Below are 57,203 nucleotides of genomic sequence, written 5' to 3' on the forward strand. Positions count from 1 at the left end.
AACTAGAAAGCAGAGGTCTGTTACAGGTTCTAGATCTTAAGTCTGGATTGCAGCATAGTTCACCTCTGCTTTTAAGGTTTCCTTATCAAATTTAAGCCTTTGATAATCTTTTTCAAACCTAAGGGATTGAAACGTTATACTTTTTGATGTGCTTCGGGCAAAAGCGGGGTGGGCAAGCAAAAAGATATAAGTGTAAAGCGGGACTACCCTTAAGTTGAAACTACTGCTCTTGTTTTTCCAAAACGATTCAAATGATATTTTAAATACCTCGACAATTATATAAATGATGCTTATTTTTGGACTTAAATGTTTAGCTTTAATCATCCCGCCGAATAAAGCAAACCAAAATTTTAATGTCGATGCCAGAATTAGAAGAAACTTCTATGTCCGCAGAAATTGCGGCGAAATTTGTGAATTATACCTCAAAACACGTTTTCTTAACAGGAAAGGCGGGTACTGGTAAAACAACCTTTTTGCGCAAACTAATTAAGCTTACGCACAAAAAAGCAGTAATTTGTGCGCCAACGGGTATCGCTGCGATTAATGCTTCGGGCGTAACCATCCATTCCCTTTTTCAAATGCCTTTTGGGGCTTTCTTTCCCGATGCAGCAGGAAATATCATCAATCAAGACATCACTTTTAACTTTAATACGCCGCGTACAATTGTAAAGCATTTGAATATGCAGGGCAATAAAAGGCGAATGATTCAAGAGCTTGAGCTTTTGATTATTGATGAAGTGAGTATGTTGCGTGCTGATATGCTTGATGCCATCGACTTTACGTTGCGTTATATTAGAAGAAATAGAAATGTGCCCTTTGGTGGAGTTCAGTTGCTATTTATTGGCGATTTACATCAACTACCGCCAGTGGTAAAAAACGAGGAATGGCGGGTAATGTCTGGCTTTTACAAAAGCATTTATTTTTTCGATGCTTTGGCTTTACAAAATAATCCGCCAGTTTATATTGAGCTGGATAAAATTTACCGTCAGGATGATGCCGTTTTTATTGATTTATTAAACAACCTGCGGAACAACAAAATTACGGCCGAAGATAACGCGTTGCTTAAACAGCATTTCAAGCAAGATTTTAAGCCATCGGCTGATGAAAACTACATTACCTTAACTACGCACAACAACAAAGCAGATACCATAAATCGGGAGCGGTTGACACAACTTAAAACAAAATCGCATTTTTTTGAAGCCAAAATTAATGGCGAATTTAACGAGTACGCTTATCCAAATGATAAAAGTTTGGAACTTAAAGTTGGCGCACAAATTATGTTTATTAAAAATGATATGACGCCCGAGAAGCGCTATTACAATGGAAAAATTGGCGTTGTACATCATATTGAAAAGGATAAAATTGAGATAGAATTGCCGGATGAAAAAATCATTTTCCAGATTTCGGCATACACTTGGGAGAATGTAAAATACAAACTGAACGAAGCGACCAATGAAATTGATGAAAATGTAGCCGGTGCTTTTATTCAATATCCAATAAAACTTGCTTGGGCCATTACGGTACATAAAAGCCAAGGTTTAACTTTTGATAAAGCGATTATTGATGTTGGAGATGCGTTTGCGCCCGGACAAGCTTACGTTGCTTTATCGAGATTGCGCTCGCTAAAAGGCTTGGTTTTAACTTCGCATTTAAGAGAAAGTGGCTTACAACAAGATAAAAATGTGCACTATTTTTCTACAACGAAAAAACCTACAGAAGTACTTAACGAGCAGATAAGCCTTGAGAGTTACACTTTTATACAAGAGTATTTATTTGGCGCTTTCGATTTGAATATTATACGATATTACATTAAAGAACATCTTCAAACTTTTGATAAAGGCGAAAAATCGACCAAACAGCATTATGACGATTGGACGATGGAACTTTATCGCGATTTCCAAAAAATTACAGCAACTGCTGATACTTTTATAAACCAACTTAAAGGCCTTTTTGCACAACAAAGTGAATACACTTTGTTTAATGTTTCTAAGCGAGTTGAAGCTGCACTGAAATATTTTAGTCCGCTGATTAAAGGCATTTCTGATAAATTTTTAGCGCACATAGAACTTTTAAAAGAAGAGAAACAAATAAAAATTTACTTAACCGAGTTGTTAGAATTGGAGATTTTAGTTTATGAGCAACTTAAAAAAATTCACAAAAGCAAAGCATTGCTTCAAGCTATAATTGATGGGAAAGAGTTTAGTAGAGCAGATACCGAAGCTTTACTAAATAGTGCAGAAAGAATGGCGCAACTGCAAAAAGCAATTCAATTAAAAGGTGTGGCGTTAAAAGTTAAATCGGCCACTGAAAAAAAGAAAAAAGAACCAAAAACCGATACAAAATTAATCAGTTTTGAGCTTTATCAGCAAGGGAAAACACTAGAAGAAATAGCAAAAGAACGCAACTTTTCTGTGGGCACAATTGAAGGGCATTTGGCTTATTATGTTGCCACACAACAATTGGATGTAACCAAGCTTGTTAAAGCCAATAAAATTAAAAATATTGCAAATGCGGTTGAGAGTCAAAAATCTAAATCGATGGGTGTTATTAGAGATTTTTTGGGAAAGGATTATTCTTTTGGAGAGATAAAAATGGTGTTGGCTTCTCTTTTTCCATCGGAGGAATAACGTAATTTTTACCACAGAGGAAACAGAGTAATTACACAGAGGAAAATTAAAAGCAAGCTGTCGTGGTTTTTTACCACAGAGAAAACAGAGTTAATACACAGAGAAGCACAGAGGAAAATTAAAAGCAAGCTGTCGCGGTTTTTTACCACAGCGGAAACAGAGTAATTACACAGAGAAGCACAGAGGAAAATTAAAAGCAAGCTGTCGTGGTTTTTTACCACAGAGAAGCACCGAGGAAAATTAAAAGCAAGCTGTCGCGGTTTTTTTACCACAGAGGAAACAGAGGTTTTCACAGAGCACACGAAGAATGTCTATAGTTCTCTCATTATGTATCCGATCGAAAAATAAAATAATAAAAAACATATGGGAGAAGACTTACTAACTAGAACAACAATTGGATTAGCAATGGAAGTGCATACCGCTCTAGGACCTGGTTTATTGGAAAGTGTCTATATGGAGTGTTTATTTTATAAAATTGCTCAAAGTGGGTTTATCGTAGAGAAGGAAAAAGCCATGCCAATAATTTTTGAAGAGGTAAAATTGGATTGTGGCTATCGAATAGATATTCTAATTGAAAATAGATTAGTATTGGAACTGAAAAGTGTTGAAGCACTGAACGATATTCACCTTGCCCAAACCCTTACCTACATGAAACTTGGCGGATACAGATTTGGATTATTAATAAATTTTAACGTCTTAAAATTAAAAGATGGTATCAAAAGAGTTGTTAATGGTTATTAAACATTTATCTCTTTCTTCTCTGTGAAAACCTTTGTGTACTCGGTGGTTAATCTAAAAGAAAATCTCTAACTCAATATATCCCTAATATCATCCTTACTTAACGATTTAAAAAAACTTTCTTCGGTGGTGATAAGCGAGTTTGCCAAAGTTTTTTTTCGCCTCTGCAAAGCCAGAATTTTTTCTTCCACCGTATCTTTGGAGATGAACTTATAAATGAAAACCTTTTTATGCTGCCCAATGCGGTGCGTACGGTCAATAGCTTGTTGCTCTACCGCGGGATTCCACCACGGGTCTAAAATAAATACATAATCGGCTTGGGTAAGGTTTAAACCAACGCCACCTGCTTTAATCGAGATTAAAAACACCTTTAAAGTTTCATCCTCTTGAAAGTTGGCAACAATTTCACCACGATTTTTTGTGGCACCATCTAAATAGGCAAAAGGAATCTCTTCAGCTTCAAAGTGCTTTTTAAAAATATCTAAATGCTTAACAAATTGCGAGAAAACTAAAACTTTATGTCCGCCTTTAAGCACGTTATCCAGCGTGTGAATTACATTTTCAAATTTCCCTGAGTCTGATTCATACTCTTTGTCAATCATGTAAGGATGATTCGCCAATTGCCTTAAAGCGGTTAAACCCTGTAAAAGTTGTACTTGTTTCTGTGCAAAAGTTCCATCATCCATACTCTGCAATAAATCATTCCGGTAAGCAGATTTTGTTTTTTCGTAATACGAAGCTTGATCTTCGCTCATATCACAATAAATAATCTGCTCGGTTTTGGGCGGTAATTCTGATGCAACTTGCTCTTTCGTTCTCCGCAAAACAAAAGGTTTTATAATCGATTGAAGTTTTCTTGCCTTTTCTTCATCTTTCTTTTTTTCTATGGCTTGCACGTATTCCTCATTAAAAAAAGATTGCGTGCCCAATAAACCTGGGTTTAAAAACGTTAGTTGCGACCACAAATCGCCAACTGAGTTTTCTACCGGCGTACCGCTCAATATTAATTTATGCTTGGATTTTAAACTTCTAACCGCTTTAAAAGATTTAGAAGATGGGTTTTTAATATTCTGACTTTCGTCTAAAATGATGTAGTTAAAATAGAAATTTTTAAGCTCATCAATATCAACCCGAGTAACGCCGTAAGTAGTTATTACAATATCATAATGGGCAAAATTGGCCACATCTTTGTTTCTGTTAGTGCCTGTATGCGCCAAAACCTTAAGCTTTGGCGTAAACTTTTTAGCTTCTGTTAACCAGTTGTAAATTAACGAAGTTGGCATTACAATAAGCGATGTGGTTTGGGTTTGCAACAACTGCTCATCTTCTTTAACCTTTTGTAACATGGCTAAAGTTTGTATGGTTTTACCCAAACCCATATCATCGGCCAAACAACCGCCAAAATTATATTCTCTTAAAAAGCTAAACCAATTGTAGCCTGCTTTTTGATAATCGCGCAAACTACCTTTAAAATGTACAGGCATTTGTGTATCGGCAATATTCTCAAAATCGTTTAAACGCTGTAATTTTCTACCCAAGGTAACATTTGCGAGACTATCTTCGGCCAAATCGTTTAATAAGCCAATGTGGTGTTTTTTTAATCTTAAAGATTTATCCGTTTCTGCCAAACTAAACAAGCTTCCATATTGCGTAAACCACTTTTCTGGAATAATCGCCACCTCCCCATCGGGAAGCAAAAATTCTCTTCTTTTATGTAGTATATGTTGTTTTAGGGCTAAAAAAGGGATTTGATATTTACCAAACCAAACTACCGCATTAATATCGAACCAATCGTTTCCTTCTTTAATTTCTAAATCAATTTTGCTTGCACCTAAAACAAAGCGCTTTTGCCCAGTCGATTGTTCAATTTCAAAGCCCAAAGCCTCCAAACTTTCTATGTGTTCATTAACCCAATTAATAGCGCCGTAGCTTGGGTCTTCATCATCATTTACAACCTCTAAATTGCTAAATAGCGCGCTGGTTTTTTTTAATCCAAGCGATAAAAGAAGGTTAAATTGTTTTTTTTCCCAATCTGCAGAACGTTTAACCCGATGAAAAATATAGTTATCATCCGTTTTTTCTAATCGAACGGTTACTTTGTGCGCATTTTCTAAAGAGAATACATATTCGCCATACTTAAAATACAGTTGCAATTGAGAAATGCCACCTTCTACAAACAGGACTTTTATTACCTGTTTAGCCTCAAATTGTTCGGTTCTAATTTCGAATCCTTCTGCATAAACATGGTGTTTTTCTATCAACGGTGCTACAAATTTTTCAAAATAGGTTGCCTCGGTTGCTTTTGGAATGGAGATAAATCGCTTATTTAAAAATGGCAGGAATTTTTTTCCCTCAATATCTTCATCGAAGAAGTACAAAACATCGCTGAGCAATAACCATGCAGGTTTATTGCTCACAATTTGGGCATCTTTAAACATAAATTCGATGCGCAAATTTTGATATTTAATGGTCGGGAAATAACGTGTTTCAATTTCATTTCGCCTAAAATGAAACAGTATTGAAGCAGGTTCTGTTGCAAATTCAATTTTACGTTCAACCGGCCAGCCATCTTTATCCATTAAATAAAGTTGATTTTTTATCTTCAATAACTCCAATGCCTCAGCAAGTTTTTTTTCTATTTTAGGCCGAACTGTTTCGTAAAATTTAGCATCGAATATTTTTGAGAAGAACTCAGAAGCTCTAATTAATTTTTTGTAATATTTTTTAATGATGAAATCCTGTTCAATCTCATCTAAAATTTTAATCAATTTATAATCAGTCGCATCAATGCAATGATTGTACTCTTCTACAGTGTGTGTAAATACGCGCTGATAGGTAAAAGAGAAATCGCCCTGCGGATTAAGCTGAACTACATGCGGTTCAATAACATAGCCTAAATACTCATGTTTACACAAGGAGTACACAATTTTGCAAGTTTTTGAACTATCTACACGTAACATTAATTATAATATAGAGGCGTTTGAAAAACTTTAAACTTACAACAAAATAAGGATACATCAAATCCATTTACGTGATTTAGGAATAGGTAAATTTCGAAATCAATCAATTTGAACACCAATTGATCAATCAATTCCATAAAAAATACCTTTTTGACTCTTGCTATGTGCGAAGAAATATTAACAAAAAATGCCTCCAAAAGGTATTAACTTCTTTTGGAGGCATTTTTATAAATGACACTATTTCCAACCCCCACCAAGCGCTTTGTATAAATTTACAACTGCTTGTAATTGTTGTAATTTATCGTTTACGCCATTTAACTGTGCAGCAAGTAAACTCTGTTCTGAAGTTAACACATCGGTATAATTTGTGGTTGATGTATAGCGCAATAACTCTTGTGTAAAATCTACTGCCTTTGTTAACGAAGCAACTTGTTTGGCTCTTGTAGTTGATTTTTCTACTGCCGTTTGATAAGCAAATAATGCGTTTGACACTTCTTGTCCGCCGGTTAAAAGCGACTGCTGAAAGGCATAAAGCGCAATTTGTTGTTGTGCTTCTGCGGTTTTTAAACGTACTTTATTTTGCCCTTTGGCGAAGATTGGCTGTGTTAAACCACCAACTAAATTGTAAAAAATAGATTGATTGAAGAAATCTTTCAGTTGTAAACTCGATAAACCTCCGCTTGCAGTAAGCGTTAATGATGGATAGAAATATGCTTTGGCAACCTTCGTATTTTCGAAAGATGCTCTAAATGCAAGTTCTGCAGCTTGTACATCTGGCCTGTTTTCTAAAAGCTGAGCAGAAACACCTGTTTTCAAATTATCATAAGGTATTTGCGTTTCTAACGAACTACGATTTATCGCTCCCGGATTAATCCCAATTAACGCACTTAAACTATTTTCAACTTCTCTAATACTTCGTTTTAAATCGGGCAAAGTAACCTCAGCAGCATATAAATTTGCCTCACTTTGTACCACCGCAGCGCCATTAACAATTGCGGCGTCTTTTAAAGCTTTAATGGTTTCCACACCTTTACGTCTGCTTTCAATGGTTTCCTGCGTAATTTTTAACTGCTTATCTAATGCCAGCAAATTATAATATCCATTCGCAATATTAGCAATCAGTTGGGTTTGAACAGCTCTTTTAACGGCATCACTTTGTAAATAGCTAGCATAAGCACTACGTCTCGCACTACTTAACTTGCCCCAAATATCCGCTTCCCAACTTGTACTTAGCTGTGCTTTGTAGGTTTGGGTTTCTAAATTTATTGTACCTGCCGGAAAATTAACAGCCCGTTGCGATTGCTTATTATCTGTTACCGATAAATCGCCCTGCAAACTGGGCAAAAGCGCTAACCTGTTCTGCATCAAAGTGGCCTCAGCTATTTTAATTCTTTCTATCGCCTGTTTTAAATCCAAATTCCCATTTATGCCTTGCTCAATTAACGCTTGTAAAGTTGGGTCGCTAAACAAAGTTTTCCAAGGCAATGTCGCAATGGTTGTACTGTCGGCCGTATTTACATCACGGTACAAATTGTCTTTCACTACCGATGGGCTTTGGTACTGCTTCGTTACACAAGCACTCAAAGTAAAAATGAGTAAACCGATTAAAATCGAATGTTTATATTTTAATATCATTTTAATAAAATTAATGTTGAGGCGCATTTGCTACAGCAAATTCTTCTTCACTTTGTTCTTTTTCAATCCCTTCGTTAAAAGGCGACTTACTGCTAATTTTCTCCTGCAAAGTTTGAAAAACAATAAATAATGAAGGAATTACAAATAAGCCAAATATGGTTCCAATTAACATCCCGCCAACGGCACCAGTACCAATAGATTTGTTACCGGCAGCACCTACGCCGCTCGAAAGCATTAATGGCAATAAGCCTAAAATAAAAGCGAAGGATGTCATTAAGATTGGTCTTAAACGCGCAGTAGCACCTTCAATAGCAGCATGTACAATACTCATGCCTTTTTTACGTCGATCTACCGCAAATTCTACAATCAAAATTGCGTTTTTAGCGAGTAACCCCACTAGCATGATGAGCGTAATTTGGGTGTAAATATTATTATCTATGCCAAATATTTTATCAAAAATAAATACGCCGGCTAATCCAATTGGCAATGATAATAGTACCGCGAGTGGTAAAATATAACTTTCGTATTGCGCACATAAAAGAAAATAAACGAAAACAATACAGAGTAAGAATATGAATATAGTCTGATTTCCACCCGCCATTTCTTCGCGAGATAAACCTGAGAATTCATAACCGTAGCCAGCAGGTAAATGTATTGCAGCTTCTTCTTGCACCGCTTTTAAAGCATCGCCAGAACTAAAACCTGGTTTTGGACTACCAGTTACCGAAATGGAAGTGTATAAGTTGAAACGCGAAATTGCTTGCGGACCATATACTTTTTCTAAGTTGATAAATTCGCTTATAGGTGCCATAACACCTTTCGCATTTCTAACGTAAATGCTATTTAAACTTTCTTGATTTGCACGGTATTTAGCATCAGCTTGATAAACTACCCTAAACTGCTTGCCAAATTGATTAAAGTTTGAAGCATAAACGCCACCATAATAACCTTGTAGAACACTTAACACATCAGTAACTGTTAATCCCGCTTGCTTTACTTTAGCAACATTAACATCAATTTGATATTGCGGAAATGTAGGGTTAAAAGATGTTGATGCGTATAAAATCTCTGGGCGTTTGGCAAGTGCTGCCAAAAACTTATTCCCAACTTCATTAAATTTATTAATATCGCCACCAGTTTTATCCTGCAATTCAAATGTGAAACCTCCACTATTACCAAAACCCTGAAGGGTAGGTGGCGCAAAGAAAATAACTTTAGCACCTTTAATGCTGGCCGTTTTTGCAAAGAGTTCTCCAATTATTGCCTTAACATCCCTTTTACGTTTATCCCAAGGTTTTAAACGAGAAATAACCATTCCGTAAGAACTTCCAGAACCACTAATTAAACTTCTACCTACAATTTTTAATGCGCCTTGTACTTCTGGTATGTCTCTAACTACTTTATCAATTTGGCCAATAATTACGCTTGTTTCTTCTTGCGAAGTACCCACAGGCAATGAAATATCGGAGAAAATTACACCCAAATCTTCATTGGGTACAAAACCTTTTGGCGTAGTTTTCATTGTCCAAACCAACACGCCGGCAAACAATACAATAATTAGCCCAACTATCCATTTTTTATGGGATAAGAAACTAACCGATTTTTTGTATTTGTTCGTTATTAAATCAAACGAAGTATTGAAACCTACATAAAAACGTTGCATAAAGTTTTTAGGTTTCTGTTCGTGGTCTTCGCCGTGAGGTTTTAAAAATAGCGCACACAAAGCCGGACTGAGTGTTAAAGCATTTACCGCAGATATGATAATTGCGATGGCTAACGTTAAACCAAACTGCTTGTAAAAAACACCGGATGAACCTTGAATAAAACTCACAGGAATAAAAACCGCAGCCATAACCAAGGTAATGGAAATGATCGCCCCGGTTATATCTTCCATGGCATCAACAGTGGCTTTATGGGCAGATTTGTAACCTTGATCTAATTTGGCGTGAACTGCCTCGACGACGACAATTGCATCATCTACCACAATACCAATGGCCAAAACGAGTGCAAATAGCGTTAATAAATTGATGGTAAAGCCAAATAAACTTAAAAAGAAGAATGTACCAATAATAGCCACCGGAACGGAAATTGCCGGAATTAACGTTGATCTAAAATCTTGCAAGAAAATAAATACCACTAAGAAAACCAAAATAAAGGCTTCGATTAGTGTATGGATTACTTTTTCGATGGATGCATCAAGAAAATCGTTAACGTTAACCAAAGAAGTATAAGTAATTCCCTTTGGGAACAATTTCGACGCTTCATTTAAAGTTTTAATAGATTTTTCAATTACATCTTTCGCGTTTGAGCCCGCAGTTTGATTAATGGCAATACCGATTGCTGCTTCTCCATTATATTTTGACGAACTGGCGTAACTTAAAGCGCCTAGTTCTATACGTGCCACGTCTTTTAATCGTAAAACCTGCCCATTGGCATCGGCTTTAATAATGATATTACTAAAATCTGTCTCGCTTTTTAATCTACCCGTATATTTTAAAGTGTATTGAAAAGATTGATCACCCTGCTCTCCAAACTGCCCAGGTGCAGCTTCTACGTTTTGCTCTGCCAACGCCGCACTTACATCGTTCGGCACTAAACCATAAGTGGCCATCACATCGGGCTTAAGCCAAATGCGCATACTGTAATCCATTTGCCCGAACGAACTTGCATCCCCAACACCCGTAATCCTTTTAATTTGTGGAATGATGTTGATGTTTACATAATTCTGCAAAAACGTTTGGTCGTAAGCTGGGTCCTTGCTATGTATAACAAAAATCAACACATTACTTGCTTGCCTTTTTGCTGTAACAACGCCGCTCTTTGTAACTTCTGCAGGTAGTAAACTGGTTGCTCTTGCTACTCTATTTTGTACGTTTACCGCAGCTAAATCGGGATTTGTTCCCAACTTAAAGTTTACCGTAATGCTAGCCGAACCATCGTTATTTGCGCTAGAAGTCATGTAAGTCATGTCCTCAACCCCGTTAATTTGCTCTTCGAGCGGAATAACTACACTATTCAACACCACATCCGCATTTGCGCCTTGATAAGAAGTAGAAACCTGAACGGTTGGTGGCGCAATTTCTGGATATTGTGAGACTGGTAACGTCAGTAAACCTAACACACCCAGTATTACAATAATAATTGATATCACAGTTGATAAAACTGGTCTATCTATAAATTTCTTAAACATAAATTTGAATTACGATTTTAGAATTACGATTTACGAATAGCTAAAAACAATTTCTATTTTTTAATTTCACTATAAACTGAATCTGTGTTTTTTTCTTCAGGTTTAATTTTTGTACCGTCTTTTAGCGATTGAAAACCTTCTAAAACCACTTTATCGCCCACCTTTAATCCTTTGGTAACCACATAAAATTTACCTTTAGTAATTTGCATCACTTCGATAGGCGTACTTATAACTTTAGCAGAATCGCCTAAAACATACACAAATTTCTTACCCTGCAAATCGGTTGTAGATTTTTGAGGAACCAATATCACATCATTTACATGTTGTGGAATGCGCACCATTGCACTTGCACCGCTTTTTAATACCGAAACCGGATTGGGAAAAGTTGCCCTTAAGCTTGCAGAACCCGTACTGGTATTGATTTGCCCGTTTATAGATTCTATTTTTCCATTCTGTGCATACACACTTCCATCCGCTAAAATCAAGCTAACCGGAGGAATATTTTTCATCTGCTCCGCTAAATTCTTTCCTTTGTAAACATTAGAAAAATCTAATAAATCTTTTTCGTTCAGCGAGAAATATGCATAAACCCTAGCCGTATTAGAAACCGTTGTTAAAGGCTCGGGACTTGTGCCACTTACCAAACTTCCCGTTTTATAAGGAATACTACCCACCACGCCATTTACCGGACTTGTAATTTTAGTATAGCCCAAATTTACCCTTGCATTTACCAATGCAGCTTTTGCTTGCGATAACATTGCACGTTTACTTTGTAAAGTTAGCTGTGCCGATTCAAGATCGTATTTGCTTATAATGTCTTTTTCTACTAATGGTTTGGTCTTGTTCACCTGTAGCTGTGCGGCACTTACATCAGCATCTGCACTGCTAATTGCGGCAGCTGCAGTTCTTACAGCCTGCTCATATTGTGGCGCATTTATGGTGAATAACAATTGCCCTTTTTTAACCACCGCACCTTCATCAACATAAATATGTTCGATAAAGCCGTCAACTTTTGGTCGTATATCAATATTTTGAATACCTTCTATCGTTGCCGGATAATCAGAATCTAAAGTGGTAGATTGTTTACTTACCGCAAAAACTGGATACGGCTGAGGTGCATTGGCCTTTTCAGCCTGAGCTTTCTTTGCATCTTTATCTCCTCCACAAGAGGCTAAAAAAAGCATGCACAAAGTAGAGGTGTAAAAGAGAGTTGTTATTTTATTCATGATGAATTGTATTTATAATATTTTTATTCCTGTTAATACAGTTTTGGCACTTAAAAGTTTCCAAAAATAGAGGTTGAGCGTTTAGGAATCAGTCGATATTCTGTCATTTAATCAATCGATTGATTTATTTTAAGATTATTTAACATTTGAACAGTAGTAAATGATTGTTTAAAAGCCTTTTATGCCATTTAGTGAGAAAGTAATCCTACAATGTAAATATCTTGCGACAAGGAGTAATGGGTTGCGGACTTAAGGCAAAATGGAGTTTTAGTATTACAAATTTTGTTGCTTAGTGAATAACTGTGTCGTCAGTCCAAAAATCAAAGAAATAAAATTTGGCAAATTGTCTATCATTTTATGGTAGTTCTAATCATGTCGCGTTTTTACAATGAGACATGATGTTTTGAGAGCTTATACAGAAATGGCATTGTTTGCAGAACCATTCTCGCACCGCACTAAATTAAGTAAATGAGTGATGAAATAACGTAAACCATCGATAGACATTTTTGTGCAAATTTGCTGTTAGTGGCTGGCTTTATTTGTCCATTTTATTTTCACTGCTGAAATCTTGTCAAGTTCAAGCCTTACGTCTTTAAGAATTTCAAAATCACATTTTTCATAAAACTTTAATGGCGACAAATATTGCTTTCCATTTTTTTTCTTGTCATTATTATGGTCAATTACCCAACCATATAAAACTTGTTCTGTTTGTTTTAGTTCGTCGAGAATTTTTCGTCCCAAACCTTTTCCTTTTATACTTTCTGTTAAAATGATAGCAAACCATTTTTCATTGTTTCTGTCAAAGGTTAAAGCCCAGCCCATAATTTGGTTATTTTTCTTTGTCAATAAAAAATGTGTCAGGTTTGGTAGGTTTTGTAAATAGCTTTCAAATTCTGTCAAGTTATTGTATGAAAGTTTCTCAGGATATTCATTATTCCACAAGTCAAGCACCTGGTTTTTTACTTGCTCGTTTAATTCTGTTGTCCGAAAAATCTCTAAATCGTTTACCATTTCTTTTCGTGAATTCGGTCGGTTAAGCCTGCCACTAACTTACTTATTTAAACTACACCATCCATAAAATCAAAAATTCACACTAAATCCCCTATCAATAAAATGGAAAAAAGAATTAATTACTGCTCAAGCAAAGCTTCCTTAATCTTTGTCGCAGCATCAGCCAATTCTTCCTGTGTAGGATTTAATTTGGCTTTACTAAAGTTCATATCACTTACGTTATTAATTGGAATTAAATGAATATGTGCGTGTGGAACTTCTAAACCGACTACCGAGACCCCAATTTTTGTGCAGGGGAAAGCCACTTTAAGTCCTTTTGCAACTATTTTAGCAAACATCCACAGACCAACGTATTGGTCTTCATCCATATCGAAAATATAATCGGTTTCTATTTTAGGAATAACCAGTACATGTCCCATGGTTAAAGGTTGTACGTCGCAAAAAGCTAAAAACTCTACAGTTTCTGCAACTACGTGGGCTTTAATTTCTCCTGATACGATTTTTGAAAAGATACTCATTTAAGGTGGAAGGTTTAAGGTTGTAAGGTAGAAGGGTAATGAAGGTAGAAGATAAAGCCTTACGCCCTTTACCATCTACCTTACAACCCTATCTTGATATTTCTAAAACTTCGAACTGCATTTTACCTGCAGGCACTTCAATTTCGGCAAATTCGCCAACTGATTTACCCAATAAACCTTGCGCAATGGGCGATTTAACAGAAATTTTTCCTGTTTTTACATCGGCTTCGCTTTCTGCAACCAACTGATACGTCATGGTTGCACCGTTTTTTACATTCTTAATTTTTACGATAGACAATGCAAGTACTTTCGACAAATCCATTTTCGATTCATCAATTAAACGAGCACTTGCCAAAGTATTTTTAAGTTTCGAAATTTTCGCTTCGTGCAAACCCTGCGCTTCTTTAGCTGCATCATATTCTGCATTTTCAGATAAATCACCTTTATCTCTTGCCTCGGCAATTGCTTTAGATATAAGCTGGCGACCTGTTGTTGTTAAATAACGAACTTCATCTCTTAACTTATCTAAACCCTCTTGTGTGTAATACGTTGCCTCTTCCATTACTATTATTAATTAGTTTGAACCTCTATAAAAAACAAACAAGACTATATAGCTATTTGGCTACATAGTCTTGCTTCGATTATAACGAAGATAAAATGATGAAATTACAAAAGCAAATTAATAATAATATTTCTGCTTGTGCAACTTCTAATCCTTATTCATCAACGCAATTTATTCATTTTCTGCTTTACAATTTGGTTGGTGCTTTACCGGAAAGTTAAGTGAATTTGCAATAAAGCACATTTTGTTTGCTTCTATGTGCAAAGTATTTGCCAATTCTAAATGTGCTTTGTTTGCAATTAATACCTGTGGGTAAAGTGTTACCGATTCAAACTTCCCGCTTCCATCGTTATTTTCTTGCATGGTTCCAATTGCGTTGTCTTGATAATCGATTACCACGATTTCGTTTTTAGAGCACAAATGCAAATACCAAAGCATGTGGCAACTCGAAACCGATGCCAACAATAAATCTTCTGGATTATGTTTTGATTTATCGCCCAAAAATGCAGAATCAGAAGAACCCGAAATAGTTGCTTTTCCATCCACTGTAACAACATAATCTCGATCGTAAGAGCGGAAATCCATTGTGCCAGATCCTTTATTCCCTGTCCAGGTTACACTTGTTTTATATTGATGATTTTTCGACATATTGTAATAGTATTTTTTGTTATTGCCAATTTAGCAAAATATTTCTTTATCCTGCTCAATTATTAAATCTATTTCAGGGCACTTAAAGCATTTTTAATTCTTGGCAACATATCTACAATATCCTGAAGTGAGCAAGCACCCACTGAAGCCCTAAACCACGGCATGCTATGTTCATTTCCGAAGGCCGAAAATGGAACTAATGCTGCACCTGCTTTATTTATCAAATAGAACGTTAAATCGTTACTATCTTTCAAAACATTCCCTTCGGGCGTAGTTTTGCCTATATAATCTATCTTAATGGTTAAATAAATGGCGCCCATTGGTTCTACTGCATCAACATTAAAACCTTCCTTTTTTAATTCGATAAAGCCGTTATACAAAGCGTTTAAGCTAGCTTGAATTTTTGCTTTAAAACTAGTTAAGAAAGCATCAACCTGTGTTTTATCGTTAAAATAGTTAGCCATTGCAACCTGTTCGGCCTTTGGTGCCCAAGCCCCCATGTGGCCTACCAACGCTTTCATTCTATTTATAATATCTTCGGGACCAAAACCCCAACCCACACGTACACCGGTTGCTGCTAAACATTTCGAAGTACCATCAACAAAAATAGTGAATTCACGCATCGCCGGGCGTAATGAAACGGGATTGACATGCTCTTTTCCAAAGGTTAAAAGCGAATAAATTTGATCGTACATTAAGTAAAGTGGCTTTTCATCCGCTCCGCGGGATGCATTTTCTGCTAAAATTACATCACAAATTTCGGCTAACGAATCAGCAGCGAACATGGTTCCCGTTGGGTTTAACGGCGAGCACAAAGCCAACAATGTTGCGCCTTTTAAATGAGGCTTTAACTGCGAGGCAGTGGGCATAAAATTATTTGCCGCATCTGTTTCAACTGTTACAACGTTTGCAGATGATAGGTGAGAATAGTGATTATTATTCCATGAGGGAGTTGGAAAAACTACAGTATCACCAGGATCAACCACAGCTAAATAAGCGGAGTAAATTAATGGCCGAGACCCGCCAGAAACTAAAATACTATTGGTGTTATAATCTAACCCAAATCTATCTTTTAATAATTCCGAAACGGTTTGTCTGAGTTGTAAAACACCATCGGCAGGTGGATAATTTGTTTGATTATCGTTATAAGCATTTACAATTCCTGCTTTTAATTCAGTTGGGATTGGGTAAATATTTGAATCAAAATCGCCGATGGTTAAATTAGCGATTGATGCGCCTTTACGCTTCAACTCGTTAACCTCGTTACCAATTTTTATAATTTCTGAACCAACTAATGCGCTGGCTAATTTTGAAACTTTCATATTATTAATTGTTATTTCTATTTAAACTATTAGGCAACATTATTAAAAATGGCAAACATTTATTGTAGTTAAGCTCGTAAAAATTAACCCCCAAATTAATGTTCTTGTAATATTCGGGTTGATGGTCTTTATAATATTTCTCTGAAGGAATTTTCCAAAAGTCCATCCCTAATTTAATAGATAAAAACCACTTTTCTAATAATCTCGCAACTCTTCCATTTCCATCCCTAAATGGATGTATATGTACAAATCTTAGGTGAATTAAGGCCGCATAATAAAAAACCTCCTCTTCCGTAATTGTAGCTAAAAGCAATTTCGAAATTTGAGTAAAAAAAAGTTTCATCTCGGCACCAACAAGTTCAGCTTCAATAGCCAAATACACTAACCCCGATTGACCGAAAACACCAACTTTATCCTTTCTATATTTACCTCTTAAACCAGAAATTAAAAGCTGTTTTGATAAAATTTGATGGGACTTTAAGAAATTTACCTCATTTAAATTATTATTTTGAGCAAAATCATAAGCAGAAACTAAATCCTCTATTTCTTGTATTTCTTTTGTTGGTTTAAATTTATCTTTTGATAGTTTAGCATTCATAAAAGAATTCAAATCAACTGTGTTGCCTTCTATGTTTGATGAATAGACTGCAGATGCTTGGGTTTGATAACCCAAATCACTATTTCCTATTGTGAAATCAAAATTATTGAGAAGGTTTTTCACATCTTTTCCAATCACTTTGATATACTCGTCAAAATAAGTTTTATCTGTAATATTCATTAAAAAGATTATTTAAAACAAATTTTCGTTCTACATGCAATTGCTTCTTACTTCAAAAGTACAATTTAACGAATCAAATCTTCTATTGCTTTATTCACTTTTTCAAAACCAAATTGCGACAACACATCTTGCATTGCTGCAGAAATTTCCGCATTACAAAGGTTACCAATGCTGCCTTCGTGCGTGTGGTTTATTTCCCCCGATGGGGCAAAAGTACCGTTTTCAATCTGTTCACCAACTATTTTATACGCCTCTCTAAAAGGCACACCTTTTAAGGCCAAATCGTTTACCACTTCCACACTAAATAAGTAATCGTATTTCTTGTCTTTCAAAATATCATCTTTAATGGTAATATTCTGAAACATAAACGTGGCAATTTCTAAACACTCATTTAATGAGGTAATGGCTGGGAAAAGATTTTCTTTTAACAATTGCAAATCGCGATGATACCCCGATGGCAAGTTAGTTATCATCATGGCAATTTCATTCGGCAATGCTTGAATTTTATTACAACGCGAACGGATCAATTCAAAAACATCGGGATTTTTTTTATGAGGCATAATACTAGATCCTGTTGTTAATTCATCAGGAAAACTAATAAAACTGAAGTTCTGGTTAATGAACAAACAAACATCCATTGCCATTTTAGCCAGTGTTGCGGCAACTGCGCTCATGGCTTGGGCTAAAATTCTTTCTGTTTTGCCACGCCCCATTTGCGCATAAACTACATTGTAATTTAAGCTTTCGAAACCTAATAAATTGGTGGTTAGCGTTCTATTTAACGGGAAAGACGATCCATAACCCGCAGCAGAACCTAATGGATTTTTATTGGTAATTTTCCATGCCGCAAGCATCAATTCCATATCATCGGCAAGGCTTTCGGCATAAGCACCAAACCATAAACCAAAAGATGATGGCATGGCAATTTGCAAATGCGTGTAACCTGGCAATAATTTAGTTGCGTGGGTATTGCTCAGCTCAATTAACTGATTAAACAAAGTTGAAGTTTGCCCAACCATATCTTCTATACAAGCACGGAAAAACAATTTTAAGTCAACCAAAACCTGATCATTACGAGAACGACCGCTATGGATTTTCTTACCAGCCTCGCCAATTCGTTGGGTTAACAACCACTCTACTTGCGAGTGTACATCTTCCACCGAATCTTCGATAATAAAATCTCCAGCTTCAATTTCAGCATAAATATTTTTGAGTTCATTTTGCACCATTGCCAATTCATCAGCGGTAAGCAAATTAATCGTTTCCAACATTTCTGTATGTGCCAATGAGCCCAAAACATCAAACTTTGCCATTTGTAGGTCTAACTCGCGATCTTTACCCACGGTGAAGGTTTCTACAAATTTATTTACATCTATATTTTTTTGCCAAATTTTCATACCTTTTATCTTCGTCATTGCGAGTAACAGCCTGTCCCGAATTTTCGGGGAAGCAATCCTCTTTTTGAAATTTTAATTTTAATCATTGTTAAACAAAAAGCAATAAGTTTGCTCAAAAGGAGTCAATTATTAGTGTTTTGCCTCGCAAAGATGATTTATATCGCTACCTATTTATTGAATTTCTAAACAAGAAAATTCCTCTTGCTTATTAAATTCTTCTAATAATTCATTTTTAGATACGAGTATTTGTGAAATTGATAAAGTAGTATTATTACCAGTTCTGAGCCAAATTATTTTTGGTGGATGTCCATAAAGGTTAGCAAACTCATAGAAATCGGCATCGAAGGTCACAATTACAAAATCATTTTGTCCTGCAAATTGCCAAATTTCTTTATCAGATTTATTTTCCAACCCTAATTTTCTTATTTGCTCGCTATTAGGGAATATTTGCTGAATAAGCTTTAGAATTCTAAATGAAATATTCTGATCGAAAAGTAATTTCACTATGCAACTCTTATTTTATGTTCTTTATCGGCCGCGTATGCTAAGCAGGCTAAAATTTTCTCTTCTGATAATTCTTCAAAATCGTTTAATATTTGCTCAAGTGTCATTCCATTTGCAAACCAATTTAAAACATCATAAACTGCAATTCTTGTACCTTTTATACAAGGCCTTCCAAATCTTTTATCAGTATTTATCTCGATGAAACTTGAATATGTACTCATGTATCAAAGATAAGAATATTTAAAAGATTTTATTTAATTACAAAGGACGTTAAGTTTTTCGCAAAGCATTTTGTGCTATTTTACCACAGGGTAGAAAAAGCCTTTTCTGAATCTCCTAAAATAAACCTTAATTATTCTTGCATCCAAACCTTCGACCTTACTACCCTTTACCTTCAACCTCCTACCACTGATTTCAACATATTTACATATCCCGCTACACCTTCGGCAACTTCTTTAACATACAAAAACTCATCGGCCATGTGCGATCTACCAGAGAAACCTGGACCACATTTTACCGAGGGAATATCGAGTAAAGCTTGATCTGATGTGGTTGGCGAGCCGTAAGTGGTTTTGCCTAATGCCACGCCAGCCAATACTACAGGATGATTTTTATCAATTGATGAAGGTTTTAAACGGATAGAACGTGGTGTAACATCACAATCAACATTCGCGCGAATAATCTCCAAAACTTCTTCATTTGTATATGAATCTGTTACGCGCACATCAACCGTAAAAGTGCAATCGGCAGGCACTACATTATGTTGCGAACCTGCGTTAATAATGGTCACTGTCATTTTCAGCGGCCCAAATACCTCAGAAATTTTAGGAAATTGATAACTTCTAAACCACTCAATGTCTTTCAAAGCTTTATAAATCGCGTTTTCGCCTTCTTCTCTTGCTGCATGTCCGGCTTTTCCATGAGATACGCAATCAATAACCAATAAACCCCGTTCGGCAATCGCCAAATTCATTTCTGTAGGCTCACCAACAATTCCGAATTCCAACTCGCCTAAATCTGGCAGAACCAATTCTAAGCCATTATTTCCAGAGATTTCTTCTTCCGCAGTTGCGGCCAAACAAATGTTATACTTTAAATTTTCTTGCTTATAAAAATAAAGAAAAGCACCAATTAGCGAAACCAAGCAACCACCCGCATCATTACTACCCAAACCGAAAAGTTTATCACCCTCAATTGCAGCATCGTAAGGATTGCGCGTATAGCCAGAATTTGGTTTAACTGTATCATGGTGCGAGTTTAAAAGTAAGGTTGGTTTTGTTGCATCGAAATGTTGATTATAAGCCCAGACATTATTCATTTTTCTATGAATTTTTACGCCACGTTCTTCTAAAAATTGAGCAATTAAATCAGCAGTTTTATCTTCTTCCTTGCTAAAAGATTGAATGCGAATCAAATCACGAAGTAATTCTAAACTTTCTTTTTGTATATTTTCAATCATAGTATCAAGTATGTAGTATCAAGTAACAAGTTGTGGCGCCAAACCTTCAACTATCCAACCTTTAACCTTCTTTAGTATATATCTCTATATTTTTCGCTTTAACCTTTAGTCTTTCAGCTTTTAGCCTTCTTTAGTATATAAATTCCCTGCTTTTAATGCCGAAAGTTTTATGCCTTTTATTAATGATGAGCTAAAACCGTTGTGTTCCATTTCATTTAAGCCTGCAATAGTACAACCTTTTGGCGAAGTTACTTTATCTATTTCCGTTTCGGGATGGGTTTGGTTTATAAAAAGTAAATCTGCTGTACCTTTAGCCGTCTGAATTGCCATTTTTAATGCTTCATCGGCATGGAAACCAATTTCTACACCGCCTTGAGAAGCTGCTCTAATTGCACGTAAAAAGAAAGCCACGCCACAAGCACAAAGTGCAGTTGCCGAAGTCATTAAATCTTCCTGTATTTTAGACACTAAACCAACGGTTTCGAACATTTTTGTAACGTGATTTAGGTTTTCTGCGCTTGCACCATCAGTTGCAATGCATGTCATACTTTGGCCAATCGCAATTGCAGTATTCGGCATTGCTCTAATCACCTCTATATTTTTATTCAATTTGCTCTTTATTTCCGCACAGCTAACCCCCGAAATTACCGAAATAATTAAATGCTTTTCATCAACAATAGCACTTTTAATTTCATCTAAAACAGCATTAAGTTGCTGTGGCAATACGGCTAAAATAACAATATCAGCTTCTGCTACCGCTTGATGATTATCGACTGTTGTTTTATAACCTTCTGAAGCGTAGCTCGCCAATTGTGCTAAGTTTCTTCTTGTTAAAATAATGTTTTCAGCTTTTGCAAAATTGGTTTTAACCAAGCCCTTAGCTAAAGATAAACCGATATTTCCGCTACCAATTATGGCTATTTTTTTCATGTATATCCTTTATTTGCTTTTAGTTTAATTTCATCAATTTATTTTTAATATTTTGAAAAGCAACAACAATGCTCCTATTCACGTTAGTCCTGCTATTCGTTACAAGCCCCGAAGAAAAATCGGGGGCTTTTCACTGCTATCAGGTTTAGATTACTCAGATAAGTGCAAATAACAACAAAACACCCCGCCCTTTGGGCATTCCTCTAAAAGAGGGGAATTACAAAATGCCTAACCCCTAAATCCCCTAAAGGGGACTTCCTGTAATGCGTATTATATGAACGATAGAAAGTCAAAGTCCCCTTTAGGGGATTTAGGGGTTCAACTTCGTGCCAAAAACGCCCGATTTCAATTCATTCAACTCATCGGCTTTGCCAATATACACTGCCGAAACACCTTTTTTTATCGCTTCGAAAGCGTTATGCAATTTCGGAATCATGCCACCTGCTACTGTGCCGTTAGCTTTTAAGCCTTCAAATTCATCAGCTTTAATTTCTCTAACAACCGATAAGTCATCATTCACATCTATAAGTACGCCTTTTTTTTCAAAGCAGTAAACCAACCGTGTTTCATATAAAGATGACATGGCAACAGACACTGCAGATGCGATTGTATCTGCATTGGTATTTAAAAGTTGACCATCGCCATCGTGGGTAATTGCGCATAAAACTGGCACCATTCCCGTTTTTAATAAATTATCCAGCGTAGCTGATGAAACAGAATTTTCATTTAAATCGCCCACAAAGCCGTAATCTATATCTTTCGCCTTATCCCCCTCTAAACCTGCCTGTCCGGCAGGCAGATCCCCCTCGGAAGGCGATACTTTGGCTTTTTGAATAGGACGCTTTTTCGCTTTTATAATATTTCCATCGGCGCCGGTTAAACCAATGGCATTACAATTTTTAGCTTGTAATTGCGCCACCATGTTTTTATTAATTAACCCTGCATAAACCATAGTTACAATTCGCAGAGTTTCTATATCGGTAATACGTCGGCCTTCAATCATTTTGGATTCAATACCTAAACTTTCGCCCAATTCTGTAGCGATTTTCCCACCACCATGTACCAAAATTTTATCGCCCGCTAAAGCGGTAAAATCCAATAGAAAACGATGGAGATTTTCGGAGTTATCGATTACATTTCCGCCAATTTTAACGATGGTTAATTGTTTCATCCTACTTCTTTAAAAATGCATTAATTACTGCAAATTCTTTCTCTGGTTCTTCTACTTGTGGGTTATGACCAGATTTTTCGAACATCACAAATTCTGCCTGCGGGCAATATTCTTTATATTTTACCATCATCCAAGGCGTTGCAACACGATCAAAACGACCACCAATAACCAAAATAGGCATTTTTAAATCTTTTAATTGCTTGCGGAAATCGAAATTACCAATATCGCTGCCAACAATAAAATCGCCGTCTTTTCCAACCATTTGGTAGTATAATTTTGTATTCATCGAATTTGGATAACGCTTACCGCCTCCACCTGTAAATTTACTAGGATTATAAGCGTAAAGGAAACCATAAGGCACTCGGCCGTAAATTTCTTGGTGCTCTGCATCACTAGAAACACCACCTTTCTCTCTAAACTTCATTAAATCAGACCAAACCTCGGGGTAATTTGTTTTTATTTCGTGGTTGGAATTGTCATCATTTTCTTGCCACATAACAAAACTGTGGAAGGTATTGGCACAAATTAAGTGCGATGTATTTTGCGGATATTTAATGGCATAAGCCTGCGCAACAAGACCACCATAAGAATGACCTAACAGTGAAACTTTAGTTAGTTTTAGCGCTTTTCTTAAACCTTCAATATCTTCTACATCTCTGCTAAGAGAATATTCTGTAACTACTTTTGCTGTATCAGATTTTCCTCGTCCAAAGCCATCAAAATAAATTAATTGGTGGCCAGCCTGCGCCAATGGATCGAAACTGCGCAAACCATAGTGCGTGCCTCCAGGGCCACCGGCAATAAAAATTATAGGATCGCCTTCGCCAACCGTAACCACCCAAAGTTTCGAACCATTTACAGTTACATATTTGCCATCTGTAAAACTATCAACGGGCTTTATTTGTGCATTTACATTGATAAAAAGCAAGAATAAAATACACGTACTAAATATTTTTTTCATTTTATATGGTTTTAGGTTATGCTACTTTAATTATTTTAAATCTTCTAATATGGCTTTAATAACCGCTTGCGCAGCCCAAAGTCTGTTTCCCGCTTGATGAATTACTAAAGAGTTTGGTCCATCTAAAATTTCGGATGATAGCTCTAAATCGCGACGAACAGGCAAACAATGCATTACTTTGGCATTGTTTGTTAGTTTCAATTTTTCGTTATTCATCATCCACCCATCAGGATAAGTTAAAACTTTACCGTATTCGGCGTAACTGCTCCAATTTTTAACGTAAATATAATCTGCACCAACTAAAGCTTCGTCTAAGTTATGAGTTATTTGCGCTCCGGCGGTAAAATCTTCTGAAAGTTCGTAGCCATTTGGTTGCGCAATTGTAAAATCGATCATGCCTTCTACTTGTGCTTTACACATCCATTCGGCAAAAGAATTGGGCACCGCTTGTGGTAATGCTTTTATATGTGGCGCCCAAGCTAAAACAACTTTTGGTCGCCTGCTCCCTTCCCCTTGGGAAGGGTTGGGGATGGGCTTCCAAGTTTCGTGTATGGTTAAAATATCGGCGAAGCTTTGCAAAGGGTGACGGGTTGCGCTCTCCAAACTTATTACCGGGATACCGCAATATTTCACAAATTTATTAAAGAAATCTTCACTGTAATCTTCTTCTCTATTGTTTAATTTAGGGAAAGATCTTAAACCCAAAATATCACAATATTCACCCATTACAGCTGCAGCTTCGCGAATGTGTTCAACTGTTGAACCATTCATTACTACGCCATCCTGAGTTTCTAATGCCCAACCTTCTTTGTCTAAATTCATCACCATTACGTTCATACCCAAATTTAAGGCTGCTTTTTGAGTGCTTAATCGGGTACGCAAACTTGGGTTCATAAAAACTAAACCTAGGGTTTTGTTTTTGCCCAAATCTTGGTTCGCATAAGGATTTGCTTTTAATGCAAGTGCATCAGTTACAAATTGTTTGATGTTAGGTACATCGTGTACGGAAGTGAATTTGTTCATAATAAGGTGTGAGGTTTAAGGCGTAGGGTTTAAGGTTTTCCCACCTCCCTTTCTTAAAAATTTCAAAAATGAAATTAGCATAGCTCTAACTTCGTTAATTGATTTATTTACTTTTATATAATCTTCATCGCTTATGTATTTCAATTCTGATGCACATAAACAACAATAATCTATTTCATTAGTTGATCCCAAAGCAGTGTCTAGAAAATGAGCGAAGTCTTTATCGGTAAATCTGCCACATCCTTCTACAATATTTAAAGGAATTGACAATGATGCTCTTGTAAGTTGAGATGTTAGTTCAAACCTTTCATCTTTTGGAAATTTTGGAGCTATATCCTTTTTGATGAACATATTCATCTCGTGGGCTTTTCTCCAAACATCTAGTTTTTTATAGTCTCTCATTACCCTAAACCTCTCACCTTATACCTTGTACCGCTTTCTTGAAAGCATTTAGAAACTCATCCGCATCTGCTTTAGTTATATTTAACGCAGGCAATAAACGAATTACATTTGGTTTTGCCTCGCCAGTAAAAATATGGTGGGTAGACAGAAGTTCTTTTTTAACATGAGCCAATTCTGCGGGTAGTTCTATCCCAATCATTAATCCGCGACCACGAACTTCTATTACTTGTTCAAATTTCTTTAACTCAGTAATTAAGTAATTCCCAACTTCTTCTGCATTTTGCATCAAGTTGTCTTTTTCCATTACTTCCAAAACAGCCAAGCCTGCAGCGCAAGCCAAATGGTTGCCACCAAAAGTAGTTCCTAATTCGCCATGCCAAGGTTTAAATTTCGGCGCGATAGAAATTCCAGCAATTGGAAACCCGTTGCCCATTCCTTTGGCCATCGTGTAAACATCGGCTTCTACACCTGCATAATCGTGCGAGTAAAATAATCCTGTTCTACCATAACCGCATTGAACTGAATCGGCAATATAAACTGCATTATATTCATCGCAAAGCGAACGGATTTTTTGTAAGAAACTTTTTGAAGCTTCTTTAATGCCACCAACACCTTGAATACCTTCAATAATTACTGCACAAATTTCATCGCCCTGTGCTTTAAAAGTTTCTTCTAAAGCAATTTCATTATTAAAAGGCAAGAAAATTACATTTTCTGTTTGATTAACAGGCGCTACTATTTTAGGATTATCGGTTACGGCAACAGCTAAAGATGTTCGTCCGTGGAACGCACCGCTAAAAGCAATTACTTTTTTTCTGCCGTTATAAAACGAAGCTAGTTTTAGCGCATTTTCATTTGCTTCTGCGCCAGAATTACATAAAAATAGCTGAAAATCTTTTTTACCAGAAACTTGGCCCAATTTTTCTGCAAGCGCTACCTGCAAAGGGATTTTAACCGAGTTAGAGTAAAAGCCAACTTTATTTAATTGGTCTGTTAATCGTTTTACATAATGTGGGTTGGTATGCCCGATAGAAATTACAGCGTGCCCGCCATATAAATCTAAATATTTTTGTCCGTTAGCATCCCAAACATTGCTGCCTGCTGCTTTGGTAATTTCTATATCGTTAAGTGGGTAAACGTCGAATAGTTGCATGTTAATAAGTTAAAAGTGAAAAGTTTAAAGTCTAACTTTCTTAATCAAGGAAATAAGCATTGCTTTTATTTCATTGATATTTTTTTCTAATTGAAAGTAATTGTCATTATTAATAAAGCCTAGATCTTTTGATAAAAGCAGTAAATATTCTACTTCATGACTTGACCCTAATGCTATTTGCAGAAAGTGGGCTAAATCTTTCTGAGAAAATCTACCTGTTCCTTCTGCTATATTTGTAGCAATGGATGAAGATGCCCGTTTTAGTTGACTAACTAAACTGTATATCTCTTCTTTTGGGTAGGTTGAAACAACTTTATAAACCTCAAGTGTAAGCTGATGCGCTTTTTTCCAAACCAATAAATCTTTGTAATTCTGCATTTCAACTTTTCACTTTAAACTTTCAACTCTAAAACCCAATTGCCTTCAACCTCAATCCAGCATTTTCTTCCAAACCAAACATTAAATTCATATTTTGAACCGCTTGTCCGCTGGCGCCTTTTAGTAAATTATCTATCATACTAATAATAAATAATTTACGACCATGTTTTTCTAAATGAACGAGTGCTTTATTTGTATTTACAACCTGTTTTAAATCTATATTTTTCCGACTAACATGTGTAAAAACGTGATCCTTATAAAAGTCTTCGTAAAGTTTTTGTGCTTCTTCTAAAGTTAAATCGCACGCTAAATACATTGATGCTAAAATACCACGAGGGAAAGCGCCACGTTGTGGGATGAAATTAAGTACCACCCCAGCCCCTAAATCCCCTAAAGGGGACTTTTTAACACTGGCTTTAGCAAGGCTCTCTCCAATCTCATTTAAATGTTGGTGTTCAAAAGCCTTATATATAGAAAGATTATTGTTTCTCCAGCTAAAATGCGATGTTGTAGATAAACCCTGACCAGCGCCTGTAGAACCTGTAGTTGCGTTGATGTGAACTTCACTTTTAATTAATCCTGCTTTTGCTAGTGGCAATAAACCCAACTCAATGCAGGTCGCAAAGCAACCCGGATTTGCAATGTTCTTTGCCAATTTAATTTCCTCGCGATTTAACTCAGGTAAACCATAAATGAAATTACGATTTAAGATTTTAGAATTACGATTTCCTGCAAGTCTAAAATCTTGAGATAAATCAATTATCTTAATGTTTTCATTAACTGGATGAGCTTCTAAAAATTTTCTTGCATCTCCATGTCCAACACAAAGAAAGAGTACATCGATATCCTGAGGAATCTCGTTCGTAAATTTCAAATCCGTATCGCCTAACAAATCGGTATGTACATCAGAAACTAAATTCCCTGCATTACTCGTACTATTTACAAACGCAATTTCAACATTTGGATGGTTAATCAAAAGGCGAATCATTTCACCACCTGTATATCCGGCTCCGCCGATAATTCCTGCTTTAATCATAGTTAAAAGTGTAAAGTTGAAAGTATAAAGTTGTAAAGCAAAGTGCTAAATTCTAACCTTTTTTATCAAGGAAATTAACATTGCTTTTATTTCTCCTACTTCCTTTTCTAATTCTAAATATTTTTCGTCTTGAATAAACTTCAGGTCTTTCGCTAACAATAATTGGTATTCTAATTCATGGCTTGACCCCAAAGCTATTTGTAAAAAGTTTGCCAAATCCTTTTGCGTAAATCTTCCACAACCTTCAACAATATTAGTTGTAATTGAGGAAGAAGACCTTTTTATTTGACTAATTAGGCTATAAGTTTCTTCCTTAGGAAAAGTAGCGACAACTGCGTAAATTACTAATGTGAATTCATGTGCTTTTCGCCAAACTAATAAATCTTTGTAATTTTGTATAGCACTCGTCTACTTTAAACTTTCCACTTTAAACTCTTTACTCCCCGTTTACCTTATGCCAAATCATCACTTGGTTGCCAAATATTTTCGAGAAACCTTTAACATCTTCGCCACTCCAAGCATTGTTCATTTCGCCGTAACTACCAAATTTGTTGCTCATTAAATCGTGGTTAGATTCTATGCCGATAATTTGGAGACGGTATGGAAGAAGTTCTACAAATACTTTTCCACTAACCATTTTTTGTGTATCGGCCAAAAAAGCCTCAATGTTTCTCATAATCGGATCATGAAATTGCCCTTCGTGTAACCAATTACCGTAAAATGACGACAACTGCTCTTTCCAACTTAATTGCCATTTCGTTAATGTGTGTTTCTCTAAGGCGTGGTGCGCTTTAATTATAATTATCGGCCCTGCAGCCTCAAAACCCACCCTTCCTTTAATGCCAATTATGGTATCTCCAACGTGCATATCTCGACCAATACCATAAGGCTGTGCAATGGCTTGCAGTTTTTGTATTGCCGTTACCGGATCCAATTTCTCACCATCCAGCGCCACTAACTCACCTTGTTCAAAAGTTAGTTCAATTTTACGGGCTTCTGTTTGCGAAACTTGAGTTGGCCACGCGCTTTCTGGCAAAGTCTCGTTAGACGTTAATGTTTCCTTTCCGCCAACTGACGTTCCCCATAAACCTTTATTGATAGAATATCTAGCTTTTTCTGCGCTATATTCTACACCATGTTTTGCTAAATATTCTATTTCCGCTTCGCGGGATAATTTTAAATCTCTAATGGGCGTAATAATCTCAACTTCTGGAATGAGAATATTGAAAATCATATCAAAACGAACCTGATCATTACCTGCACCCGTACTGCCGTGGGCAACATAATCTGCACCAATCTTTCTAACGTAATGGGCAATCGCTGTTGCTTGGCTTACACGTTCGGCACTTACAGAAAGTGGATAAGTAGCATTTTTTAATACGTTACCAAAAATTAGATATTTTATACAACCATCATAATAACTCTTCGTCTCATCAACAACTGCGTGAGAGACTACCCCTAATGCATAAGCACGTTTTTCTATTTCCTGTAATTCTTCTTCAGAAAAACCGCCCGTGTTTACAATTACGGAGTGAACTTCTAAATTACGATCCTGCGCTAAGTGAATACAGCAAAATGAGGTATCTAATCCGCCACTAAAAGCTAAAACTACTTTCTTCTTCATAGGTGTTTGATTGTGTGTTTTTATGTAAAATATTTATGATTCTTATTTTCGAACAACTCATAAATATTGCATCTATTTTATTTAAATATTACCGTAAGCATTAGTATAATCGACTTTAAACCTGTTTTAGGTTTTAAAACCAATCGTTGTTTAATCTGCATAAAGCGTTCGTACAAACCTGGTTTTTTCTGCAGTTCTTCTGCAAAAACTTTTGCAGCTTCGTGTTTCTTAGTTGCAGGATCGTAAAGCATTGCTGTACACATACAGTTTTTGCGTTCTTTCATCTTCAAAATTTCGAAGTTTACACAGCTTTGGCAGCCTTTCCAAAATTCTTCATCTTGAGTAAGCTCTGAGTAAGTTACAGGCTCATATCCTAAATCAGAATTGATTTTCATAACCGCTAAACCCGTAGTTAAACCGAAGATTTTTGCTTTAGGATATTTTATTCTAGATAGATCGAAAATTTTTTCTTTTATGGCATGCGCTAAACCAACTTTTCTAAATTGCGGAGAAACGACCAAACCAGAGTTTGCCACAAATTGGCCATGGCTCCAAGTTTCGATATAACAAAACCCAGCCCAAGAGCCGTTTTTATGAAAGGCAATAACAGATTTGCCTTCTTCCATTTTTCCAGCAATATATGCTGCAGAACGCTTAGCAATTCCCGTTCCCCGAGCTTTTGCCGATTCTGCCATTTCAGTTACAATTTCCTCAGCAAAAACACGATGCTCTGCGATGGCGACTTGTACTATAAATTCATTAATATCCATTCGTTTTCTAACGAAAAATTAAGGTATTCTTGTTAATTGGGTTTTTAGAGAGGATCAATTCCTCATAGTATTAGTAAGATGTACTAAATACGTGTAGTAAAATTTTGCCGATTCATGGGGTGGTAAAAATCGAGCTGAAAACGATTAATAAACAAACCTTTTCCATACACAAATTGTGCTGTGAAACTTGAAAGTTTATGTAAAAATTGTTTAATCATTTTCTGCGTATTAAAACGGCTTTAAATCTATTGAGCTGCAAAGGTTTAAATAAAAATCGAGTTACACAATAATATAGTCATTTATTTACAATTTCTTCATTAAAAATTAAGATTCGATGTAAAAAACCTTATTTAAATGCAACATTTGTTTACAAAATGAACTCAATAGTTAGTCAATTTTACACCTCAAACTAAAAGCTAATGCCGAAAATCGATTTAAAAATCCCCTTATATTAAAGAATAGAAAAATTAAAATGATTGTTACCTTTAAATCTTATTGCAAAAACCTTAAAAAATGAACATTTTAAAGCAAGCTATAACCATCATATTTATTTTCCTTTTCAGCTACGTTCAGGCGCAAGATTCAATCTATGTTAGAAATATGGTAAATAAATTAACCTCGCCAAAATTTTGGGGCAGAGGTTACACAAAAGGTGGAATGCAAAAAACAGCAATATTTTTAAGCGAAGAATTTAAACGAATTGGTGTAAAACCTACACAGCAATATTTTAGTTTCCCAGTAAATACGTTTTCTGGCAAAATGTTTGTTTCCATAAATGGGATAACTTTGCAACCTGGAAAAGATTATATTGTAAGTAATGAAAGCTCAGGATTAAAGGAAAAAACTTCATTACAAAAAATCGATAGTTTAACATTTCAAGCTGGCAATAACTTAAAAGTGTTATTTAAAGATAAATTAACATGGTCGGTTGCAACTGATGTTTCGAACTCAACAACAATTCTAATCAACAAAAAAACCGTAACCCATACGCCTAAAGAAATTATTGTTGATATAGAAAATAAGTTTATTTCAAATTTCGAAGCATCAAATGTTTTGGGCTTTGTAAAAGGGACAAAATACCCGGATTCGGTTTTATTAATTACGGCACATTACGATCATTTAGGTGGCATGGGTAAAAATACTTATTTCCCCGGCGCAAATGATAACGCTGCGGGTGTAGCAACTTTGTTAAGTTTGGCAAAATACTATGCTAAAAATCCTCCAACGTATTCTATTGGCTTTATATGTTTCGCAGCAGAAGAAGCAGGATTACTCGGTTCTAAATACTTTACAGAAAATCGGTTGATTCCATTAAAAAGCATTAAGTTTTTAATCAATTTAGATTTAGTAGGCACTGGCGAAAGTGGAATGACGGTTGTAAATGCAACCGTTTATCCTAAGGCATTCGCCATGCTTAAGGCAGTAAATGAAGCTCACAATTATTTGCCTAAAATTAATTCGCGTGGAAAAGCGCCCAATAGCGACCATTATTTTTTCAGCGAGAATGGAGTTCCAGCATTTTTCTTCTATACACAGGGTGGAATTTCGGCTTATCACGATATTTACGACCGGCCAGAAACTTTGCCTTTAACCAAATACAATAATCTGTTTAAATTAATTGTTGGTTTTAATCAAAAACTGATGAATTGATTTAGTCTTTAACACTCAGCTTTACTAAAAACTGGTCTTCACCATCATCAAAAATAAGTTCATAATCATAACCTGCTTCTTCGGCAGTAATTTTAATCGTTTCTTCATCTATATAAACCCATTTAAACCAACTCCCCTTCCCACCATTATATTGATATTGAAAAGATACCTCTCCAAAATATTTATTTTTAGGTTTTTCAATATCTTTATACAAATAAGAAACATTTGATGAATCGAAAAGCAAAATACCTCCAGGATTTAAAAGTGATTTTATTTTGATTAAAAATTCTTTAAAACCAGGCAATGTTTTCGTTAAACCTATACCGTTCATTAACATTAAAATGGTATCAAACTTACCTTCGAAAGTATAAATATTTTGTAACAAAGGCTTTCTCACACCACGATCTTTCATTATTGTTACCGCTGTTTTTGATACATCAATCGCAGTTACATCAATATTAAAAGCTTGTAATAACAACGCATGACTGCCAACTCCAGCACCAACATCTAAGACTTTGCCTTTACACATTTGTAAAGCTTGAAGTTCTAAAACTGGCATATCTTCATCATCGCGAAAGAAAAAATCAATTGGCATTTCTTCTGTCTCACCGTAAGAATTGTGCAACCAAAGTGTATCTGCTTTGCCGTTTTTATAATAATCGTTAAGTGCTCTACCAAATACATCCATAATGCAAAGATAAGGAAGATGAGGGGAAAAATTTAAAGTTGAAAGTTGAAAGTATAAAGTTGAGGGTTAAAAGTTAAAAATCCTAAGTGGAAAGGCGAAAAGCTGGCGTGTAGCTCAATGACATAGATTTTTCGGCTATGCCAAAACCATCCAAATTTGAAAAGCCATAATAACAATCTATTACAGCGCTACAAAAACCCCATTTGGAGTTTGGGGATAAATCACTAAACGCCCAAACAGATAACTCGCAACTCATAACTGGTAACCAAACTAAGATAAATCAAATTCCTGATGATATTCTGGTATCTCTACATTTTTAAAGCCATGATCGTTTAAAGTTTTGGCGAAATGTTGTTGTACCTCATATTCGCCATGCACTAAAAACAATTTCTTCACTTTTGCTGGGTCTTGGCAGGATAGAAATTTTAGTAAATCCTCATAATCGCCATGCGCACTCATCGATTTTATAGATTGAACCTCGGCCTTAACTTCATAATCACGACGGAAAATATCTACAACTTTTTGTCCAGCCATTAACCGCCCGCCTAGAGAAGATGGTTCGCAATAACCTACCAATAAAATGGTATTTTTCTCGTTTGCTATGTTGTTTCTAATATGGTGTTTCACCCGTCCTGCCTCTGCCATTCCCGATGCAGAAATAATTACACAAGGTCTCGGATCATCATTTAAAGCTTTAGATTCTTCTACACTTTCGATAAAACGCAAACCTTTAAATGCAAAAACATCATGATCCACTTTTAAAGTTTCTTTAACGCCGTTGTTATAAACTTCGGGATGGTTTTTCAAAACTTCAGTAGCTTTAGTAGAGAGTGGACTATCTACATAATATTGTACATCAGGCAATTTATGCTTCAATTCTAAGCTATTTAAAGCATATAAAAGCTCTTGGGTTCGGCCTACACTAAACGCCGGAATAATTACTTTACCCTTTTTAACATTACAAGTGTTGTTTATTATGTCATAAAGTTTATCCTCAATTGGGTCTAAATCTTTATGTAATGAATCGCCGTAAGTAGATTCCATCAAAATAAAATCTGCTTGATCAAATACTTGCGGACTCTTCAATAGCAAATCTCCGTAACGGCCAACATCTCCACTAAAAGTGACGCACGTTTTTCTACCGTCTTCAGTAATGGTAAGGTGTACGGCTGCGCTACCCAAAATATGTCCCGCATCGGTAAACATCAGCCTAACGTTGGGTTCTATTTCATAATCTTCTAAATAATTAACAACTTTCATTTGCGCAATGGTTTTTACCACATCATCGTCTGTGTAAAGTGGTTTATCGGGCTTTTCGCCAGTGCGTAAATGCTTATTTACATACTCCGCATCTTGCATCTGTATTTTGGCCGAATCCATCATCAGTATTTTAGCCAAATCCATTGTTGCTGATGTGCAATAAATATTGCCTACAAACCCTTCGGCTACTAACCGTGGCAACAGTCCACAATGATCTATATGCGCGTGAGATAAAATAAGGTAACTAACCTTTTTTGCATCGAAACCAAAGTAACCATTCAATTTTTCGGTAATGTGGCCCATACCTTGAAATAATCCGCAATCTAAAAGAATTTGCGTGCCATTTTTTAGTGTAATTAGGTGTTTACTGCCAGTAACCGTACGTGCTGCACCGTGGAAAGCGATTTTCATTTTTTTTGATTAGAATTATTTAAAAAATAAAAATGCCGCAAATTTGCGGCATTTTAAAATTTTTAAGCTTTTATTTCAGCAATTTTATCTTTTACTTTATCAGCAACATCTGCCAGTTTATCTTTTGATGAATCTAACAGATCGCAAAACCAATCGGTTAGTTTTTCTTTCATATCATCACTCTTATCCGATGATAAAACCAATACCACTGCAGCACCAAGCGCAGCACCTGCTAATACACCTGCTATAATTTTCGTTTCTTTAGTCATAATATAAGTCTTTGGTATAAAACATAAAATTCCCTTTAAGGTTTTAATTTTTTAATATAAAAAAAGACCAGCGTTCGCTGGTCTTTCTTAATCTATCCTCTTCCACCTCTTGATGGTCGGCCACTTTCGTTGCCTCTGTCATTTTGTTCTTGGCGTTGCGGTTGTGCACGTTGCTCTTGTTGTGGTTGCTGTTGAGAACGTTGTTGTTGCACTTGAGCATCACGTTGCGCACGTTGTTGTTGATCCTGCTGTGCTCTCTGTTGCTGAACCTGAGCATCGCGCTGAACACGTTGTTGTTGATCTTGCTGTGCTCTCTGTTGTTGCACCTGAGCATCGCGCTGAACACGTTGTTGTTGATCTTGCTGTGCTCTCTGTTGTTGCACCTGCGCATCACGCTGAACACGTTGCTGCTGATCTTGCTGTGCTCTCTGTTGTTGCACCTGAGCATCGCGCTGAACACGCTGTTGTTGATCTTGCTGTACTCTCTGTTGCTGAACTTGAGCATCGCGCTGAACACGTTGTTGTTGATCTTGCGACATTCTCTGTTGAACCTGAGCATCTCTCTGTACACGTTGTTGTTGATCTTGTTGTGTTCTCTGCTGCTGAACTTGGGCATCTCGCTGAACACGTTCTTGTTGATCTTGCTGTGTTCTTTGTTGCTCAACCTGAGCATCGCGCTGAACACGCTGTTGTTGATCTTGTTGTGTTCTCTGATCAACATTACTACGTTCTGGTCTTGTTCTCTGGTCAGCGGATGTACGATCAGTTGAAACCTGATTGTTGCCTAAACGAGTATTCGGTGTGCTCTCTCTATTATTGTCAACTCTACCATCACGATTAGTGGTTTGATTTCCGTTTCTGCTATTCCTATCGGAAACAACATTACGCTCTTCAAATTTTCTTGGCGCAGCATTGCGATTGTCAATAGCATTACGATCTGGTCTTGGTCTGTAAATAGACACTGATCTATTGTCAATTCTGCTAGCACCGGGAGTCCTACCTTGGTCAACACGATAAACCGTTACATTTCTATTCGTTGCACGCCTAATATCTTCCCGGCGAGGGCCACCATAATAACTTCTATTGTTGTAAACATAAGTGTTGTTTATAATCGTTGTATTGTTAATATATACATTGTTGCGTTGGTAATTATACCGTGGGTAACTTGTATAATAAATACTTCTTTCAGGGATAAAGTTCCAGCAAAAATCAGAAACCACATACCGTCTACCAAAACTTAAGTTTATATTTATACTTGGCGCCATTGGTGCCCATCCATAATAACCATTACCACTTCTCCAATCTACCCAAGCTGGTCCCCATTTTGTATCTGGTAACCAAATCCATTCTCTATAACGGTTATATACCCAACGGCCATAGTGAAATGGCGCCCAACCCCAATCGTAATTAGAAACCCAAGTATTACCATATTCTGTCATTGCCCAACGGCCTTGACTGTAGTATGGTCTAAATTCGCTTTGATCTACATCTGGCCTCCAAACGTAGCCGTATTGAGGGTCTTGAATCCAAGTTCCGTAGGGCGAAAGTTCGTCATAAAAGGTTTGTAGTGAAACATTATTACCATCGGCGCTGTTGCCTTGATAATAATCGTCTTGCGCTTTAACGTTGCTGGTGGTTCCGGCAAGAAGGGCAAAAAGCCCTAGCACAATTGCCGTAGTTTTGAGTGTTTTCATTTGTGTGTGTTTATAATAACCTAACATGTGTGTATCAATTAGAGAACCAATTTATCCGAAGGTTTAATATGCATGCATAGTTTCTGCATTTTCTTTAATTTTATATATTTAAAGGCACATTTATCACAAATTCGACGTTTTAAAGCGATCTTAATTGTGCACAAAATGAGTCAATTTAAAATAAAATTTGCTACACTACTGTTTACAAAAGAGATAATATTGTGAAAACACGGAACTTAAAAACTTAAAATCTATTTTTTGTGCTTACTTTTGTAGCATGCAAAATGGCACTTTATATTTAATTCCTGTACCGCTTGCCGAAGAGGTAGCACATAAAACTTTTACGCCTTATCTGGTTGATACCATTAACCAAATTGATACCTATATTGTAGAGAATAGTAAAACCGCCCGCAGGTTTTTAAAAGAAGCTGGCTTAAAAACTCCTCAAAAAGATTTAATTGTTCACGATTACGGCAAGCACAACCGCACAGATTTAGCGCAGTTTTTTACCGAACTTAAAGCCGGTAAAGACGTAGGTTTAATGAGCGAAGCGGGATGCCCAGGTATTGCAGACCCTGGTGCAGATATAGTTGCCGAAGCTCATAAACGCGGTATAAAAGTTGTGCCTTTAGTTGGCCCAAGTTCTATATTATTGGCTTTAATGGCATCGGGATTTAACGGACAAAGTTTTGCATTTTGGGGTTATTTACCTATCGATAAAGAACAAAGAAGTAAACGTATAAAGGATTTAGATTTATCGGCGAGCCGTTATAAGCAAACGCAAATTTTTATCGAAACGCCTTTTAGAAACAACCAAATGTTAGAGGAAGTGTTAAAAAGTTGTAATCCAAAAACTCAGCTTTGCATTGCCAGTAATTTAACTGATGCTAACGAATTTATTAAAACCCAAAGTGTTTACAACTGGCGTAAAGAGAAAATAGATTTACACAAACAACCAACCATATTTTTGTTGTATTAGCATTTAAAGTTACTAACTCTAACTAGCCACTTGCACATAAGAATTAGTAACTTTCTTAAATTTAAACCTTTTCTTAGCATGTCGCTGAGACTTATATCATACCAACATTATTCCTATCTATACATCCCTTTTCCTTCAATAAAATCAATGACCTTCTCGGGAAGAAAAAACTGTATATTTTTATTATTCTTTATCGCCTTGCGGATAAAAGTGGAGGAGATTTCCATTAAAGGCGTATTGGTAAAGGTAATGGATGGATGATTTTCCCATTCTGAAATATCTGCTCCAGGCCTTGGATAAACAAAAATTTGATAGTTTTTAAGCAACACTTCGTAATTTTTCCACTTCTTAAGCGAAACTAAATTATCAGCGCCCATAATCAATACAAATTCCTTTTCAGGATATTTTTCATGCAAATGAGTTAAAGTATCGATTGTGTAAGATGGTTGTGGAAGCGAAAATTCAAAATCGCTAACGCGAATATTTTCTGTATTTTCTGTAGCGAGTTTAGCCATTTCCAACCGATCATACATATTGGAGAGACCACTCTTATCTTTCAGCGGATTGTGAGGAGATACCACCAACCAAACTTCATTCAACTCGGTGTGATTCGCCATATAATTGGCGATGATTAAATGTCCGGTATGGATAGGGTTGTACGAACCGAAGAAGAGACCAGTTTTCAGTTTGCGGTTTTCCGTTTTCATAATTTACCAAAAAATAGATGCACCATATAGATTGAAATTCTCATCTTTAGTGAGTATTATTAAGCCTTCAGAGATGCCCTGCGCTATTATAATCCTATCAAATGGATCACGATGATGAAAAGCTAATTGGTTAAGCGATTGAATGTGGTTAAAAGTTATTGGTAAAATTTCAATTTGATTTTCGTCAAGAAAGACCGAAATTCTATCGAAGTCAGAAAGGAGTGAAAGTTTGTTTAGCTTTAGTTTAATTGCGATTTCCCAAATACTTGCAATACTTAGGTAACATTGGTTAACTAAATTTCTAATTTTATTAATTACCTTTTTAGGCAAAGATGTATCTCCATTAATAAACCAAATAAATGTATGCGTATCTAAAAGGAAAGCCATTACATATATTCTTTGAAATCATCTAAAGGAGCGTCAAAATCCGCCGACATCTTAAAAAATCCTTTTGAACATCCAAACTTTCTTTCTTTAATTTCTCTATTTGCTTTCGATTTATTTCTCAATGATGCAACAAAATCCGAAACCTTTTGCTTCATGTCCGAAGGTAGGGATGAAATTTCGCTATATAATTGAATATCAGTCATAATATAAATATAACACTTTTTATTTACTTTCTCAAAAAATCCCCCACCAACTTTTCTGCTTCGGCACAAGCAGTTGCTAAATCGTAATTTTTTAAAATCACATCAAACTTATCGGCATAAAGTAACTCCTTTTCAGCTTTGATAAAACGTTCTTGCAATTTCTCTGCACTGTCTGTTCCACGTCCACTCAAACGCTCTTTTAAAACCGCTAAAGATGGCGGTTGAACAAAAATTGCTAAAGCATCTTCTTCATATTTTCTTTTCAAACGAATACCACCTTCTACATCAATATCAAATATTACGTGCTTACCTTCATCCCAAATACGCTCAATTTCCGATCTCAATGTACCGTAAAATGTACCGTTGTAAACCTCCTCAAATTCTACAAACTCTTGGCGGGCAACTTTATGTAAAAACTGTTCTTTTGTAATAAAATAATAATCATTTTCGTGTTTTTCATCTCCACGAGATTCGCGGGTTGTTGCCGAAATAGAAAAGCTCAATTGCGGAAATTTTGTTAACAGATGATGTACTATTGTGGTTTTACCTGCGCCAGAAGGTGCAGAAAATATAATTAGTTTGCCTTGTTTCATTTTTTAAGCTGAAAGCCCAAAGCCCAAAGCCCAAAGCTTAAAGCTTTAGGCATTAAGCTTTAAGCTCTTTTATAATACGTTAAGTAACTGTTCTTTAATTTTCTCCAACTCCTCTTTCATTCCAACAACAAATTGTTGCATTTGCGCATCATTTGCTTTGGCGCCCATTGTATTTATTTCTCTACCAATTTCTTGTGAAATAAAACCCAACTTTTTACCATTTGCATCTTTGCTGGCAAGCGTTTGTATGAAATAATCGCAGTGACTTTTTAAACGGGTTTTTTCTTCGGTAATGTCAATCTTATCAATATAGTAAATCAATTCTTGCTCAAAACGATTTTGATCAACATTAATTTTACCCACTGCATCTTCTAAAAATTGAGCAAACTTGTCGCGAATTGCGGATAACCGTTTAGGTTCAAGCGCTTCGACAGATTTGAAATAAGAAAGTATATTTTTTATTCTAAGTTCTAAATCAGTCTTTAAAACCGATCCTTCATCCTCCCTAAATTTATTAAAGTTAGTTAAGGATTGTGTAAAAATGCTGTATAAATGACTCCATTCATCTTCAGAAACATTTTCTTCTTTATAGCTTATTACCTCTGGAAAAGTTAACGCCGTTTGTAGTAAATTCTGACTATTCGCATTTAACTTATCATTAACCGCCACAAGTTGATTGTAGTAATGCGTAAGTAACGCAGTGTTTATCGTTGCGCCTGTAATTTCGCCACTTGCACGTTCAATATTGATGCTAACGCTCACTTTACCGCGTTCAATATCTTTACTACAAACGTTTCTAAGGATTAATTCTTTATCAGAAAAAGCTTTTGGATATTTTAAATTCAACTCAAGAAACTTACTATTGAGTGATTTTATTTCGACACTGTATTTTGCATTCGCATAATCGGCTGTTGATAAGCCGTATCCTGTCATGGATTTTATCATGCGCAAAGGTAGACAATAATAAGATATAACACAAAATCAATGAACATAGGAGTTTAATTAATCTTCTATTACAATAAAAGAAAGATTGGCGCAATGGAACTATAATTGATTTAGGGCATCTATTAGTTTATGTACGTTTGTATAGGACGATAATTCATAAACTCTTTTACCATTTTGAATGTCATCCTCGCATCTTTCACACAGCCATTCAGAATTTTCACAGGCTACATTATGCATTTCTTTTAAATCGTTAAATAAATTTCTTGATTTTTCATAATTTGAAAAATACTTCTTCAACTCAAATATGACATCGTCACACTTTTCGAAAGCTTTAGTAGTTTTGGTAAAATGCATGAGTATGAAATATTCAAAACATGTTACGGAAAAAGCTACATGTATGGGCGGATTTTTAACATCTTTCGCATCACTAAATGCTTTTGGAATATTTTGATGACCATCTTTATCAAAAACAATCCATACGAAATTGAAAGGTGATTTAGTACTTTTAGCTTCTCTTATCCGCCTCTTTGCTTCCGTAACTAATCCTACAGGAGAATGGTTTTTAGGCTTATAAACTTCTACTCCAACTCCAGCAAACTTTCGCTTATACTTATCCTGTGTTGTTAAGCCCTGAAAATAATTCGTCTCAGTTTCACCCTCACACAAAATCAATCCTTTTTTACCTATTGGAATTTGTTTACTATTTGTACGTTTCATGACTAAATTATTTCAAATTCGAGCTCAGAATAATTTATTACCGGAACACCACCAAGTCGACCTTCAAGATACCATTTATGTAGTGGAAGATTCTTCCGCAACCCCTTTATATCTGACAAAGAATAATAATTTGACCAACCTTCAAACGTCTTTTCTGCAATCCATAGTTGATCGTAGCTGAAAATATCAGAGTCAAGTAAAGATACATCCTGAGTAGAAATTATAAGCTGTGCATTATTAGGGTTTGTTTTCTGACTGTTATATATTTTTATAATAGCTTTGGTCAATATAGGATGTAAACTGATGTCAAATTCGTCAATAATAAGCACCTGTCCATCATGAAGAGATTCAAGCATCAGTCCACCAATCTCAAGCAATCTCCTTGTACCCATTGACTCATCAAAAATACTGAAATTTATCAGTTTACTGTAATCGTCAGTCTCTCCACGATGTTTTGTAATTATGTAATATTCTAAACTTTTTTCTATCTGCTTCCTTAAATCGGCATCAATTGATTCAGGCATCTTAATCAATTCCAAATCTCGTTTGCCGGCCTCAATATCTTCAATTCCTGTATCTGAGACGCGCAATAACCTCGCCAGATTTTCTCGGTAATTCGGGTATTTGCAATCAAATATATTTTTAGCAAAATGGCTAAGATAGCTACTATTACTAAGTTGGCCAGGCTTACGGTAAAAGATTTTATTAGTCAAAAAATTATGAGGAGCCGTTAGAGCTTCGATTTTCTCCCCTTTTACTTTTGATAATAAAAGTTGGTTTCTATATAAAAGCTTCTCGATTGCTGATTTTGTACCAACAAACGAATCTCCAAATGTTATCTCATCACTTGTCCTTTCAAAAAGTTTCGCTTTTTGCCCTTTAGGATAATAATTTAGATTCTCTATACAAATTTGCTTTTGATTAAATTCAACTTCATAAGTATATCGAATGTTATCCTTTGCTATAAAATCAATTCCAAAAAAAGTTGGCTGGATCTCAAATTCGACATCAAGCTTATAAAAATCATGTTGAATCAAGCTTTCCTCATCCGCATTCGCTCCACGAATTATTAAAGTTTGTAATCTATTAATTGCATCCAGCATATTTGATTTCCCCGCACCATTCCTACCAAACAAGGCTACGAACGGTAGAGCCTTATGTTTACCAGACCTCAATATATCGACAGCAATATCTATACTATTTTTAGTTGGCAACATCGAAAACGTCTCCAGTTCTTTTATCGATTTATAATTTCGAACTCTAAATTCTAATAACATATCTAAATTATATCGTTTTTTGAAATTTATTTACAAATATGCATCTAATATAGCAACATTACACACTAAAAAATATATTTGATGTATTAACTGTTAAAGTATTTTTAATACGTCTTATCAACATAAAGTTAGTAGAGCTGCTAAACAAAGTTCAACCAATCTTTATTAATTAAAATCAAAGTCTCATTATTAATTTAAAAAATGAATAAAGCATTCGGAAAACCTTTCACTCACGATTAACGTTTGTTTAACAAATTGCTACCTTAAGATTTCTTAATTTTACAAGATATTATTTTACCGATGAGAATTTTCATGCCGTTTTTTTCCATTATGTTTTGTCTGGTTATTTGCACTAACCATGCGAAAGGTCAAGACTTTTTGGTAAAAGGAGTGGTTTTTGAAAAAGGCACAAACATCCGAATTGCATTGGCAGAAATTGTGAACAAACGCACCCAGCTTGGCATAGGAAGCAACGATTTGGGCATCTTCGAAATTAAAGCAAATATTGGCGACACACTTTATATTAGAAAAAGAGACATGCTAGAACAGCAAATTATTGTTCAAGGTGATAAAAGTATTATTATTTATTTAGTAAGAGCTGTTAATCAATTAGAAGATGTAACGATAAAAGGCCAAAGTAAAAAACAAGATTTAGAAGATATTAAACAAGAATTTAGAAATAAAGGCGTTTATAAAGATGGAAAGTCTTCTGTACTTTCTAGCATATTTCATCCACTTAATGCTATATACAATCTATTCGGTTCAGAACCTAAAAACGCTCGAAGATTTAGCCGCTACGCAGATAATGAAATTAAACAGAGCCAAATTGATGTTTATTTTAATTCGACCATTATTAGCAATAACAGTAATTTAACCGGTCAAAATTTAGAAAAATTTATGTTGGATTACCGACCAGAATTTGACAAAGTACAGTATTGGAACAGTTACGATTACATTAAGTACATAAAAGAATCATCGAAGAAATTTACAGACACGCTTGGAAAAGGGAAATAACTCAAATTTCGGTTGTATCCTACTAACTTAAATAGCCAAAGTTTCGCAAGCCTTTTCTGCAGCTAATTTTTCTGCGTTCTTTTTGTTATAATCTCTACCCACGCCACATTTTTCGCCTTCTACTACAGCACTAATGGTAAATAGTTTAGCACTTTCTCCCTCTCCATTTTCGGTAAGCTCAAAAATAATATCTTTGCCGTGGCGTTGACACCATTCAATTAATTTACTTTTAAAATTGGTTTCGGTAAGTTCTAAAGTATGAATGTCGATATGGGCTTTTACAATCCGATGAAGCAGATAATCTTTGGTAAAATTATAACCTTTATCCAAATAAATAGCGCCAATGATGGCTTCAAAAGCATCACCAAGCATAGAATTATGCTTAGTTTGTATGCTTACCGAGCGTTGATCGAATTGAATGAGCCGATCGAAACCGATTTTTTTCGCCAGTTGATTTAAATTAACCCTATTTACAATTTTTGACCGCATTTCGGTTAAAAATCCTTCTTCCTTGTATGGATAATGTTTAAAAAGCAATTCTGCAATAACGGCACCCAAAATTGCATCACCCAAAAATTCTAAACGCTCGTTGCTACTTCTAGTGCCGTTTTTTAAAACTTTTGCAACCGAGCGATGCCTGAAGGCCATTTTATATAGCGTAACATTGCCGGGCACAAAACCCAAAATATTTTTAAGCTTTTTTACAAACTCCTTATCCGGAGAAAAATAAAGTTTATATAATTTTAATATCGGCATTAAAGAACCATTATTAACGGCATTTCGGCATATTTAAAAAATTATCTAGTTAACTGTCTTAAAAACTCAATTAAAATTTACGCTTCGTATTTTTTAAAGATAACAGATGCATTGTGACCGCCAAAACCAAAAGTATTACTTAATGCCGCTCTAACTGTACGTTTTTGCGCTTTATTAAATGTAAAATTCAATTTAGGATCAAATGCAGGATCATCGGTAAAATGGTTAATTGTAGGCGGAATGATGTCATTCTTCACCGCCAAAATAACTGCAATAGCTTCAATAGCTCCTGCTGCGCCAAGTAAATGGCCAGTCATAGATTTTGTAGAACTGATGTTGAGTTTATACGCATCCTCTCCAAATAATGTTGCAATTGCTTTCGTTTCGCTAATATCACCAAGGGGTGTAGAAGTTCCATGAACGTTAATGTAATCAATATCCGAAGTAGTTAAACCTGCATCTTTCAAAGCATTAGTCATTACCATTCTGGCACCTAAACCATCTGGATGAGGAGCTGTAATGTGATTTGCATCAGCACTCATTCCTCCACCAACAAGTTCTGCATAAATTTTTGCGCCTCTTGCTTTAGCATGTTCAAGCTCTTCCAAAATAATAGTTCCGGCGCCTTCACCAGCAACAAAACCATCACGGTCCTTATCAAAAGGGCGAGATGCAGTCGATGGATCATCGTTACGGGTAGAAAGTGCATGCATCGCATTAAAGCCACCCATACCAGCCTCATTAATAATTGCTTCAGAACCACCACTGATGATAACATCTGCCATACCCAAACGGATATAGTTAAATGCATCAATCATTGCGTTTGTAGAAGATGCACAGGCAGAAACAGTTGCAAAATTTGGCCCACGTAAACCGTATTTGATTGAAATATGCCCTGGAGCGATATCAATAATCATTTTAGGAATAAAAAATGGGTTATATCTCGGTGTACCGTCTCCCTTTGCAAAATTAGAAATCTCATCTAAGAAAGTTTTCAGTCCACCAATCCCTGCACCCCAAATAACGCCGATTCGGTTGGTATCTAATTTTTCGAAATCAAAACCACCATCTTTCACAGCTTCATCAGTTGCAACAAGGGCATACTGTACAAACGGGTCTAACTTGCGGGCTTCTTTCTTCTCCAAAAAATCTTCTGGATTGAAATTTTTCACCTCGCAAGCGAATTTGGTTTTAAACTTCTCAGTATTAAAACCTTTAATAGGGGCAGCGCCACTCACCCCATTAGTCAATCCTTCCCAAAAATCGGGAACATTATTGCCTATAGGAGTGAGCGCACCCAACCCTGTTACTACTACTCTCTTTAATTCCATTTATACTGAAAAAGCGTAATACTACTTAACGTTTTTTTCTAAATAAGCAATTGCTTGACCAACTGTACCAATGGTTTCAGCCTGATCATCAGGAATGGCCACATTAAATTCTTTTTCAAATTCCATAATCAATTCTACGGTATCTAAAGAATCTGCACCCAAATCGTTAGTGAAAGAAGCCTCTGGTGTAACTTCGCTTTCATCAACACCTAGTTTTTCTACGATAATAGCCTTTACTCTTGAAGCAATATCAGACATAATTTTATAATTTAATGGTTAAATAATTCAGTGCAAAGAAAAATAAATTCTTACAATTATCCAATGTTTTTATTTCGACACTGGTTTTAGCATCCAAATAACACAGCGAATATAGAATTAGTTTTTTAATTTCGGGCTGTAATTAATTTTATTTGCTTTGAATAAGACTTACCTAAAACTCACTTTAGACCTCGATTTCGTGCTCATAGCTATCACAGCGCCACTTAAAGACTATGTTTTATGCCACAAAATTAATACACGGTTAAACTTAGATTTTGAGAAAATTGATGACCATGAAATATATTTTAATGCTGATGAGCAACCGTGGAGTTTTTCTCAATATTATTTTTTCATCGATCAAGGTGAGCAAGAATTCTTCTTAATTAGCAATAAAAGTAGCGATGGCCTTCTTATTCCTGAGATGGCAAATGTGGATTTTTTCATCATCATTAAAGCTTTTATTGATAAAGAAGACCTCGATAAAATAATTGGCGGATTGAACAAACTTCCCGAAGTACAAGTGGCGGCAAAAATTAACCCAAGCAAGCTCAAAAGTAAAGAAAACCTGATGTTATAAAAAAATATATGCTTCGTGTATTAAATACACTATATTTGAACTTTGAAATTAACCTCAACAAAAAAATTATATAAAAATTAACGCAGTTTATTTAATTTCGAATCTAATTAATCTTTAAAACTGCGTTTTAAATCAAATATTAAATGAAACCTTTTCATTCTAGAACAAAAATTGTTGCCACTTTAGGCCCCGCTTCGGCAAAACCGGAAGTATTATATAGCATGTTTAACGCTGGTTTAGATGTTTGCCGTCTAAATTTTTCACATGGCTCGCAGGCTGATCATCAATCAGTTTTAAATACAATCCGCGATTTAAATAAAAAATATGATTACAATGTTGGAATTTTGGCCGATTTACAAGGTCCGAAGATCCGTATTGGTTTAGTAAAAGAAGGTGGAATTAATTTAATTAATGGCAAAACCACGGTTATAACAACGAACGAGTGTATTGGAAACGAAGAACGTATTTATATTACGTACCAAAATTTCCCTAGAGATGTGCAAAAAGACGAAATCATTTTATTAGATGATGGAAAATTGCAAATGAAAGTTTTATCAACCAACTTAAAAGATGAGGTGGTTTGTGAAATCGTTCACGGTGGTATTTTAACTTCGAGGAAGGGTGTAAATCTTCCAAACACGAAAGTTTCTATTCCATCTCTAACTTTAGAAGATAGAGAAAATCTTGAATTTGTGTTGGAAAACGATGTAGATTGGATCGGTTTATCTTTTGTACGCAAGGCTGAAGATATTATAGAATTAAAAGAAATTATCGCAGCACGCGGTAAAAGTGCTCGCGTTATTGCCAAAATAGAAAAACCAGAAGCAATTGCTAACATTGATGAAATTATCGCTGTTGCTGATGGAATTATGGTTGCTCGTGGCGATTTAGGTGTTGAGTGCCCGATGGAAGAAGTTCCATTGTTACAAAAAATGATTGTTGCTAAATGTAGAGCAGCTTCAAAACCTGTAATTGTTGCAACACAAATGCTAGAAAGTATGATTACCACTCCACGCCCAACTCGTGCAGAGGTTAATGACGTGGCAAATTCTGTTTTAGACGGTGCTGATGCAGTAATGCTTAGTGGCGAAACTTCGGTTGGTGAGTTTCCTTTAATCGTTATAGAAACAATGCAAAAGATTATTCAAAATATCGAGCAAAATAACTATCCTTTCAATCCTGATAAGTTTTTAAAGCCAAAATCGCCATCATTTTTGAGTGATGCGATTTGCGATACAGCGTGTTTCTTAGCTAAACAAACTAATGCTGTTGGTATTGTATCCATGACTTTAAGTGGTTATACGGCCTTCGAAATTTCTAGCCACAGGCCTGAAGCATTAACTTTTATTTTTAGTAGTAACAGAGCTTTATTAAATACAGTAAGTTTGCTTTGGGGTGTTAGAGGCTTTTACTATGACAACTGGGAAAGTACCGACAATACCATTATTGAAGTTAATGAATTTTTGAAAAGCAAGAAATTGGTAAAAAAAGGTGATGTTGTAATTAATACAGCAGCCATACCAATGGAGGCTAAAGGAAAAACCAATATGCTAAAAATTACAGTTATCGATTAATTTAAAAGAAATATTTTTTTCGAAAATGCCTATGTTTTACAGCATGGGCATTTTTTTTTATGCCTTAAAAATATACCTTTGTTGCCTATCGGAGAGGTGTCAGAGTGGTCGATCGAGCACGCTTGGAAAGCGTGTGTACTGCAAGGTACCGCGGGTTCGAATCCCGCCCTCTCCGCTTTAAATAAATATTTGGAAAATTATAATGGTTTTGTCGAAATTTGTTAAACACTAAACCGCCAGAAGAAATATAGCAAAAGTTGCGAAGCTTATTTATCTATTAACAAAAAAGCATCGATTATTGAAAAATCGATGCTTTTTTATGGTATAAGTATTTAGAAAAGGTTTTCTACTCCCCTCTCTTTCGCTGATTATCTTTATTAGATGTTTGATCGCTCCGCTGTCCGCCCGCATTGCTAATTCCATTAATTTTCTTGTCTTGCCCTACATCGTGGTGCGCTCTATCTGTAGTGGTATTCCCTTGGTCGGCCGGATTATGCACTGGTGTTTTAACTTTTTTCATATCTCAATAATTTAGTTTATAAAGTATATTATTACCTAAATAACCTAGCAACTGATAAAATGTTTTGAACAAAAAAAGGATTGTCTGATTTTAGACAATCCTTTCAAAATATTTTTTTAAAGTTTTAGTTTAGAATTTTAATCCTAAACCAATTTGAAACACTTGATTTTTATATTCAGGCGTGTTACTTGTTCCGTTTTCATTATTCTTTTGGAAATCTAAAGCATAGCGTCCGTTTATTCCTACTTTGTTGTTAATGTCGTATCTAAAACCGATTACACCACCAACCAAGCTCTTTTTAAAACGGTCTGCATCGTTCTCTACATTTGTCTGCTGCGCTTGTAAAAAGTTACCATCGAATTTATTTTTTGTTGATAATAAAAACGAAACTTGCGGACCAGCAACTAAGTTTAATCCTCCGGCTAATTTAACCGTTGCCAAAAGTGGCAATTCGATAAAACTTGTAGTTTGTGTAAAATCTCCAAAACTTGATTCTAATTTATAACCCTTAGTTGAGTATAAAAGTTCTGGAGTGAACGCTAAAACATCTAAAATTTTAACATCGACAGTTACACCTGCATTAAAACCAGTTAAATATTTAGTTTTAAAATTATTGTTACCATCATTTTTAATGATGTTAGAAAAATTTGCGCCAGCTTTAATGCCAACTGTTATAGGTTTATCAGTAGATTGTGCATTTGCAACGCCTGTAACGAACAAGCCCATTGCTAAAATGAAGATTTTTTTCATAGTGATTTTAAAATGATTTAATATCCCCTAAGGAATAAATGTGCCAAAGAATTTAACACCGCAGCGTTTGCCGAGACAAAATGTGGCCTTAAAGCGTAATGCATAGCTAATTACACTTTTTAAAACGCGCTTATTTTCAAATTTAAACTGCCTACTACAATAATAAAACTGTATTAAATTTAATACACCTTTAACGATAAGTACAAAATACATTTTAATTTGAATAATGTACTCCTAAATAGATTGTTGCACGTTTATTATATATTTAACTGTTTAATTTAATTAATTTTGGGGCTATTTTTAGCTAAAAAATGAAAAAAATCTCGTTCTGTATTTTAACTATTGCCTTAAGTATTTTCTCTTTTGAGATTAAAGCGCAACAAAAAACATATTTAGAATTATTGGCCAATCAACCTCATTGGGTAGATTCGGTATTTAATAAACTAAACCGTAGAGCGCGGATTGCGCAGATGTTTTTTGTTAGGGCGCATACCAATTTGGGTAAAAAATACGCAGATTCTGTCGGCATGGTCATTAAAAAAGAACATTTAGGTGGCGTAGTTTTTTTTCAAGGTGGGCCAATGAGGCAAGCCCAACTTATAAATAACTATCAAAAACTGAGTAAAGTGCCACTGCTAATTACTGCTGATGGAGAATGGGGATTGGGCATGCGTTTAGACAGCACCGTGTCTTATCCATATCAAATGGCGCTTGGCGCAATACAGAACAAAGAATTGATTTACAAAATGGGGTTAGAAGTTGCTAAAGATTTTAAAAGAATTGGCATGCAAATGAATTTAGCTCCCGATGCAGATGTAAATAATAACCCAAAAAATCCGGTAATAAATTATAGATCTTTTGGCGAAAATAAATACAATGTTGCGTTAAAAGCAGGTGCTTATATGAAGGGAATGCAAGATGGTGGCTTGCTAACTACGCTGAAACATTTCCCTGGCCATGGTGATACTGATGTGGATTCTCATTATGATTTACCACAACTTAATTTTAGTGCAACGAGGTTGGATACGTTGGAAATGTACCCTTTTAAAGAACTGATTAAGCAGAGCGCATCGGGAATTATGATTGCACACATGAATATTCCCTCGTTAGATAATACACCAAACCTGCCCTCAACATTATCAAAACCAATTGTTACTGATATTTTAAAGAAGAAGTTAGGCTTTAAAGGTTTAATCGTTTCTGATGCAATGGATATGAAAGGCGTGGTAAAATACTTTAAGGATGGTGAAGCAGATTTAATGGCTGTAATTGCAGGCAACGACATTTTAGAACTTTCACAAAACAGTGCTCGGGGGATAAATTTAATACTAAAAGCTGTTAAAGACCATCGCATTGATATGAAAGTTATTGATGAAAGTGTACGCAAAATATTAACGGCTAAATACTGGGCAAGTGTTAACAACAAAGATACCGTAGTTACCCGAAATCTCGTTGCCGATTTAAACAGAAAAAGCAGCGCCGCACTGGTACAAGAGCTTGCAAATGCATCGGTAACGTTGTTGAGAGGCAAAGCGTTTATAAAAAACTTAATCCCGATTAGGAGGACTGCAATTATTAGTATTGGCGTGCCATCAGTTACTGTTTTCCAAAAAGAAGTGTCAAAAGGTTACTACAATTCTGTTTATTATGTGTTGGATAAAGATGCAACAGCAAATCAAATTTCTAATATTGCCAGAGAGATTAATGCTTTTGACCAAGTGATTGTTGGTATTCATGATAGCAGATCGAGACCAGCAAACGATATCCCTTTGAACGATGGATTAAAGGCTTTTATTAAAGATTTATCGACTAAAAATACTGTTTTTGCATTATTCGCAAATCCTTATAACTTAGCCATTCTACCCGGACTCGAAAAAAGCAAAGCCTTAATTGTGGGCTACCAAAAAGAAGATTTTATGCAGATTTCTGCCGCAGCGGTAATCAATAATCGTTTAATTCCGACAGGGAAATTACCTGTAAGCGTTTTGCCTAATTTTAAATATGGTGATGGAATGTAAAAACACTTTAGTGCAATTAAAAAAACATTGAAAGGTACTGTTCAGTTTTCTGCATTGGAATTATGATTTAGGCAATTGATCTTTTAAAATATAATGCCTAAATGAAAACAATTTTATCAAAAAAGTGATTATCCAATAAAGAAAATGTTATGATAGATCAAAAAAACGATAAGCATGCTAAAGATCCTAATGATGCTTTACGCAGAGAAGATAATGATGGAAACATACACGAAATTTCTGGCGACGATACCAGCATTGAGTATGATAAAGATAGGCTGGAACAAGCAGATGAAGCATCCAAACCATCCTACGAATTAAACTTAGATGATGAAGAAAAAAACAACGATTAAGTAAAATGCCAGAAAAAATAGCTGGCATTTTTTTTACTCGATTTTATAAGTACCTGGATCTACTGCCTTGAATGTCCATCCGTTTAAAAAATTGATTATTTTCTCAACATTGTGTCCAACTTTCTTTTTGCCATTGCTCCCAATTTCATCGGTTTCCAAATCGCTCGAATTTTGGATGTGTAACACCTTCCCATTCCCATCTAAAACCAAAAAAACTGGAAAGCCAAAACGCTGTGGATAGCCTAATGAGGCTAAAACATCCTCATTTTTATTTTCTTTACTATAATTCACTAGCACTGTTTCGAAATTAGCATTGATAAATTTTTTCAGCGTTGCTGTACTATCCACCAAATTGTGAAACGCAATACACCAACTGCACCAATTGCCACCAACTTGAATTAAAACATGTTTTTTTTCTTTTTTAGCTTTTGCAACCGCAGTTTTAATATCTGCCTGCGCATTGGCCGAAGGATTGTAGATATGCACGCCAACTGAATTAGTTTGCGAAAACGCAGCAACAGATATAAACAATACAGCAAATAATAACAGTAATTTTTTCATAACCAATAAAGTGTATGGTAAATTTAAATAATTGGTTTTGAATTTTAAGTTAGCAGCAAAATTATTTACAGAATAAATACATATTAACAAAACCTATATTTGTTAAATAAATGGATTATTTAGATTTACACACACACCATGCAAATGAAGAACTCGGCATTACTAGCATTGAAAGTTTATCAATAACTGATGATGAATTTCAAGGTGTATCTAAAACAAAATTAATTTCTGTAGGCTTGCACCCATGGTATGCTTCTGTGGATAAATTAGATTTACAGATGCATAATTTAAGTTTAATAGCTGCACAAAAAAACGTTAAGTTAATTGGCGAGTGTGGGTTAGATAAATTAAAAGGCGAAGCGATAGAAAACCAAGTTACCATCTTAGAAGCGCAAATAAATCTCGCAGAGAAACTCCAAAAACCATTAATTCTGCATTGTGTAAAAGCATTTGATGAACTAATAGCGATTAAACAAAGACTAGCTGTAAAAGTGCCAATGATTTTACATGGCTTTAATAAGAATGAAGAATTAGGCAGACAACTCTTAGCAAAAGGCTTTTTGCTTTCATTTGGATCATCCGTATTACAAGAAAACTTTAAAAATGCAAAGCTGATTAATGGAATGGATAACTTCTTTTTAGAAACAGATAAATCGACGAATTCAATTGAGGAGATATACCAAGTAGTTGCAGAAATTAGAAAGTGTTCTATTAATGACCTAAAAGCACGTATTTTTGCCAACTGGGAAAAGTTAATCCTCAACCCCTAAAGGGGCTTAATTGGGGCTGAATTATATATTGTTAAACTTAAAAACTCCCCTTTAGGGGTTGGGGGTAAATATGTCAAATGTTACATGGCTTTCGCGCTCTGCCTTACTTTTTGGCAACGATGGAATAGAAAAACTACAAAGCAAGCATGTTTTGGTAATTGGCCTGGGTGGCGTGGGTTCATTCGCAGCCGAATTTATTTGTCGCTCTGGCATTGGCGAAATTACCATTGTTGATGGCGATGTAGTTGACCCAACCAACCGCAACCGACAATTGCCAGCATTAGCCACAAACCACGGCGTTGGTAAAGCCGAAATTATGCAAGAACGTTTATTGGCGATAAATCCGGAATTAAAACTTCATGTCATCAATACGTTTTTAACACCCGAAAAATGCCGAGAAATCTTAGAATCGAAGTTTGATTACCTAATGGATTGCATAGATAGTGTAATGCCTAAAATGACTTTGTTATCTAAAGCTTTAGAAAAAAATATTCCTGTTGTAAGCTCGATGGGCGCTGGAGGTAAAATAGACCCTACTAAATTGCGTATTGCTTTGTTACCAGACACCTACCAATGTGTTTTTGCCAGTTACTTACGTAAACGTTTAAATAAATTAGAAAATGCAAGTAAAATTAAAGCTGTGTTTTCTATCGAAGAGATGGATAAAAACTCGATGATGTTGACTGACGGAAGTAATTTTAAACGCTCTGCTTATGGCACAACTTCTTATTTGCCTGCTGCGTTTGGCGGTGCCTGCGCATCTGTTGTAATTAGAGATTTATTAGGTTTAAAAATCGAAATGGCCGAAAGACCATTGCGTATTAGTCATAAAACGTTGGCAAAAAGGAAGCTTAAAAATAAGAAGAGCTAAATCAAATGTGTTTCGTTTTCGTTTGAATTACACTAATAACGAAAGCAATGTTTAAACAGATGAAAAATGTATATTTGTTTATGGTACACCCAAGTTTACAAAAATATATGCCCCAAATTATTGCCTTATTAAAAAAGCATAAGGTTGCGAGCGCATATTTATTTGGTTCGGCCGTCTCTCAAAGGTTCAACGACGAAAGTGATGTAGATTTTTTGGTGAATTTTCAAGATAATTTAGAGCCTCTTGAAAAAGGTGAATTATTTTGGGATTTACACGATGCGTTAAGAGATCGTTTAGGCAGAGAAATTGATATTTTATCAGAAAGTGCATTAAAAAATCCATTTTTTATCCAAGAAGTTAAAGAAACTCGTATTAAAATTTATGGATAAAATTCACTATAAATTACTTAAAGACATCAATTTGGCAATTCAAAGGATAGACTTTTTTATTGGTGAACCTAAAATGTTTCAAAATTACGCTGACAATTTAATGATGCAACAGGCCATTGAGAGAAATATAGAATTAATTGGGGAAGCTGTTAACCAACTATTAAAGCAAAAAATTGATTTAGGCATTACTGACGCTAGAAGGATTGTTGACACTAGAAATAAGATTATACATGGTTATGATGAGATTGAACCTGAAAATATTTGGAATATCATTATTAACAACATCCCAACCTTAAAGAAAGAAGTAGAGTACCTGCTAAATAAAGCGTAAATTCTTTTATCATGCCAGCTAACCTCGATGCACTTTTACGCTACCATACCATAGATTTATGTCTTCAAAATAGATTTAAGAAATGGACTTGCGAGGATTTAGCTAATGCTTGTGCAGATTATGCTGATGAAGTTGCCCCTCGTGATAGTAGAAGTATTCCTTCAAAACGCACCATTCAGCAAGATATAAAAGTGATGCGATCGGCAGATTTAGGTTATTTTGCACCAATAAAAAATGAAAGTGGCTGTTACTATTATGAGGATGAAAAATACTCTATCAAAAATGTAACGCTAAGTAAATTAGATGTAGAAAATATTAGTTTGGCTTCTAAAATTTTAGGTCAATACAAAGGGTTTGATTTTTTTAAAGATTTGCATGGTATTTTCGAAAGATTTGAAAGCCGATTACAAATCCAAATTGCAGATAAATTACAATCGAATATTGCTTTCGAAAACAGCCAAGCCATAAACGGACAAGAATTTCTGAAACCTTTGTTAAATGCTATAAACGAAAAACTTGTGGTTCAAATCACTTATCAAAAATTTGGCGATATTTCAAGTAAAATCCATCAACTTCATCCTTATTTATTAAAAGAATATCAAGATTTTTGGTACGTTTTAGGTTGGCACCCAGCAAGCAACGCAATAAAAACTTTCGCAGTTGACAGGATAGAAAATATTGAGATTAAAACTGATAAGAATTTTATTGAGAATTTGAACTTCCACAACGATACTTATTTTAAAGATACCATTGGCATAACTTTTACTGGTGACAACCCCGAAAAAATCGTTTTACATGTTGATAATGAATTTGCGCCATATTTAATTGCGAAACCACTGCATCAAAGTCAGCAATTGGTAGAAACAAAAGAAAAACACACCATTTTCAAATATTTAATTGTGGTTAATCAAGAGCTCGAAAACATTTTAATGAGCCACGCCAACCATATTTCTATTTTAACCCCAATAAATTTGCGAGAAAGCTTGAAACAAAAACTCGTTAAAGCATTAAATAATTTTTCTTAGCGCAGATACACTGCATCGTTCACTGTTACTATTGTTCTAGAAATTAAATTTAAGAATTATGGAACGAGAACATTTAGGGAACTTTAACATCGCAGGCTTTACTTATTACGAAGGTGTAATGTGTTTTCAAGATTTAAAAATTGGCGAAAAACTTTCTTTAAAACTAGAAGAAAACAATGGTTATGATAAACGAGCCGTAGCTATTTATTACAACAAGTTCAAATTGGGTTTTATACCCCGCAACGAAAATCAAATTTTTTACAAGCTTTTAAAAGTTGGGTTAAACTGTATTGATATGAGAATACAGATGGTAGATGGAACAACACATCCTGAGGCACAAATTAGAGTAGTAGCATTTTTGGTCAATGGCGATGAAAACCAATAAGGAAATTTATCAGCATCATTTAAAAAATAGTATTGCTGTATTAGGGGAAACCGTAAAGGAATTAGAAACGGTTATTATAAATTTGGCAATGAGTGGCGAACTTGCGGAGCTGAACGATCAGTTTGATGAAAATGACGATATGACTTTCAAATATGAGGACTTTAGAAAACTGAGCGATTATAATGTTAGGTTACTTTATTGTTTGTATGATTTTATTGATGATAAAAGAAAGGAAATTATGAATGTAAATGGGTTGGAGGAAGAGGAGTTAGAGAATTAAAAAATAAAATTATGTATCAAAAATTTATTTGCTATCGATTAAACCCTAATGAGCAAGAGCTTGGAGGTGAAGTTTCTCTTCACAAAAATGTTAACGGTAGAATTTTTATAAATTGTCGTTTGGATGTTAGAGATCACACCGCAATTTTAATTGATGAAGATGATGAGATTAAAGCTGTGTTGTCTCTACATCATTTTTATTTATTAAATGTTTATTAAGAATTGAAATTATGGAAGAACTTACAATTAAAATAAATAAATACTTCGAAAAAGCCGATGGTGCATCTTTTAATTTAGGAAATAATGTAAGAGAAAATATTCTTATTTATGAAGGATTCAATTATTCAAAAGAATTGAACGATATCCTTTTGCACATTTATAATTTACCTGACTTAAAAGATTTTAATTATTCGGAATGGGTATTTGAGACTGACGCAAATAAATTAGAAAAAGAAAATCTTGTAGATAAAGATTTAGATTTCTATTTGAAATATTTATTTAGTCTATTTTGTGTAGAGAAAAACACTGAAGGTGCAATAGCTTCCGCTGAGAAAAAAGGAATTTTAGAAATAATTTTCATTTCAATTATCAACCTTCTCCAAAAGAAAAACCATTATTGGGAAACCTTAAGTACGCTAGAATTGGGCAAGTTTTCAGAGTATTATGCAAAAATGGAACTACTTAAAAATGGGCTTCAAGTTTTTCAAACAGAGTTAGATGATCGTGGTATTGATTTTATCGCTAAGTCAGAAAATAAATATTTAGAAATTCAGGTTAAATCAGTTAGGTTAAAAACGACAAGTTATGTTTTTTTAACTAAGACAGAAAAATTTTTTCTTAGGGATGGATTGTTCATTTGTTTAATAATCTATTTCGAAGCTTTACAACCACATGTTTACCTGATACCCTCTCTTGATTTAGATATTAATAATGGACTATTTGTTTTTAGAACTTATGAAGGTGAAAACCTAAAGAGTAAACCAGAGTGGGGCATTAATCTTACTAAGAAACATCTTATAAAATTGGAGATTTATAGAATAGATTTAGCTTTAACAAAATTTAAACTACTAAAATGAACATCCTCTACCTACACGGCCTAGATGGCTCCTTATCCGAAGAAAAAAGAACTGCACTATCAAAATACGGTGTCGTTTTTGGCCCTCAAATAGATTATCGTTCGTCAGAAAATATATTCGATAGTTTAGTTGCGCAATTTCAAGATAAAAAAATTGATGTGGTAATTGGTAATAGCGCCGGTGGCTTGGCTGGATATTACATTTCTTTGGCTTATAATACGCCATGTTTAATCTTTAATCCGGCATTGCCATATTCAAGTATTATTCAAAATATTCCTCAAAACCTACCAAAACGAGAAAAATATTTACAGGTGGTTTTGGGTAAGAAAGATGATGTTATTAAGGCAAATGATAATTTAGTTTTCTTAGAGAAGAATTTAGATGCTGATTTTGAATATTCAACACATTTACTAAATAACGTTGGGCATCAAATTCCAATTGCAAATTTCGAAACAGAATTAGCTAGTTTTTTTGATGTGGTGGGTAGGGAGTAGATCTCGTGATTTAATTCTGCTAACTTTAAATAAATATGTAATATTTCCAAAACATGATCAAAAAATTCGAC

Annotated in this window: 62 protein-coding genes and 1 tRNA gene (1 of these 63 running past the window's edge); 21 read left to right on the forward strand and 42 right to left on the reverse strand. The window is 35.2% G+C overall.

What is annotated here, in order from left to right; all coding sequences use genetic code 11:
• Positions 1-359 precede the first annotated feature (359 nt).
• Together EZJ43_RS17575 and EZJ43_RS02775 are read left to right on the forward strand one after the other, a co-directional pair.
• Positions 360-2,627, forward strand: coding sequence for a helix-turn-helix domain-containing protein (locus EZJ43_RS17575; RefSeq protein WP_317126390.1), 2,268 nt, complete (start codon positions 360-362; stop codon positions 2,625-2,627).
• Positions 2,628-2,990: 363 nt separating this feature from the next.
• Positions 2,991-3,368 (forward strand): GxxExxY protein, encoded by a 378-nt coding sequence (locus EZJ43_RS02775; RefSeq protein ID WP_133261153.1) that lies wholly within the window; start codon positions 2,991-2,993, stop codon positions 3,366-3,368.
• A 65-nt stretch (positions 3,369-3,433) separates the two neighbouring features.
• On the opposite strand, the gene EZJ43_RS02780 is transcribed toward EZJ43_RS02775, so the two are convergent.
• From EZJ43_RS02780 to EZJ43_RS02900, 25 genes are all read right to left on the reverse strand, one after another.
• Complete coding sequence (locus EZJ43_RS02780; protein WP_133261154.1) at positions 3,434-6,325, reverse strand: DEAD/DEAH box helicase; 2,892 nt, start codon at positions 6,323-6,325, stop codon at positions 3,434-3,436.
• Between the two features lie 237 nt (positions 6,326-6,562).
• The gene (locus tag EZJ43_RS02785; RefSeq protein ID WP_133261155.1) at positions 6,563-7,960 is read right to left on the reverse strand and encodes an efflux transporter outer membrane subunit; all 1,398 of its coding nucleotides are present in this window, start codon (positions 7,958-7,960) and stop codon (positions 6,563-6,565) included.
• Between the two features lie 10 nt (positions 7,961-7,970).
• The gene (locus tag EZJ43_RS02790; protein WP_133261156.1) at positions 7,971-11,150 is read right to left on the reverse strand and encodes an efflux RND transporter permease subunit; all 3,180 of its coding nucleotides are present in this window, start codon (positions 11,148-11,150) and stop codon (positions 7,971-7,973) included.
• Between the two features lie 53 nt (positions 11,151-11,203).
• Complete coding sequence (locus EZJ43_RS02795; protein WP_133261157.1) at positions 11,204-12,376, reverse strand: efflux RND transporter periplasmic adaptor subunit; 1,173 nt, start codon at positions 12,374-12,376, stop codon at positions 11,204-11,206.
• 522 nt (positions 12,377-12,898) lie between these two features.
• Positions 12,899-13,387 carry a GNAT family N-acetyltransferase gene (locus tag EZJ43_RS02800; RefSeq protein ID WP_133261158.1) on the reverse strand — a complete coding sequence of 163 codons (489 nt, stop codon included), beginning with the start codon at positions 13,385-13,387 and terminating at the stop codon, positions 12,899-12,901.
• Between the two features lie 119 nt (positions 13,388-13,506).
• The gene (locus tag EZJ43_RS02805; RefSeq protein ID WP_133261159.1) at positions 13,507-13,905 is read right to left on the reverse strand and encodes an HIT family protein; all 399 of its coding nucleotides are present in this window, start codon (positions 13,903-13,905) and stop codon (positions 13,507-13,509) included.
• Between the two features lie 88 nt (positions 13,906-13,993).
• A complete protein-coding gene (gene greA, locus EZJ43_RS02810) occupies positions 13,994-14,467 on the reverse strand; it encodes a transcription elongation factor GreA (protein ID WP_133261160.1) in 474 nt (157 codons plus the stop codon).
• Positions 14,468-14,638: 171 nt separating this feature from the next.
• Positions 14,639-15,115, reverse strand: coding sequence for an OsmC family protein (locus EZJ43_RS02815; protein ID WP_133261161.1), 477 nt, complete (start codon positions 15,113-15,115; stop codon positions 14,639-14,641).
• A gap of 68 nt (positions 15,116-15,183) precedes the next feature.
• Positions 15,184-16,437 (reverse strand): pyridoxal phosphate-dependent aminotransferase, encoded by a 1,254-nt coding sequence (locus EZJ43_RS02820; RefSeq protein WP_133261162.1) that lies wholly within the window; start codon positions 16,435-16,437, stop codon positions 15,184-15,186.
• A gap of 4 nt (positions 16,438-16,441) precedes the next feature.
• Complete coding sequence (locus EZJ43_RS02825; RefSeq protein ID WP_133261163.1) at positions 16,442-17,215, reverse strand: Fic family protein; 774 nt, start codon at positions 17,213-17,215, stop codon at positions 16,442-16,444.
• A 65-nt stretch (positions 17,216-17,280) separates the two neighbouring features.
• Positions 17,281-18,612 carry an argininosuccinate lyase gene (gene argH, locus EZJ43_RS02830; protein ID WP_133261164.1) on the reverse strand — a complete coding sequence of 444 codons (1,332 nt, stop codon included), beginning with the start codon at positions 18,610-18,612 and terminating at the stop codon, positions 17,281-17,283.
• 171 nt (positions 18,613-18,783) lie between these two features.
• Complete coding sequence (locus EZJ43_RS02835) at positions 18,784-19,116, reverse strand: DUF5615 family PIN-like protein (RefSeq protein ID WP_133261165.1); 333 nt, start codon at positions 19,114-19,116, stop codon at positions 18,784-18,786.
• A complete protein-coding gene (locus EZJ43_RS02840) occupies positions 19,116-19,337 on the reverse strand; it encodes a DUF433 domain-containing protein (protein WP_133261166.1) in 222 nt (73 codons plus the stop codon). The genes EZJ43_RS02835 and EZJ43_RS02840 overlap by 1 nt, the downstream gene beginning before the upstream one ends.
• Positions 19,338-19,510: 173 nt before the next feature.
• Positions 19,511-20,575 carry a M20 family metallo-hydrolase gene (locus tag EZJ43_RS02845; RefSeq protein ID WP_133261167.1) on the reverse strand — a complete coding sequence of 355 codons (1,065 nt, stop codon included), beginning with the start codon at positions 20,573-20,575 and terminating at the stop codon, positions 19,511-19,513.
• Positions 20,576-20,695: 120 nt separating this feature from the next.
• Positions 20,696-21,505 carry a pyrroline-5-carboxylate reductase gene (gene proC / locus EZJ43_RS02850; RefSeq protein ID WP_133261168.1) on the reverse strand — a complete coding sequence of 270 codons (810 nt, stop codon included), beginning with the start codon at positions 21,503-21,505 and terminating at the stop codon, positions 20,696-20,698.
• A gap of 310 nt (positions 21,506-21,815) precedes the next feature.
• Complete coding sequence (gene argB, locus EZJ43_RS02855) at positions 21,816-22,676, reverse strand: acetylglutamate kinase (protein WP_133261169.1); 861 nt, start codon at positions 22,674-22,676, stop codon at positions 21,816-21,818.
• 1 nt (position 22,677) lies between these two features.
• Positions 22,678-23,637: an alpha/beta fold hydrolase gene (locus tag EZJ43_RS02860; RefSeq protein WP_133261170.1), complete on the reverse strand. Its 960-nt coding sequence runs from the start codon at positions 23,635-23,637 to the stop codon at positions 22,678-22,680.
• A gap of 30 nt (positions 23,638-23,667) precedes the next feature.
• The gene (locus EZJ43_RS02865) at positions 23,668-24,660 is read right to left on the reverse strand and encodes a Rossmann-fold NAD(P)-binding domain-containing protein (RefSeq protein ID WP_133261171.1); all 993 of its coding nucleotides are present in this window, start codon (positions 24,658-24,660) and stop codon (positions 23,668-23,670) included.
• A gap of 15 nt (positions 24,661-24,675) precedes the next feature.
• Positions 24,676-25,062, reverse strand: a complete 387-nt coding sequence (locus EZJ43_RS02870) for a four helix bundle protein (RefSeq protein WP_133261172.1) — start codon at positions 25,060-25,062, stop codon at positions 24,676-24,678.
• 13 nt (positions 25,063-25,075) lie between these two features.
• A complete protein-coding gene (locus EZJ43_RS02875) occupies positions 25,076-26,215 on the reverse strand; it encodes an aspartate aminotransferase family protein (RefSeq protein ID WP_133261173.1) in 1,140 nt (379 codons plus the stop codon).
• Between the two features lie 24 nt (positions 26,216-26,239).
• Positions 26,240-26,593: a four helix bundle protein gene (locus tag EZJ43_RS02880; RefSeq protein WP_133261174.1), complete on the reverse strand. Its 354-nt coding sequence runs from the start codon at positions 26,591-26,593 to the stop codon at positions 26,240-26,242.
• Positions 26,594-26,621: 28 nt separating this feature from the next.
• Positions 26,622-27,629 carry an N-acetyl-gamma-glutamyl-phosphate reductase gene (argC, locus tag EZJ43_RS02885; protein ID WP_133261175.1) on the reverse strand — a complete coding sequence of 336 codons (1,008 nt, stop codon included), beginning with the start codon at positions 27,627-27,629 and terminating at the stop codon, positions 26,622-26,624.
• Positions 27,630-27,674: 45 nt separating this feature from the next.
• A complete protein-coding gene (locus EZJ43_RS02890) occupies positions 27,675-28,028 on the reverse strand; it encodes a four helix bundle protein (RefSeq protein ID WP_133261176.1) in 354 nt (117 codons plus the stop codon).
• Positions 28,029-28,065: 37 nt separating this feature from the next.
• Positions 28,066-29,253, reverse strand: a complete 1,188-nt coding sequence (argG, locus tag EZJ43_RS02895) for an argininosuccinate synthase (protein ID WP_133261177.1) — start codon at positions 29,251-29,253, stop codon at positions 28,066-28,068.
• 77 nt (positions 29,254-29,330) lie between these two features.
• Complete coding sequence (locus EZJ43_RS02900) at positions 29,331-30,023, reverse strand: GNAT family N-acetyltransferase (protein WP_133261178.1); 693 nt, start codon at positions 30,021-30,023, stop codon at positions 29,331-29,333.
• Positions 30,024-30,536: 513 nt separating this feature from the next.
• Between EZJ43_RS02900 and EZJ43_RS02905 the strand changes: the two genes are divergently transcribed.
• Positions 30,537-31,673 (forward strand): M28 family metallopeptidase, encoded by a 1,137-nt coding sequence (locus EZJ43_RS02905; protein WP_133261179.1) that lies wholly within the window; start codon positions 30,537-30,539, stop codon positions 31,671-31,673.
• 1 nt (position 31,674) lies between these two features.
• Here the strand turns inward: EZJ43_RS02905 and EZJ43_RS02910 are convergent, their stop codons facing one another.
• From EZJ43_RS02910 to EZJ43_RS02925, 4 genes are all read right to left on the reverse strand, one after another.
• On the reverse strand, positions 31,675-32,361 hold the full coding sequence (locus EZJ43_RS02910; protein ID WP_133261180.1) for a class I SAM-dependent methyltransferase: 687 nt from the start codon (positions 32,359-32,361) through the stop codon (positions 31,675-31,677).
• A 270-nt stretch (positions 32,362-32,631) separates the two neighbouring features.
• Positions 32,632-34,032 (reverse strand): MBL fold metallo-hydrolase RNA specificity domain-containing protein, encoded by a 1,401-nt coding sequence (locus EZJ43_RS02915; RefSeq protein WP_133261181.1) that lies wholly within the window; start codon positions 34,030-34,032, stop codon positions 32,632-32,634.
• A 62-nt stretch (positions 34,033-34,094) separates the two neighbouring features.
• A complete protein-coding gene (locus tag EZJ43_RS02920; RefSeq protein ID WP_133261182.1) occupies positions 34,095-34,301 on the reverse strand; it encodes a YtxH domain-containing protein in 207 nt (68 codons plus the stop codon).
• A 92-nt stretch (positions 34,302-34,393) separates the two neighbouring features.
• Positions 34,394-35,995: a DUF6600 domain-containing protein gene (locus EZJ43_RS02925; protein ID WP_133261183.1), complete on the reverse strand. Its 1,602-nt coding sequence runs from the start codon at positions 35,993-35,995 to the stop codon at positions 34,394-34,396.
• 277 nt (positions 35,996-36,272) lie between these two features.
• Here EZJ43_RS02925 and EZJ43_RS02930 point away from each other — a divergent pair, with 277 nt between their 5' ends.
• The gene (locus tag EZJ43_RS02930; protein WP_133261184.1) at positions 36,273-36,974 is read left to right on the forward strand and encodes an SAM-dependent methyltransferase; all 702 of its coding nucleotides are present in this window, start codon (positions 36,273-36,275) and stop codon (positions 36,972-36,974) included.
• Positions 36,975-37,087: 113 nt separating this feature from the next.
• On the opposite strand, the gene nadD is transcribed toward EZJ43_RS02930, so the two are convergent.
• From nadD to EZJ43_RS02965, 7 genes are all read right to left on the reverse strand, one after another.
• Positions 37,088-37,681 (reverse strand): nicotinate (nicotinamide) nucleotide adenylyltransferase, encoded by a 594-nt coding sequence (nadD, locus tag EZJ43_RS02935; protein WP_133261185.1) that lies wholly within the window; start codon positions 37,679-37,681, stop codon positions 37,088-37,090.
• A gap of 3 nt (positions 37,682-37,684) precedes the next feature.
• Positions 37,685-38,068 (reverse strand): type II toxin-antitoxin system VapC family toxin, encoded by a 384-nt coding sequence (locus tag EZJ43_RS02940; protein WP_133261186.1) that lies wholly within the window; start codon positions 38,066-38,068, stop codon positions 37,685-37,687.
• Positions 38,068-38,271 (reverse strand): type II toxin-antitoxin system VapB family antitoxin, encoded by a 204-nt coding sequence (vapB, locus tag EZJ43_RS02945; protein WP_133261187.1) that lies wholly within the window; start codon positions 38,269-38,271, stop codon positions 38,068-38,070. The genes EZJ43_RS02940 and vapB overlap by 1 nt, the downstream gene beginning before the upstream one ends.
• A gap of 23 nt (positions 38,272-38,294) precedes the next feature.
• Positions 38,295-38,864, reverse strand: coding sequence for a guanylate kinase (gene gmk / locus EZJ43_RS02950; protein WP_133261188.1), 570 nt, complete (start codon positions 38,862-38,864; stop codon positions 38,295-38,297).
• Between the two features lie 69 nt (positions 38,865-38,933).
• A complete protein-coding gene (locus tag EZJ43_RS02955; protein WP_133261588.1) occupies positions 38,934-39,797 on the reverse strand; it encodes a YicC/YloC family endoribonuclease in 864 nt (287 codons plus the stop codon).
• Positions 39,798-39,908: 111 nt separating this feature from the next.
• Positions 39,909-40,526, reverse strand: coding sequence for an RloB family protein (locus tag EZJ43_RS02960; RefSeq protein WP_133261189.1), 618 nt, complete (start codon positions 40,524-40,526; stop codon positions 39,909-39,911).
• 2 nt (positions 40,527-40,528) lie between these two features.
• Positions 40,529-41,803 carry an AAA family ATPase gene (locus EZJ43_RS02965; protein WP_133261190.1) on the reverse strand — a complete coding sequence of 425 codons (1,275 nt, stop codon included), beginning with the start codon at positions 41,801-41,803 and terminating at the stop codon, positions 40,529-40,531.
• A 330-nt stretch (positions 41,804-42,133) separates the two neighbouring features.
• On the opposite strand from EZJ43_RS02965, the gene EZJ43_RS02970 reads away from it, so the two are divergent.
• Positions 42,134-42,817, forward strand: coding sequence for a hypothetical protein (locus EZJ43_RS02970; RefSeq protein WP_133261191.1), 684 nt, complete (start codon positions 42,134-42,136; stop codon positions 42,815-42,817).
• A 27-nt stretch (positions 42,818-42,844) separates the two neighbouring features.
• Here EZJ43_RS02970 and rnc read toward each other — a convergent pair whose 3' ends face one another.
• From rnc to EZJ43_RS02985, 3 genes are all read right to left on the reverse strand, one after another.
• On the reverse strand, positions 42,845-43,573 hold the full coding sequence (gene rnc / locus EZJ43_RS02975) for a ribonuclease III (protein WP_133261192.1): 729 nt from the start codon (positions 43,571-43,573) through the stop codon (positions 42,845-42,847).
• 77 nt (positions 43,574-43,650) lie between these two features.
• Entirely contained in the window at positions 43,651-44,904 is a 1,254-nt protein-coding gene (gene fabF, locus EZJ43_RS02980) for a beta-ketoacyl-ACP synthase II (protein ID WP_133261193.1), read from the reverse strand.
• Positions 44,905-44,925: 21 nt separating this feature from the next.
• Positions 44,926-45,162: an acyl carrier protein gene (locus EZJ43_RS02985; RefSeq protein ID WP_008508386.1), complete on the reverse strand. Its 237-nt coding sequence runs from the start codon at positions 45,160-45,162 to the stop codon at positions 44,926-44,928.
• Between the two features lie 157 nt (positions 45,163-45,319).
• Here EZJ43_RS02985 and EZJ43_RS02990 point away from each other — a divergent pair, with 157 nt between their 5' ends.
• The 3 genes from EZJ43_RS02990 to EZJ43_RS03000 all read left to right on the forward strand — a co-directional run bounded on the left by EZJ43_RS02990 (position 45,320) and on the right by EZJ43_RS03000 (position 47,488).
• The gene (locus EZJ43_RS02990; protein WP_133261194.1) at positions 45,320-45,739 is read left to right on the forward strand and encodes an IPExxxVDY family protein; all 420 of its coding nucleotides are present in this window, start codon (positions 45,320-45,322) and stop codon (positions 45,737-45,739) included.
• A gap of 143 nt (positions 45,740-45,882) precedes the next feature.
• Positions 45,883-47,313, forward strand: a complete 1,431-nt coding sequence (gene pyk, locus EZJ43_RS02995; protein WP_133261195.1) for a pyruvate kinase — start codon at positions 45,883-45,885, stop codon at positions 47,311-47,313.
• Positions 47,314-47,403: 90 nt separating this feature from the next.
• Positions 47,404-47,488 (forward strand) — tRNA-Ser (locus EZJ43_RS03000).
• Positions 47,489-47,659: 171 nt separating this feature from the next.
• Here EZJ43_RS03000 and EZJ43_RS17025 read toward each other — a convergent pair.
• On the reverse strand, positions 47,660-47,833 hold the full coding sequence (locus EZJ43_RS17025) for a hypothetical protein (protein ID WP_165953077.1): 174 nt from the start codon (positions 47,831-47,833) through the stop codon (positions 47,660-47,662).
• A 129-nt stretch (positions 47,834-47,962) separates the two neighbouring features.
• Positions 47,963-48,583, reverse strand: a complete 621-nt coding sequence (locus tag EZJ43_RS03005) for a porin family protein (protein WP_133261196.1) — start codon at positions 48,581-48,583, stop codon at positions 47,963-47,965.
• Positions 48,584-48,894: 311 nt separating this feature from the next.
• Between EZJ43_RS03005 and EZJ43_RS03010 the strand changes: the two genes are divergently transcribed.
• Positions 48,895-50,601, forward strand: a complete 1,707-nt coding sequence (locus tag EZJ43_RS03010; RefSeq protein WP_133261197.1) for a glycoside hydrolase family 3 protein — start codon at positions 48,895-48,897, stop codon at positions 50,599-50,601.
• A 149-nt stretch (positions 50,602-50,750) separates the two neighbouring features.
• The gene (locus tag EZJ43_RS03015; protein WP_133261198.1) at positions 50,751-50,951 is read left to right on the forward strand and encodes a hypothetical protein; all 201 of its coding nucleotides are present in this window, start codon (positions 50,751-50,753) and stop codon (positions 50,949-50,951) included.
• A gap of 33 nt (positions 50,952-50,984) precedes the next feature.
• Here the strand turns inward: EZJ43_RS03015 and EZJ43_RS03020 are convergent, their stop codons facing one another.
• Positions 50,985-51,512, reverse strand: a complete 528-nt coding sequence (locus EZJ43_RS03020; RefSeq protein WP_133261199.1) for a thioredoxin family protein — start codon at positions 51,510-51,512, stop codon at positions 50,985-50,987.
• A gap of 110 nt (positions 51,513-51,622) precedes the next feature.
• Here EZJ43_RS03020 and EZJ43_RS03025 point away from each other — a divergent pair, with 110 nt between their 5' ends.
• The 11 genes from EZJ43_RS03025 to EZJ43_RS03075 form a co-directional block, all read left to right on the forward strand.
• The gene (locus EZJ43_RS03025) at positions 51,623-52,282 is read left to right on the forward strand and encodes a TatD family hydrolase (protein ID WP_133261200.1); all 660 of its coding nucleotides are present in this window, start codon (positions 51,623-51,625) and stop codon (positions 52,280-52,282) included.
• Between the two features lie 70 nt (positions 52,283-52,352).
• Positions 52,353-53,153, forward strand: a complete 801-nt coding sequence (locus EZJ43_RS03030) for a tRNA threonylcarbamoyladenosine dehydratase (RefSeq protein WP_133261201.1) — start codon at positions 52,353-52,355, stop codon at positions 53,151-53,153.
• A gap of 59 nt (positions 53,154-53,212) precedes the next feature.
• Positions 53,213-53,542, forward strand: coding sequence for a nucleotidyltransferase family protein (locus EZJ43_RS03035; protein WP_165953078.1), 330 nt, complete (start codon positions 53,213-53,215; stop codon positions 53,540-53,542).
• Positions 53,535-53,873 (forward strand): HepT-like ribonuclease domain-containing protein, encoded by a 339-nt coding sequence (locus EZJ43_RS03040; protein ID WP_133261203.1) that lies wholly within the window; start codon positions 53,535-53,537, stop codon positions 53,871-53,873. Before EZJ43_RS03035 ends, EZJ43_RS03040 begins: the two co-directional genes overlap by 8 nt.
• A gap of 11 nt (positions 53,874-53,884) precedes the next feature.
• Positions 53,885-54,898, forward strand: coding sequence for a helix-turn-helix transcriptional regulator (locus EZJ43_RS03045; protein ID WP_133261204.1), 1,014 nt, complete (start codon positions 53,885-53,887; stop codon positions 54,896-54,898).
• 58 nt (positions 54,899-54,956) lie between these two features.
• Positions 54,957-55,283 (forward strand): HIRAN domain-containing protein, encoded by a 327-nt coding sequence (locus tag EZJ43_RS03050; RefSeq protein ID WP_133261205.1) that lies wholly within the window; start codon positions 54,957-54,959, stop codon positions 55,281-55,283.
• Entirely contained in the window at positions 55,270-55,563 is a 294-nt protein-coding gene (locus EZJ43_RS03055) for a hypothetical protein (RefSeq protein ID WP_133261206.1), read from the forward strand. Before EZJ43_RS03050 ends, EZJ43_RS03055 begins: the two co-directional genes overlap by 14 nt.
• An 11-nt stretch (positions 55,564-55,574) precedes the next feature.
• On the forward strand, positions 55,575-55,781 hold the full coding sequence (locus EZJ43_RS03060; RefSeq protein WP_133261207.1) for a hypothetical protein: 207 nt from the start codon (positions 55,575-55,577) through the stop codon (positions 55,779-55,781).
• An 11-nt stretch (positions 55,782-55,792) separates the two neighbouring features.
• Complete coding sequence (locus EZJ43_RS17315; RefSeq protein WP_207924557.1) at positions 55,793-56,638, forward strand: DUF6508 domain-containing protein; 846 nt, start codon at positions 55,793-55,795, stop codon at positions 56,636-56,638.
• The gene (locus EZJ43_RS03070; protein ID WP_133261208.1) at positions 56,635-57,132 is read left to right on the forward strand and encodes a YqiA/YcfP family alpha/beta fold hydrolase; all 498 of its coding nucleotides are present in this window, start codon (positions 56,635-56,637) and stop codon (positions 57,130-57,132) included. The genes EZJ43_RS17315 and EZJ43_RS03070 overlap by 4 nt, the downstream gene beginning before the upstream one ends.
• A gap of 53 nt (positions 57,133-57,185) precedes the next feature.
• Positions 57,186-57,203, forward strand: partial view of a transposase gene (locus tag EZJ43_RS03075; RefSeq protein ID WP_133261209.1) — the 5' portion only. The gene runs 687 nt beyond the window's last position; the window shows 18 of its 705 coding nt (coding positions 1-18); the start codon lies at positions 57,186-57,188; its stop codon lies beyond the right edge, outside the window.

Source organism: Pedobacter changchengzhani (genome assembly GCF_004354365.1).
GTDB lineage: Bacteria > Bacteroidota > Bacteroidia > Sphingobacteriales > Sphingobacteriaceae > Pedobacter > Pedobacter changchengzhani.

Excerpts from the sequence above, each read along its gene's own strand:
- gmk (WP_133261188.1), bottom strand. The coding sequence starts at position 38,864 with ATGAAACAAGGCAAACTAATTATATTTTCTGCACCTTCTGGCGCAGGT.
- greA (WP_133261160.1), bottom strand. The coding sequence starts at position 14,467 with ATGGAAGAGGCAACGTATTACACACAAGAGGGTTTAGATAAGTTAAGA.
- EZJ43_RS03035 (WP_165953078.1), top strand. The coding sequence starts at position 53,213 with ATGAAAAATGTATATTTGTTTATGGTACACCCAAGTTTACAAAAATAT.
- EZJ43_RS03025 (WP_133261200.1), top strand. The coding sequence starts at position 51,623 with ATGGATTATTTAGATTTACACACACACCATGCAAATGAAGAACTCGGC.
- EZJ43_RS02795 (WP_133261157.1), bottom strand. The coding sequence starts at position 12,376 with ATGAATAAAATAACAACTCTCTTTTACACCTCTACTTTGTGCATGCTT.
- EZJ43_RS02865 (WP_133261171.1), bottom strand. The coding sequence starts at position 24,660 with ATGAACAAATTCACTTCCGTACACGATGTACCTAACATCAAACAATTT.
- EZJ43_RS03010 (WP_133261197.1), top strand. The coding sequence starts at position 48,895 with ATGAAAAAAATCTCGTTCTGTATTTTAACTATTGCCTTAAGTATTTTC.
- EZJ43_RS02880 (WP_133261174.1), bottom strand. The coding sequence starts at position 26,593 with ATGCAGAATTACAAAGATTTATTGGTTTGGAAAAAAGCGCATCAGCTT.
- EZJ43_RS02965 (WP_133261190.1), bottom strand. The coding sequence starts at position 41,803 with ATGTTATTAGAATTTAGAGTTCGAAATTATAAATCGATAAAAGAACTG.
- EZJ43_RS02805 (WP_133261159.1), bottom strand. The coding sequence starts at position 13,905 with ATGAGTATCTTTTCAAAAATCGTATCAGGAGAAATTAAAGCCCACGTA.
- EZJ43_RS02925 (WP_133261183.1), bottom strand. The coding sequence starts at position 35,995 with ATGAAAACACTCAAAACTACGGCAATTGTGCTAGGGCTTTTTGCCCTT.
- EZJ43_RS02780 (WP_133261154.1), bottom strand. The coding sequence starts at position 6,325 with ATGTTACGTGTAGATAGTTCAAAAACTTGCAAAATTGTGTACTCCTTG.
- nadD (WP_133261185.1), bottom strand. The coding sequence starts at position 37,681 with ATGAAAACGGAAAACCGCAAACTGAAAACTGGTCTCTTCTTCGGTTCG.
- EZJ43_RS02800 (WP_133261158.1), bottom strand. The coding sequence starts at position 13,387 with ATGGTAAACGATTTAGAGATTTTTCGGACAACAGAATTAAACGAGCAA.
- argH (WP_133261164.1), bottom strand. The coding sequence starts at position 18,612 with ATGAAAATTTGGCAAAAAAATATAGATGTAAATAAATTTGTAGAAACC.
- EZJ43_RS03015 (WP_133261198.1), top strand. The coding sequence starts at position 50,751 with ATGATAGATCAAAAAAACGATAAGCATGCTAAAGATCCTAATGATGCT.
- EZJ43_RS02960 (WP_133261189.1), bottom strand. The coding sequence starts at position 40,526 with ATGAAACGTACAAATAGTAAACAAATTCCAATAGGTAAAAAAGGATTG.
- EZJ43_RS02840 (WP_133261166.1), bottom strand. The coding sequence starts at position 19,337 with ATGAGTACATATTCAAGTTTCATCGAGATAAATACTGATAAAAGATTT.
- EZJ43_RS03050 (WP_133261205.1), top strand. The coding sequence starts at position 54,957 with ATGGAACGAGAACATTTAGGGAACTTTAACATCGCAGGCTTTACTTAT.
- vapB (WP_133261187.1), bottom strand. The coding sequence starts at position 38,271 with ATGACTGATATTCAATTATATAGCGAAATTTCATCCCTACCTTCGGAC.
- EZJ43_RS02940 (WP_133261186.1), bottom strand. The coding sequence starts at position 38,068 with ATGGCTTTCCTTTTAGATACGCATACATTTATTTGGTTTATTAATGGA.
- EZJ43_RS02870 (WP_133261172.1), bottom strand. The coding sequence starts at position 25,062 with ATGAGAGACTATAAAAAACTAGATGTTTGGAGAAAAGCCCACGAGATG.
- EZJ43_RS02920 (WP_133261182.1), bottom strand. The coding sequence starts at position 34,301 with ATGACTAAAGAAACGAAAATTATAGCAGGTGTATTAGCAGGTGCTGCG.
- EZJ43_RS02775 (WP_133261153.1), top strand. The coding sequence starts at position 2,991 with ATGGGAGAAGACTTACTAACTAGAACAACAATTGGATTAGCAATGGAA.
- fabF (WP_133261193.1), bottom strand. The coding sequence starts at position 44,904 with ATGGAATTAAAGAGAGTAGTAGTAACAGGGTTGGGTGCGCTCACTCCT.
- EZJ43_RS03070 (WP_133261208.1), top strand. The coding sequence starts at position 56,635 with ATGAACATCCTCTACCTACACGGCCTAGATGGCTCCTTATCCGAAGAA.
- EZJ43_RS03045 (WP_133261204.1), top strand. The coding sequence starts at position 53,885 with ATGCCAGCTAACCTCGATGCACTTTTACGCTACCATACCATAGATTTA.
- EZJ43_RS03005 (WP_133261196.1), bottom strand. The coding sequence starts at position 48,583 with ATGAAAAAAATCTTCATTTTAGCAATGGGCTTGTTCGTTACAGGCGTT.
- argG (WP_133261177.1), bottom strand. The coding sequence starts at position 29,253 with ATGAAGAAGAAAGTAGTTTTAGCTTTTAGTGGCGGATTAGATACCTCA.
- EZJ43_RS02875 (WP_133261173.1), bottom strand. The coding sequence starts at position 26,215 with ATGCAACTATTCGACGTTTACCCACTTAACGATATAGAAATTACCAAA.
- EZJ43_RS02785 (WP_133261155.1), bottom strand. The coding sequence starts at position 7,960 with ATGATATTAAAATATAAACATTCGATTTTAATCGGTTTACTCATTTTT.
- argB (WP_133261169.1), bottom strand. The coding sequence starts at position 22,676 with ATGAAACAATTAACCATCGTTAAAATTGGCGGAAATGTAATCGATAAC.
- EZJ43_RS02825 (WP_133261163.1), bottom strand. The coding sequence starts at position 17,215 with ATGAATATTACAGATAAAACTTATTTTGACGAGTATATCAAAGTGATT.
- EZJ43_RS17315 (WP_207924557.1), top strand. The coding sequence starts at position 55,793 with ATGGAAGAACTTACAATTAAAATAAATAAATACTTCGAAAAAGCCGAT.
- EZJ43_RS02860 (WP_133261170.1), bottom strand. The coding sequence starts at position 23,637 with ATGAAAAAAATATTTAGTACGTGTATTTTATTCTTGCTTTTTATCAAT.
- EZJ43_RS02930 (WP_133261184.1), top strand. The coding sequence starts at position 36,273 with ATGCAAAATGGCACTTTATATTTAATTCCTGTACCGCTTGCCGAAGAG.
- EZJ43_RS03055 (WP_133261206.1), top strand. The coding sequence starts at position 55,270 with ATGAAAACCAATAAGGAAATTTATCAGCATCATTTAAAAAATAGTATT.
- EZJ43_RS03060 (WP_133261207.1), top strand. The coding sequence starts at position 55,575 with ATGTATCAAAAATTTATTTGCTATCGATTAAACCCTAATGAGCAAGAG.
- EZJ43_RS02955 (WP_133261588.1), bottom strand. The coding sequence starts at position 39,797 with ATGACAGGATACGGCTTATCAACAGCCGATTATGCGAATGCAAAATAC.
- proC (WP_133261168.1), bottom strand. The coding sequence starts at position 21,505 with ATGAAAAAAATAGCCATAATTGGTAGCGGAAATATCGGTTTATCTTTA.
- pyk (WP_133261195.1), top strand. The coding sequence starts at position 45,883 with ATGAAACCTTTTCATTCTAGAACAAAAATTGTTGCCACTTTAGGCCCC.
- EZJ43_RS03030 (WP_133261201.1), top strand. The coding sequence starts at position 52,353 with ATGTCAAATGTTACATGGCTTTCGCGCTCTGCCTTACTTTTTGGCAAC.
- rnc (WP_133261192.1), bottom strand. The coding sequence starts at position 43,573 with ATGCCGATATTAAAATTATATAAACTTTATTTTTCTCCGGATAAGGAG.
- EZJ43_RS02910 (WP_133261180.1), bottom strand. The coding sequence starts at position 32,361 with ATGGATGTATTTGGTAGAGCACTTAACGATTATTATAAAAACGGCAAA.
- argC (WP_133261175.1), bottom strand. The coding sequence starts at position 27,629 with ATGATTAAAGCAGGAATTATCGGCGGAGCCGGATATACAGGTGGTGAA.
- EZJ43_RS02820 (WP_133261162.1), bottom strand. The coding sequence starts at position 16,437 with ATGAAAGTTTCAAAATTAGCCAGCGCATTAGTTGGTTCAGAAATTATA.
- EZJ43_RS02970 (WP_133261191.1), top strand. The coding sequence starts at position 42,134 with ATGTTTTGTCTGGTTATTTGCACTAACCATGCGAAAGGTCAAGACTTT.
- EZJ43_RS02790 (WP_133261156.1), bottom strand. The coding sequence starts at position 11,150 with ATGTTTAAGAAATTTATAGATAGACCAGTTTTATCAACTGTGATATCA.
- EZJ43_RS02900 (WP_133261178.1), bottom strand. The coding sequence starts at position 30,023 with ATGGATATTAATGAATTTATAGTACAAGTCGCCATCGCAGAGCATCGT.
- EZJ43_RS17575 (WP_317126390.1), top strand. The coding sequence starts at position 360 with ATGCCAGAATTAGAAGAAACTTCTATGTCCGCAGAAATTGCGGCGAAA.
- EZJ43_RS02815 (WP_133261161.1), bottom strand. The coding sequence starts at position 15,115 with ATGTCGAAAAATCATCAATATAAAACAAGTGTAACCTGGACAGGGAAT.
- EZJ43_RS17025 (WP_165953077.1), bottom strand. The coding sequence starts at position 47,833 with ATGAAAAAAGTTAAAACACCAGTGCATAATCCGGCCGACCAAGGGAAT.
- EZJ43_RS03040 (WP_133261203.1), top strand. The coding sequence starts at position 53,535 with ATGGATAAAATTCACTATAAATTACTTAAAGACATCAATTTGGCAATT.
- EZJ43_RS03020 (WP_133261199.1), bottom strand. The coding sequence starts at position 51,512 with ATGAAAAAATTACTGTTATTATTTGCTGTATTGTTTATATCTGTTGCT.
- EZJ43_RS02915 (WP_133261181.1), bottom strand. The coding sequence starts at position 34,032 with ATGAAAATCGCTTTCCACGGTGCAGCACGTACGGTTACTGGCAGTAAA.
- EZJ43_RS02845 (WP_133261167.1), bottom strand. The coding sequence starts at position 20,575 with ATGATTGAAAATATACAAAAAGAAAGTTTAGAATTACTTCGTGATTTG.
- EZJ43_RS02985 (WP_008508386.1), bottom strand. The coding sequence starts at position 45,162 with ATGTCTGATATTGCTTCAAGAGTAAAGGCTATTATCGTAGAAAAACTA.
- EZJ43_RS02905 (WP_133261179.1), top strand. The coding sequence starts at position 30,537 with ATGAACATTTTAAAGCAAGCTATAACCATCATATTTATTTTCCTTTTC.